54 protein-coding genes and 3 pseudogenes (2 of these 57 cut by a window edge) are annotated in these 55,695 nt (G+C 61.6%); 30 read left to right on the top strand and 27 right to left on the bottom strand.

The annotated features are described in order from the left end of the window. Together RlegSU303_RS31700 and RlegSU303_RS31705 are read left to right on the top strand one after the other, a co-directional pair. Positions 1–349 carry the 3' end of a glycoside hydrolase family 127 protein gene (locus tag RlegSU303_RS31700; RefSeq protein WP_231284117.1) on the top strand. Its footprint begins 1,595 nt before the window's first position, so 349 of the gene's 1,944 nt are visible here — the last part of the coding sequence; its start codon lies beyond the left edge, outside the window; it ends in the stop codon at positions 347–349. Between the two features lie 9 nt (positions 350–358). Beyond that, the gene (locus tag RlegSU303_RS31705; protein WP_231284118.1) at positions 359–1,459 is read left to right on the top strand and encodes an ABC transporter ATP-binding protein; all 1,101 of its coding nucleotides are present in this window, start codon (positions 359–361) and stop codon (positions 1,457–1,459) included. A 50-nt stretch (positions 1,460–1,509) separates the two neighbouring features. Here RlegSU303_RS31705 and RlegSU303_RS31710 read toward each other — a convergent pair whose 3' ends face one another. After that, entirely contained in the window at positions 1,510–2,421 is a 912-nt protein-coding gene (locus tag RlegSU303_RS31710; protein WP_017958343.1) for a dihydrodipicolinate synthase family protein, read from the bottom strand. Between the two features lie 149 nt (positions 2,422–2,570). Between RlegSU303_RS31710 and RlegSU303_RS31715 the strand changes: the two genes are divergently transcribed. Then, positions 2,571–3,275, top strand: a complete 705-nt coding sequence (locus tag RlegSU303_RS31715) for a GntR family transcriptional regulator (RefSeq protein WP_017958344.1) — start codon at positions 2,571–2,573, stop codon at positions 3,273–3,275. Here RlegSU303_RS31715 and RlegSU303_RS34610 read toward each other — a convergent pair. Further along, positions 3,262–3,537 carry a hypothetical protein gene (locus tag RlegSU303_RS34610; RefSeq protein ID WP_231284119.1) on the bottom strand — a complete coding sequence of 92 codons (276 nt, stop codon included), beginning with the start codon at positions 3,535–3,537 and terminating at the stop codon, positions 3,262–3,264. The genes RlegSU303_RS31715 and RlegSU303_RS34610 overlap by 14 nt on opposite strands. 121 nt (positions 3,538–3,658) lie before the next feature. Here RlegSU303_RS34610 and RlegSU303_RS31725 point away from each other — a divergent pair, with 121 nt between their 5' ends. The 3 genes from RlegSU303_RS31725 to RlegSU303_RS31735 all read left to right on the top strand — a co-directional run bounded on the left by RlegSU303_RS31725 (position 3,659) and on the right by RlegSU303_RS31735 (position 5,908). Then, on the top strand, positions 3,659–4,801 hold the full coding sequence (locus RlegSU303_RS31725) for a M24 family metallopeptidase (RefSeq protein WP_231284121.1): 1,143 nt from the start codon (positions 3,659–3,661) through the stop codon (positions 4,799–4,801). A 42-nt stretch (positions 4,802–4,843) separates the two neighbouring features. Further along, entirely contained in the window at positions 4,844–5,011 is a 168-nt protein-coding gene (locus tag RlegSU303_RS31730; RefSeq protein WP_017958347.1) for a hypothetical protein, read from the top strand. Between the two features lie 156 nt (positions 5,012–5,167). Then, positions 5,168–5,908, top strand: coding sequence for a hypothetical protein (locus RlegSU303_RS31735; RefSeq protein ID WP_026158423.1), 741 nt, complete (start codon positions 5,168–5,170; stop codon positions 5,906–5,908). Positions 5,909–6,001: 93 nt separating this feature from the next. Here the strand turns inward: RlegSU303_RS31735 and RlegSU303_RS31740 are convergent. Next, positions 6,002–7,345 (bottom strand): annotated as a pseudogene (locus RlegSU303_RS31740) (alpha-L-fucosidase); the annotation flags it as partial. A 21-nt stretch (positions 7,346–7,366) separates the two neighbouring features. Continuing rightward, positions 7,367–8,374: a LacI family DNA-binding transcriptional regulator gene (locus RlegSU303_RS31745; protein ID WP_017958350.1), complete on the bottom strand. Its 1,008-nt coding sequence runs from the start codon at positions 8,372–8,374 to the stop codon at positions 7,367–7,369. 193 nt (positions 8,375–8,567) lie between these two features. Here RlegSU303_RS31745 and RlegSU303_RS31750 point away from each other — a divergent pair, with 193 nt between their 5' ends. The 10 genes from RlegSU303_RS31750 to RlegSU303_RS31795 all read left to right on the top strand — a co-directional run bounded on the left by RlegSU303_RS31750 (position 8,568) and on the right by RlegSU303_RS31795 (position 20,884). After that, positions 8,568–10,493 carry an ABC transporter substrate-binding protein gene (locus RlegSU303_RS31750; protein ID WP_231284122.1) on the top strand — a complete coding sequence of 642 codons (1,926 nt, stop codon included), beginning with the start codon at positions 8,568–8,570 and terminating at the stop codon, positions 10,491–10,493. A 107-nt stretch (positions 10,494–10,600) separates the two neighbouring features. Beyond that, on the top strand, positions 10,601–11,587 hold the full coding sequence (locus RlegSU303_RS31755; RefSeq protein ID WP_231284124.1) for an ABC transporter permease: 987 nt from the start codon (positions 10,601–10,603) through the stop codon (positions 11,585–11,587). 12 nt (positions 11,588–11,599) lie between these two features. After that, on the top strand, positions 11,600–12,733 hold the full coding sequence (locus tag RlegSU303_RS31760; RefSeq protein WP_231284125.1) for an ABC transporter permease: 1,134 nt from the start codon (positions 11,600–11,602) through the stop codon (positions 12,731–12,733). After that, positions 12,723–13,772 carry an ABC transporter ATP-binding protein gene (locus RlegSU303_RS31765; protein WP_231284127.1) on the top strand — a complete coding sequence of 350 codons (1,050 nt, stop codon included), beginning with the start codon at positions 12,723–12,725 and terminating at the stop codon, positions 13,770–13,772. Before RlegSU303_RS31760 ends, RlegSU303_RS31765 begins: the two co-directional genes overlap by 11 nt. After that, positions 13,772–14,830 carry an ABC transporter ATP-binding protein gene (locus tag RlegSU303_RS31770; RefSeq protein ID WP_017958355.1) on the top strand — a complete coding sequence of 353 codons (1,059 nt, stop codon included), beginning with the start codon at positions 13,772–13,774 and terminating at the stop codon, positions 14,828–14,830. The genes RlegSU303_RS31765 and RlegSU303_RS31770 overlap by 1 nt, the downstream gene beginning before the upstream one ends. Next, positions 14,830–15,663: a 5-deoxy-glucuronate isomerase gene (locus RlegSU303_RS31775; protein ID WP_017958356.1), complete on the top strand. Its 834-nt coding sequence runs from the start codon at positions 14,830–14,832 to the stop codon at positions 15,661–15,663. Before RlegSU303_RS31770 ends, RlegSU303_RS31775 begins: the two co-directional genes overlap by 1 nt. A gap of 68 nt (positions 15,664–15,731) precedes the next feature. Continuing rightward, positions 15,732–17,597, top strand: a complete 1,866-nt coding sequence (locus RlegSU303_RS31780; RefSeq protein ID WP_231284128.1) for a GH39 family glycosyl hydrolase — start codon at positions 15,732–15,734, stop codon at positions 17,595–17,597. Between the two features lie 29 nt (positions 17,598–17,626). Further along, a complete protein-coding gene (locus RlegSU303_RS31785; RefSeq protein ID WP_094088896.1) occupies positions 17,627–18,445 on the top strand; it encodes a sugar phosphate isomerase/epimerase family protein in 819 nt (272 codons plus the stop codon). A gap of 4 nt (positions 18,446–18,449) precedes the next feature. Next, on the top strand, positions 18,450–19,466 hold the full coding sequence (locus tag RlegSU303_RS31790) for a hydroxyacid dehydrogenase (protein WP_017958359.1): 1,017 nt from the start codon (positions 18,450–18,452) through the stop codon (positions 19,464–19,466). Continuing rightward, positions 19,463–20,884, top strand: a complete 1,422-nt coding sequence (locus RlegSU303_RS31795) for a mandelate racemase (protein ID WP_017958360.1) — start codon at positions 19,463–19,465, stop codon at positions 20,882–20,884. Before RlegSU303_RS31790 ends, RlegSU303_RS31795 begins: the two co-directional genes overlap by 4 nt. A gap of 147 nt (positions 20,885–21,031) precedes the next feature. Here the strand turns inward: RlegSU303_RS31795 and RlegSU303_RS31800 are convergent, their stop codons facing one another. The 5 genes from RlegSU303_RS31800 to RlegSU303_RS31820 are packed head-to-tail and all read right to left on the bottom strand — an operon-like array spanning position 21,032 to position 26,942. Then, positions 21,032–21,868, bottom strand: a complete 837-nt coding sequence (locus RlegSU303_RS31800; protein ID WP_017958361.1) for an HpcH/HpaI aldolase/citrate lyase family protein — start codon at positions 21,866–21,868, stop codon at positions 21,032–21,034. Then, positions 21,865–22,317, bottom strand: a complete 453-nt coding sequence (locus RlegSU303_RS31805) for a MaoC family dehydratase (RefSeq protein WP_011654322.1) — start codon at positions 22,315–22,317, stop codon at positions 21,865–21,867. Before RlegSU303_RS31805 ends, RlegSU303_RS31800 begins: the two co-directional genes overlap by 4 nt. Beyond that, positions 22,317–24,182, bottom strand: coding sequence for an acetyl/propionyl/methylcrotonyl-CoA carboxylase subunit alpha (locus RlegSU303_RS31810; RefSeq protein WP_231284130.1), 1,866 nt, complete (start codon positions 24,180–24,182; stop codon positions 22,317–22,319). The genes RlegSU303_RS31805 and RlegSU303_RS31810 overlap by 1 nt, the downstream gene beginning before the upstream one ends. A 7-nt stretch (positions 24,183–24,189) precedes the next feature. Continuing rightward, a complete protein-coding gene (locus RlegSU303_RS31815; protein WP_017958364.1) occupies positions 24,190–25,800 on the bottom strand; it encodes a carboxyl transferase domain-containing protein in 1,611 nt (536 codons plus the stop codon). Then, on the bottom strand, positions 25,797–26,942 hold the full coding sequence (locus RlegSU303_RS31820; protein WP_017958365.1) for an isovaleryl-CoA dehydrogenase: 1,146 nt from the start codon (positions 26,940–26,942) through the stop codon (positions 25,797–25,799). The genes RlegSU303_RS31815 and RlegSU303_RS31820 overlap by 4 nt, the downstream gene beginning before the upstream one ends. A gap of 168 nt (positions 26,943–27,110) precedes the next feature. Here RlegSU303_RS31820 and RlegSU303_RS31825 point away from each other — a divergent pair, with 168 nt between their 5' ends. Continuing rightward, positions 27,111–27,371, top strand: a complete 261-nt coding sequence (locus tag RlegSU303_RS31825; protein ID WP_011654326.1) for a type II toxin-antitoxin system Phd/YefM family antitoxin — start codon at positions 27,111–27,113, stop codon at positions 27,369–27,371. 309 nt (positions 27,372–27,680) lie between these two features. Here the strand turns inward: RlegSU303_RS31825 and RlegSU303_RS31830 are convergent. Next, positions 27,681–28,750, bottom strand: a pseudogene (locus tag RlegSU303_RS31830) (AraC family transcriptional regulator). 82 nt (positions 28,751–28,832) lie between these two features. Between RlegSU303_RS31830 and RlegSU303_RS31835 the strand changes: the two are divergent. The 7 genes from RlegSU303_RS31835 to lpdA all read left to right on the top strand — a co-directional run bounded on the left by RlegSU303_RS31835 (position 28,833) and on the right by lpdA (position 36,913). Then, positions 28,833–29,600, top strand: a complete 768-nt coding sequence (locus tag RlegSU303_RS31835) for a 3-hydroxyacyl-CoA dehydrogenase (protein ID WP_231284132.1) — start codon at positions 28,833–28,835, stop codon at positions 29,598–29,600. A 23-nt stretch (positions 29,601–29,623) separates the two neighbouring features. After that, complete coding sequence (locus tag RlegSU303_RS31840) at positions 29,624–30,832, top strand: acetyl-CoA C-acyltransferase (protein ID WP_026158427.1); 1,209 nt, start codon at positions 29,624–29,626, stop codon at positions 30,830–30,832. Continuing rightward, entirely contained in the window at positions 30,829–31,956 is a 1,128-nt protein-coding gene (locus RlegSU303_RS31845; protein WP_231284133.1) for an acyl-CoA dehydrogenase family protein, read from the top strand. The genes RlegSU303_RS31840 and RlegSU303_RS31845 overlap by 4 nt, the downstream gene beginning before the upstream one ends. A gap of 64 nt (positions 31,957–32,020) precedes the next feature. Further along, entirely contained in the window at positions 32,021–33,253 is a 1,233-nt protein-coding gene (locus tag RlegSU303_RS31850; protein WP_017958370.1) for a thiamine pyrophosphate-dependent enzyme, read from the top strand. A 1-nt stretch (position 33,254) separates the two neighbouring features. Then, positions 33,255–34,268 (top strand): alpha-ketoacid dehydrogenase subunit beta, encoded by a 1,014-nt coding sequence (locus RlegSU303_RS31855; protein WP_017958371.1) that lies wholly within the window; start codon positions 33,255–33,257, stop codon positions 34,266–34,268. A gap of 3 nt (positions 34,269–34,271) precedes the next feature. After that, positions 34,272–35,510: a dihydrolipoamide acetyltransferase family protein gene (locus tag RlegSU303_RS31860; RefSeq protein WP_231284134.1), complete on the top strand. Its 1,239-nt coding sequence runs from the start codon at positions 34,272–34,274 to the stop codon at positions 35,508–35,510. 5 nt (positions 35,511–35,515) lie between these two features. Next, entirely contained in the window at positions 35,516–36,913 is a 1,398-nt protein-coding gene (gene lpdA, locus RlegSU303_RS31865; protein ID WP_017958373.1) for a dihydrolipoyl dehydrogenase, read from the top strand. A gap of 253 nt (positions 36,914–37,166) precedes the next feature. On the opposite strand, the gene RlegSU303_RS31870 is transcribed toward lpdA, so the two are convergent. The 3 genes from RlegSU303_RS31870 to RlegSU303_RS31880 all read right to left on the bottom strand — a co-directional run bounded on the left by RlegSU303_RS31870 (position 37,167) and on the right by RlegSU303_RS31880 (position 39,058). After that, positions 37,167–37,550, bottom strand: a complete 384-nt coding sequence (locus tag RlegSU303_RS31870) for a type II toxin-antitoxin system VapC family toxin (RefSeq protein ID WP_094088894.1) — start codon at positions 37,548–37,550, stop codon at positions 37,167–37,169. After that, positions 37,547–37,747, bottom strand: a complete 201-nt coding sequence (locus tag RlegSU303_RS31875) for a type II toxin-antitoxin system VapB family antitoxin (RefSeq protein ID WP_017958375.1) — start codon at positions 37,745–37,747, stop codon at positions 37,547–37,549. The genes RlegSU303_RS31870 and RlegSU303_RS31875 overlap by 4 nt, the downstream gene beginning before the upstream one ends. A gap of 384 nt (positions 37,748–38,131) precedes the next feature. After that, positions 38,132–39,058, bottom strand: coding sequence for a LysR substrate-binding domain-containing protein (locus RlegSU303_RS31880; RefSeq protein ID WP_231284135.1), 927 nt, complete (start codon positions 39,056–39,058; stop codon positions 38,132–38,134). Between the two features lie 97 nt (positions 39,059–39,155). Between RlegSU303_RS31880 and RlegSU303_RS31885 the strand changes: the two genes are divergently transcribed. The 3 genes from RlegSU303_RS31885 to RlegSU303_RS31895 are packed head-to-tail and all read left to right on the top strand — an operon-like array spanning position 39,156 to position 41,161. Continuing rightward, positions 39,156–39,947: an SDR family NAD(P)-dependent oxidoreductase gene (locus tag RlegSU303_RS31885; RefSeq protein WP_131719397.1), complete on the top strand. Its 792-nt coding sequence runs from the start codon at positions 39,156–39,158 to the stop codon at positions 39,945–39,947. Between the two features lie 13 nt (positions 39,948–39,960). Beyond that, complete coding sequence (locus RlegSU303_RS31890) at positions 39,961–40,263, top strand: putative quinol monooxygenase (protein ID WP_131620447.1); 303 nt, start codon at positions 39,961–39,963, stop codon at positions 40,261–40,263. A gap of 55 nt (positions 40,264–40,318) precedes the next feature. After that, positions 40,319–41,161 carry a type 1 glutamine amidotransferase domain-containing protein gene (locus tag RlegSU303_RS31895; RefSeq protein ID WP_131719398.1) on the top strand — a complete coding sequence of 281 codons (843 nt, stop codon included), beginning with the start codon at positions 40,319–40,321 and terminating at the stop codon, positions 41,159–41,161. A 351-nt stretch (positions 41,162–41,512) separates the two neighbouring features. On the opposite strand, the gene RlegSU303_RS31900 is transcribed toward RlegSU303_RS31895, so the two are convergent. Further along, entirely contained in the window at positions 41,513–42,346 is an 834-nt protein-coding gene (locus tag RlegSU303_RS31900; RefSeq protein WP_094088892.1) for a helix-turn-helix domain-containing protein, read from the bottom strand. A gap of 286 nt (positions 42,347–42,632) precedes the next feature. On the opposite strand from RlegSU303_RS31900, the gene RlegSU303_RS31905 reads away from it, so the two are divergent. Next, the gene (locus RlegSU303_RS31905; RefSeq protein WP_131620649.1) at positions 42,633–43,526 is read left to right on the top strand and encodes a helix-turn-helix transcriptional regulator; all 894 of its coding nucleotides are present in this window, start codon (positions 42,633–42,635) and stop codon (positions 43,524–43,526) included. A gap of 150 nt (positions 43,527–43,676) precedes the next feature. Here the strand turns inward: RlegSU303_RS31905 and RlegSU303_RS31910 are convergent, their stop codons facing one another. From RlegSU303_RS31910 to RlegSU303_RS31950, 9 genes are all read right to left on the bottom strand, one after another. Continuing rightward, complete coding sequence (locus RlegSU303_RS31910; RefSeq protein ID WP_017958382.1) at positions 43,677–44,513, bottom strand: alpha/beta fold hydrolase; 837 nt, start codon at positions 44,511–44,513, stop codon at positions 43,677–43,679. A 63-nt stretch (positions 44,514–44,576) separates the two neighbouring features. After that, the gene (locus tag RlegSU303_RS31915; protein ID WP_017958383.1) at positions 44,577–45,263 is read right to left on the bottom strand and encodes a YoaK family protein; all 687 of its coding nucleotides are present in this window, start codon (positions 45,261–45,263) and stop codon (positions 44,577–44,579) included. Positions 45,264–45,575: 312 nt separating this feature from the next. Then, positions 45,576–46,484, bottom strand: coding sequence for a glyoxalase (locus tag RlegSU303_RS31920; protein ID WP_094088891.1), 909 nt, complete (start codon positions 46,482–46,484; stop codon positions 45,576–45,578). A 349-nt stretch (positions 46,485–46,833) separates the two neighbouring features. Beyond that, the gene (locus RlegSU303_RS31925; protein ID WP_017958386.1) at positions 46,834–47,265 is read right to left on the bottom strand and encodes a DoxX family protein; all 432 of its coding nucleotides are present in this window, start codon (positions 47,263–47,265) and stop codon (positions 46,834–46,836) included. Positions 47,266–47,290: 25 nt separating this feature from the next. Beyond that, a complete protein-coding gene (locus RlegSU303_RS31930) occupies positions 47,291–47,917 on the bottom strand; it encodes a hydrolase (RefSeq protein ID WP_131719400.1) in 627 nt (208 codons plus the stop codon). A gap of 100 nt (positions 47,918–48,017) precedes the next feature. Beyond that, complete coding sequence (locus RlegSU303_RS31935; protein WP_231284137.1) at positions 48,018–50,000, bottom strand: amidohydrolase; 1,983 nt, start codon at positions 49,998–50,000, stop codon at positions 48,018–48,020. Further along, positions 50,000–50,290, bottom strand: coding sequence for a XapX domain-containing protein (locus RlegSU303_RS31940; RefSeq protein ID WP_231284138.1), 291 nt, complete (start codon positions 50,288–50,290; stop codon positions 50,000–50,002). The genes RlegSU303_RS31935 and RlegSU303_RS31940 overlap by 1 nt, the downstream gene beginning before the upstream one ends. 67 nt (positions 50,291–50,357) lie before the next feature. Then, complete coding sequence (locus RlegSU303_RS31945) at positions 50,358–51,047, bottom strand: hydrolase (RefSeq protein WP_131620441.1); 690 nt, start codon at positions 51,045–51,047, stop codon at positions 50,358–50,360. A gap of 94 nt (positions 51,048–51,141) precedes the next feature. Further along, entirely contained in the window at positions 51,142–52,074 is a 933-nt protein-coding gene (locus RlegSU303_RS31950) for a VOC family protein (RefSeq protein ID WP_231284139.1), read from the bottom strand. Between the two features lie 120 nt (positions 52,075–52,194). Here RlegSU303_RS31950 and RlegSU303_RS31955 point away from each other — a divergent pair, with 120 nt between their 5' ends. Both RlegSU303_RS31955 and RlegSU303_RS31960 read left to right on the top strand, forming a co-directional pair. Continuing rightward, the gene (locus tag RlegSU303_RS31955; RefSeq protein WP_017958392.1) at positions 52,195–53,094 is read left to right on the top strand and encodes a LysR family transcriptional regulator; all 900 of its coding nucleotides are present in this window, start codon (positions 52,195–52,197) and stop codon (positions 53,092–53,094) included. A gap of 778 nt (positions 53,095–53,872) precedes the next feature. Continuing rightward, positions 53,873–54,403: a hypothetical protein gene (locus RlegSU303_RS31960; RefSeq protein ID WP_231284140.1), complete on the top strand. Its 531-nt coding sequence runs from the start codon at positions 53,873–53,875 to the stop codon at positions 54,401–54,403. Here the strand turns inward: RlegSU303_RS31960 and RlegSU303_RS31965 are convergent. The 4 genes and pseudogenes from RlegSU303_RS31965 to RlegSU303_RS31980 all read right to left on the bottom strand — a co-directional run. Next, positions 54,394–54,612, bottom strand: a pseudogene (locus RlegSU303_RS31965) (type I secretion system permease/ATPase); the annotation flags it as partial. The gene RlegSU303_RS31960 and the pseudogene RlegSU303_RS31965 overlap by 10 nt on opposite strands. Continuing rightward, complete coding sequence (locus RlegSU303_RS31970) at positions 54,605–54,970, bottom strand: GtrA family protein (RefSeq protein WP_017958396.1); 366 nt, start codon at positions 54,968–54,970, stop codon at positions 54,605–54,607. The gene RlegSU303_RS31970 and the pseudogene RlegSU303_RS31965, both read right to left, overlap by 8 nt. Further along, complete coding sequence (locus tag RlegSU303_RS31975; RefSeq protein ID WP_017958397.1) at positions 54,967–55,671, bottom strand: HAD family hydrolase; 705 nt, start codon at positions 55,669–55,671, stop codon at positions 54,967–54,969. Before RlegSU303_RS31975 ends, RlegSU303_RS31970 begins: the two co-directional genes overlap by 4 nt. After that, on the bottom strand, positions 55,668–55,695 hold the 3' portion of the coding sequence (locus RlegSU303_RS31980) for a UbiA family prenyltransferase (RefSeq protein WP_026158429.1). 959 nt of this gene lie beyond the right edge of the window; only the last 28 of its 987 coding nucleotides appear in the window; its start codon lies beyond the right edge, outside the window — the gene reads right to left on this strand; it ends in the stop codon at positions 55,668–55,670. The genes RlegSU303_RS31975 and RlegSU303_RS31980 overlap by 4 nt, the downstream gene beginning before the upstream one ends.

Raw genomic sequence — 55,695 nt, forward strand, 5'->3', positions numbered from 1 at the left:
GGTCGAGCGTATCTACGCGCATCCTGCCGTCTCCGAAGACGGCGGACGCGTCGCGCTGCGGCGCGGGCCTGTCGTCTATTGCATCGAGGAAACCGACCTCGGCGGCGAGCCGCAGCGGCTCCGCCTGCCGGCATCTGAGGAAATTTCTGCCCGTTACGATGCCGCGCTTCTCGGCGGAGCGACCGTCCTCGAAGGCACCGCGCTCGAAGCCGATATAGCCGATTGGCAGAATGCGCTCTATCGCACCGCGCCTCCCTCGTTGAAGGAGCGGCCCTTCACGGCGATCCCCTATCACCTCTGGGCCAATCGCGAGCCCGGAGCGATGGCGATCTGGCTGCAGGAGGTCTAGGAGAAAACCATGGCACGGCTGGAACTCAGGAGCATCGTCAAGTCCTATGGCATCTACGAGGCGGTGCGCGGCATCAGCCTTGACATCGAAGACAATGAATTCGTCGCTTTCGTAGGCCCGTCGGGATGCGGAAAATCGACGACATTGCGCATGATCGCGGGTCTCGAACACATTACCGGCGGTGAGATCGTGATCGGCGACCAGGTCGTCAACCGGCTTGGCCCGGGCAAACGCGATATCGCCATGGTCTTTCAGAACTACGCGCTCTATCCACACATGACGGTGCGGGAGAATATTTCGTTCTGCCTGGAGCAGCAGAAGCTTGCCAAGAGCGAGATTGACGCCCGTATCATCAGGGCGGCGGAAACCCTGCATATCAGCGAGTTGCTCGGCCGGCGTCCGGGCCAGCTTTCGGGCGGCCAGCGCCAGCGCGTCGCGATGGGGCGCGCGATTGTGCGGAACCCGAAAGTCTTTCTCTTCGACGAGCCGTTGTCCAACCTTGATGCCAAGCTTCGCGTGCAGATGCGCACGGAAATCAAGCGGTTGCACCAGCTGTTGCCGACGACGACCGTCTACGTCACGCACGACCAGGTTGAGGCGATGACCATGGCGGATCGTGTCGTGGTGATGAATGGTGGCATCATCGAACAGGCGGGGCCGCCGCAAGCACTCTATCATCGGCCGGTCAGCCAGTTCGTCGCCGGCTTCATCGGCTCACCGTCGATGAACTTCCTGTCCGCGACGCTGCTATCAGGAGAGAAGGGTCTCGTCGTCAAGCTGACCGACGGCAGCGAGCTTCCAGTGCCGGAGACGCGCGCCGGCGACTATGCCAGCCATGCCGGCAAATCAGTGGTGTTCGGGATCAGGCCGGAATCGATCACCGACCGCCAGGCCCGTCCTGGTTATGCCGACATCGAAGCGAAGATCGATCTTGTGGAACCACTCGGGCCGGAGACCATGGTTTATTTCGGCATCGGCGAGGCAAGCCTTTGCGCCTGCATCGATCCCGAGACCGGGCCGAGGCCGATGTCGACGATGCCGCTCTCGTTCAACATGAACCAGATGCATCTGTTCGATCCGGCGACCGGGCAGTCGCTGGCGCTTGCCTGAACAGCAAACACGGAAAGGCCGGCAACCGCGAGGTCGCCGGCCTCGTTGTATCAGGCGGCCTGGCGGATTTTCGAGGGACGCGTGGCGGCGGCCTTCTCGACCATCGCGGTGACTTCGGCGCGGCGGGCGCCCGAAAGCGGCAGGCGCGGCATGCGAACGCGCTCGGAGCCGCGGCCCATGATCTGCTCGGCAAGCTTGATCGACTGCACGAGATCGTGCTCGGCATCGAGGTGCAGAAGCGGCATGAACCAGCGATAGATCTTGCGGGCCTCTTCCCAATCCCCGCGTTCGGCGGCGGCGACGAGCTGCACGGATTCCTGCGGGAAGGCGCTGGTCAGGCCGGAGACCCAGCCCTTGGCGCCGAGCATCAGGCCTTCAAGCGCCACATCGTCGAGACCTGCGAAGATATCGAAACGATCGCCGAATTCATTGATGAGATCGGTGAAGCGGCGCGGATCCGGCGCACTTTCCTTGACCGCCTTGATGTTCGGCACGTCGGCAAGCACCTTCAACACGTCGGCGCCAATGTTGACGCGGTAGGCCGGCGGATTGTTGTAGAGCATAATCGGCAGGGAGGTCGCTTCGGCGACGGTGCGGAAATGCGCGATCAGCTCTTCGGGCTTCGGCACATAAACCATGGCCGGCAGCAGCATCAGCCCGTCGGCGCCGAGCTTCTCGGCGTCGCGAGCATAGGCGACAGCACGGCGCGTGTCGAATTCGGACACGCCGGTGACCACAGGAACGCGGCCGTTGACAACCTCGACGGCCGCTTTCAGGATCGTGCGCTTCTCCTCGGGGTCCAGCGAATTGTTTTCGCCGCATGTGCCCATGACGATCAAACCGTTGACGCCATCGTTGACAAGCGCGTCCTGGACGCGCTGGGTCGAGGGCAAATCAACCGAAAGATCTTCGTTGAATTGCGTCGTTACGGCGGGAAATACGCCCTTCCATCCTGTGGTCATCGATCGAGCCTCGTTGAAACTCATTGCCTTATATACAAACTGTCGACAAGATTCAATGATGTGACTTTACAAATTTGAAGCCCCGAAGACCGACATTGCGAGAATCGGCCGAAACGAAATACAAGGCTCTAACGAAAGAGGGCGGACGGATGCGGAAAGACGCGGAAAATGTGCGGGTGCGCGGCTCTGGCACGCAGAGCGTCTATGTGACGCTCAGGCAGGAAATCCTGTCGATGGCGCTGGAACCCGGCAGTCCGCTCGACGAAGTGCGGCTGTCGGAGCGCTTCCGGATGTCGCGGACCCCCATTCGCGAGGCGCTGTTGCGGCTCGCCGCCGACGGGCTGGTCACGACGCTGCCGAACAGAAATACGATCGTCGCGACAATCGATTTCGCAAGCCTGCCCACCTATTTCGAAGCGCTGACGCTGATGTACCGGGTGACGACCCGCGGCGCGGCGCAACGGCGAAACGGCGAGATCATGAAGACCGTTCGCCGGCATCAGAAAGACTTCGCCGATGCCGTTGCTGCGCGCGATGCCTATGCGATGATCGAGGCGAACCGCGAATTTCACGTCGCGATCGCCGAACTTGCCGGCAATTCCTATTACACGGCCTTCTTCGCCAGGCTGCTCGACGAGGGCCGCCGCATCCTGCGCCTTTACTACTCGACATTCGATGACCGCCTGCCGCGCCAGTATGTCGATGAACACGAGGAAATGATCGCCGCAATCGAAGCCGGCGACGTCGAAAGGGCCGACCAACTGGCGATCGCCCATGCCGCCCAGATCGTCCGCCAGATCCAGGAATATATCGCCCGCGACCTCGACCGGCCGGTGGCGATCAGCATGTCCTGACGCGACGAGAGCAATGGAACCGTTGGAGCCTCAGGAGGCGAGGGAGCCCGCCCTGCTCCCTGACCAAGGTCATCAGCCTGCGCAGGACAGCCGCCGACTGGCGAACGCCGTCATGTTCGAATTCGTCGCGGCGGCAGGCGGGATCGCACAGTTCACGTGCAAAAATCCGGATCGTCTCCCCCTCCGGCTTCGACCAATCCAGGGGAGCGCCGACCATATGATCGCGTATCAGCATGCCCGGTATGGTGTATTCGAGCGCCATCGCTATCTCCTCATTTTTCATGTCGACATATTGCCTACAGCGGCGTTAGTGTTGGTTCAACATCCTGGCTGCAAGGCGAGGCTTCATAGATCTGGAAGCGCAGGAAAAGCAGGAAAACAACATGTCGTGGCAGCACCCCGTACCCCCTATCACTGAGGACGAACGGCAGACCCGCCTCGCCAGGCTTCGCAAAAGGATCGAAGCCGAAGGATTGGCTGCCGTGCTTCTTGGGCCGACCGAAAGCCTGCATTACTTCACGGGGCTGGTCTGGCATCCGAGCGAGAGGTTCCTCGGCGCGCTCGTCACGTCCGCGACCATTTCCTACATCGTTCCGGGGTTCGAGCGCAGCCGCGTCGAAACGCTGCCGCATCTGCCGGGGGAAATCCTGGTCTGGGAAGAGGAGGAGAGCAGCGCTACTCTCATCGCCCGTCTTGTTGCCCAGGGCGGCAGACTTGCCCTCGACGATGGTTTGCCGCTTTTCTTCTATCATGCATTGGCTGCGGAGATGGGCGCGGCAAGGCTTGCCGATGGCGGGCGGCTGATCCGCGACCTGCGTTGCATCAAATCGGCCGCGGAGATTGCCCTCATTCAGTATGCGATGGACCTGACGCTTGACGTCCACAGGCAAGTGCATGGGCTCTTGAAGCCGGGCATCAAATCATCCGAGGTGGTCGATTTCATCGACCGACAGCATCGCCAGGCCGGCGCCGATGCCGGCTCGACATTCTGCATCGTCTCCTTCGGCGCGGCGACCTCGCTTCCGCATGGCGCCGACGGCGATCAGGTCCTTGGTCGCGACGACGTCATTCTCATCGATACCGGCTGCCGGATCGACGGTTATCATTCCGATATCACCAGGACCTATATGCTGGAGGGCGGCGAAAGCGCATTCGAACGAGCTTGGTGGATCGAGCGGGAGGCGCAACAGGCCGTCTTCGACGCAGCCCGGATCGGTGCCGCCTGCTCGAGCCTCGACGATGCGGCCCGCAAGGTGCTTGCCAAACACTCGCTCGGCCCCGACTATCGCCTACCGGGTTTACCGCATCGCGCCGGTCATGGCCTCGGACTTGAAATCCACGAGGAACCCTACATCGTTCGCGGCAACGACGCGCCGCTTGCCGCCGGCATGTGTTTTTCCAACGAACCGATGATCGTCTTCCCTGGGAAATTCGGGATCCGGCTGGAAGACCATATGTACATGACCGCCGAGGGACCACGCTGGCTGACCAATCCGGCGGCGGGACCGACCGAGCCATTCTCCTGAAAGGCCCCATCTCGTCCCCGCTCAGGCAGCGCCGGTTTTCAAGTGACTGTCAGGCCGGACGAGCGTGAGGAGATCATCGCCGCGATCAAGGCTGGCGACGCCGAGCAGGCCGACCGGCTGACGATCGCTCACACCGCGCAGATCGTCCGACAGATCCGGGACTATATTGCCCGCGATCTCGACCGGCCGCTGGCGATCAGCATAGCCTGAAGCGACCGGATTGAAGAGGCGTAGGCTGCCCGACCCGCACGTTGGCGAGGGTTGTCGTCAATTCGATCCGTAAAGTATTACCTCACAAACGTTACTTGCTTTCTGGCGTGGTAAAAGGTTGACTATGGTTAACCCTATAGTGTCGAGGATAGGATGATGGATTTGTTTAGAAAGGAGGGGGATGACCGCGCTCAACTGCAGAAAATGACATTGACCGGCAGATATAGAAATATAGCAGCGATGCTTTCGATAGCCGTGGTTGCCCTGTCTATATTCTTGATATCGATTGGTGCTTTAATTGAATTTTTTCAACCTGCGTTTTTGTCAAACGTCATTCTCGATGACGTCCCTTTGCACTACATCGCCTGGTTCATGATTACCTTCGGGATCACTATCGCCGTCATCAACGTGATTTTGGCGGCAAGGCGGGAGATCGAGCAAGAGACGGCCGAAAGCATGCTTCCATCGGACGCAGCCGAGATCAAAAGGCAGGCTTTGCGTGACCTTCGAACACATCGAAACGGCTATGCGCGCTCCTCCAAGGTCAATCAATATCTCTGGAATTTTCTCACATTGGGGATCATCGTTTTGAGCGGTCTCTCATCGTTGTTTTCCGCCTATGGCCCGGTCGTCCCCAATTGGCTGCCAATGACCGCTTCCGCGCTGGTGGCACTTTTCGGCGTGATAATGGTTCAATTTCGCGTCAGGGATGTCTGGCAATTGAGAGAGCAGGGAAGGATTGAAGCGGAGGTGCTCGTCGCCGATGCTCACCTCATCGAGACAACAGACAATCTTGCAACACTCAAACAGGCAGCCGCCCTCAGAAAGCGCGCCCATGCGCTCGAGATGAAACAACTCAACCAGCTCTTCGTGGAAACCACCGAAGCCAATCCGTAAGCCACTGTCGGCGTATGGCGGGGCCGACGGAGCCGTTTAGCTGCCCCGCCCGCTCAGGCAATCTATCCCAGCTGCGCGATCATCCGCCGCCCTTTAATCCTGAATGCCGGAGGTGCTCCCCGCCTTGAGCTTAACTTCGATGACCGGGACCACGATCTGAGGTCGGCGCACCGGTAGGACGAATGTCATTTGATCATCACCGACGGGGAACTGGGTGTTTGCCCACAAGGTATTGGCGGACGGGCGCAGCCAGGTGACCTCGCTGCCATCATGCAGGAATTGCGCATATTCGACTTTCCCCGCCAGCGCATCGAAATGCAGATGGCGATAGGGCCAGTTGAAGAGGTGGATGTAGAGACGATCGCCATTCTGGGTCAGGCGGCAGTCGGCCGGAGCGGCGAAATCCGACTGGGTGCAGCCGACGATGCTGCGCTCGTGCAGTGCCATCCACTCCTCATAAGCGGCAAGGGCTGCAATCGCACGGTGGTCGAGCGTGCCGCGCGCCGTCGGGCCGACATTCATCAGCAGATTGCCGCCCATGGCAACGGTACCGACCAGCATCTGCACCAGTTGTTCCGTGCTTTTCCACGTATCCTCGTCGCGGTGATAGCCCCAGGAGCCGCTGAGCGTGTGGCACGCTTCCCAGACGACGCGCCTGCTATCGCGGAGCGGCCGGGCGCGCGGCATATATTGCTCCGGCGTGACGATGTCGGGCTGCAAGCCGGCGAGATCGAGCCGATTGTTGATGATGATGTCGGGCGCAAGCTCGCGCACCAGGCGAACGAGTTTCTCGCTTTCCCAATCCTGATGGCCCTTTCCGACCAGTTCTCCGAGCTTCCACTGCGGATAGCTGAAGTCGAACCACATGATGTCGATTTGCCCGAACTCGGTCAGCAACTCGCGGACCTGCTCGCGCATGAAGGCGGCGTAACGCTGCATGTCCCGGCCTTCGTTGATTTTCAGAGCATCGGGATGATTGCGCTGCGGGTGGCGCGGATCGACCGTGAAGTCGGGATGATGCCAGTCGATCAGCGAATAGTAGAACCCGATCCTCAGGCCCTCCGCACGGAAGGCATCGACGAATGGACTCAGCAGATCCCGCCCATAAGGCGTGTTGGTCACCTTGAAGTCGGTCGCCTTGGTATCCCAGAGGCAGAAGCCTTCATGGTGCTTGGTGGTCAGCACGACATATTTCATGCCGGCAGCTTTCGCGCGCCTGGCCCATTCGCGGGGGTCGTAGAGATCGGGATCGAAATGATCGAAATATTTCTGGTACTCGGCGTCGTTCAGTTCTTCGCGGCTCTTGACCCATTCATGGCGTGCCGGCAGGGCGTAAAGCCCCCAATGCACGAACATGCCGAACCGGTCGTGAACGAACCAGGCCTTCTTCTCCTCAGGCAGGGCCAGTCCCTGCAGATTGTTGATATCCATCGAATATTTCTCCTGTTGATAGGGAGTTCAGGTTGTTTCGCGGATAATGAGCTCCGGCACGATGACGATGCCGTGCTGACGGTTTCTGGTGGCGATGCGGCTGAGCAGCAGACGCACGGCTTCCTCCCCCATTTCGCGTTTTTGCACCCGCAAGGTGGTGAGCGCCGGAGACAGCAGTTCGGCAGTCGGGATATCGTCGAAACCGATCAGGGCAATTTGCCCGGGGATCGAAACGCCGGCGGCCCGGCAGGCCTTCATGGCGCCGATCGCATTAAGGTCGTTGTAGCAGACGAGAGCATCGATGCTGGGCGCCTCCGCCAGCAATTGCGCGCCCGCCGTTTGGCCGCCCGCTGCGGTCGGATCGCAATAAACGATGCCTTGCGCCTTAAGCCCGTGGGCCGTCAGCGTCTTGCGAAAGCCGACAAGCCGGCTCTTGCCGCCAAACGAACTGCGCGGCCCGGCGATGATCGCGATCCTGCGGCGCCCGCGCTCGACCAGATGGTCGATGGCACGCGACGCTCCCGTCTCGTAGTCGGTGACGATCGTCCCGGCGACCTCGTTGGGCGCCTCGCGATTGATGAGCACCACGGCGCGGTGGGGCGCAAGCGCCTTATGCAGCGCGGCATCGGGCAGTCGCGCGCTGCAGACGATGATCCCGTCGACCCGGTGCCGCAGCAGCGTTTCGATGAGTTCCTCCTCCCGCTTGCTGTTCTCGACGACATTCGACAGAAGCAGGTTATAGCCGGCAGCGCTTGCGGCATCCTCTGCTCCCCTGATGACTTCGGGAAAGAACGGATTGGTGATGTCGGGAACGAGAAGGCCGATGGCCTTCGATCGATCGGACCGCAATCCGCGCGCAAAGGGATTGGGCCTGTAATTGAGTTCGCTCGCCGCTAAAATAATTCGTTGACTGGTCTCCGCACTGGCTCCGCCGCGATCATTGAGCACGCGCGATACTGTCATCGGCGACACCCCTGCGGCGCGGGCGACATCGGCAATGGTTATTTTGGATTCTGGCTCTTTTGGGCGGCTCAACTGGATGGTCTCATCAAAAGGGGGCGGAACTTACGATAACGATAACTAGCATAATTTCGGGGGAAGCCAAGGATGATATAGGCAAAGATAAAGCGCCAAGAATCTCTTTGACAAGATTTAACGGTAACGATAACGTTCGCAAAAGAGGAGAATACGTTAACGATAACTTAGAGCAGAATATTGGGAGGAAAGAATGCAACACGTCAGAATTTTCAGACGGCAGGTTGTCTCGACCGTTGCCGCGGCGATCCTCATAAGTGCCGGCTGGGCCGGTGCCGCATTCAGCTTTGAGGAGTCGCCGGAACTGAAGGCCTTGGTCGATGCCGGCAAGCTGCCGCCGGTCGAGAAGCGGCTGCCAAAGGAGCCGCTGGTGCTCACTCCGCTTGAATCGGTCGGCACCTATGGCGGCACCTGGCGCACGGCCACCTTTGGCGGGGGCGACAGCGAGATCGAGCGTTCGATCGGTTATACCAGACTGGTCCGCTGGAATCCGGAATGGACCGAGGTGATCCCCGATATCGCCGGAAGCGTCGAGGTCAATGCCAATGCTACCGAATATACGTTCATCTTGCGGGAAGGCACGCGCTGGTCGGACGGCGAGCCGTTTACCGCGGACGATCTTGTGTGGTGGAACGAGAACGTGCTTCGCAACACCAAGATCACCCCTGCCGCACCCAACTGGCTGACCGCGGGCGGAGAGACCGTCAAGGTCGAAAAGCTCGCCGACGACAAGGTCGTCTTCAAGTTCGCGGCGCCGAACGGCCTGTTCCTGATGAACATGGCCACCGTGCGCGGCTCCGATATTCTGGCGGCCGCACCGGCCCACTACCTCAAGCAATTCCACAAGGATTTCAATCCCGACGGCATCGAAGCCTTGGTGAAGGCAGCCGGCGCAACCGACTGGGTCCAGCTCTTCAACAACAAGATCGGCTTTCCCGGCCGCTGGCGCGATCTCGGCCGTCCAACACTCGATGCCTGGGTGCTGACCGCGCCCTATAACGGCACCACCCAGGTCGTCGCCGAACGCAATCCATACTATGCCAAGGTGGATACCGCAGGAAACCAGCTGCCTTACTTCGATCGGATCACCATCGATGTGATGCAGGATACCCAGGCGATCATCCTGAAGGCGATCAGCGGCGAAATCGACATGCAGAACCGCTTCATCGAGACGACGGACGCCCGTACGGTGATCGTGCAGAACCAGCAAAAAGGCGGCTACGGCCTTTTCATCGCCCGACCGGCGTGGTCGAACGCCCTGCTGATCACCCTGAACCAGACCCACAAGAATCCGGCCTTGCGCGCTGTCTTTTCCAACAAGGATTTCCGCATCGGCCTCAGCTACGCCATCAACCGCGAAGAGCTCAACCAGCTGATTTATGCCGGACAGGCCAAGCCTTATCAGGCAGCACCGCGTGAAGGCACTGCGCTCTACGACGAGAAGATGGCGACGCAGCATATGGAGTATAATGTCGATCTCGCCAATCAGTATCTCGACAAGGCCGGCCTTACCAAACATGACGCCGAAGGCTTTCGCCTCGGTCAGGACGGCAAGCGGATTACCTTTGCGATCGACGCCTTGACCGGAAGCCCGATCCAGGTGGACGCCCTCGAGATGATCCAGCGCTACTGGCGGGCTGTCGGTATCGACATGCAGCCCCGCCCGGCCGAACGTTCGCTGATCTTCTCCCGCCTGCAGAATAATGAGAATGACGGCCTGGGATGGGTCGGCGGCGGTGGCTACGATTTCCTCGGCCTGCTCGATCCAAAATGGTATTTCCCGCACGAATACGAGTCGAGCTTCGCGACGGCCTGGGGCCTCTACTACCAGAACCCCAAGGATCCGAACGCGCAGGAACCGAGCCCCGCTGCCAAGAAGCAGATGGATTTCTACCGACAGGTGAAGGAAGCGCCGACGCTCGAAAAGCAGTTGGCCGCGATGAAGGAACTGCTGGCGATCACCCGTGACGAATTCTACGTCATCGGCACCAACCTGGAGCCGGACCGCGTCGGAATCGTCAAGACCAATATGCGCAATGTCCCGAAAGTCATTCCCAGCACATCGTTCTACATGACGCCGGGACCGGCAAAGCCCGAGACCTTCTACTACCAGCAATAACGGAACGCGACCGACAGGGATGGCGCCCGCGGGCGCCATCCCATCGACACCAGCCCAGTCCCAATCATCCAATCCGATCGGCGATCGCCGATTGAAGGAGCTTGACCATGGCCGGCTTCATCATCAGACGCCTGCTTTATATGATCCCGATGATGTTTGCGATTTCCGTCGTGACCTTCATCATCATCCAGTTGCCGCCCGGCGACTTCCTGACCGCGCTGACCGCGCGTCTTGCCTCCCAGAACGAAACGATCGATCCCAGCGTCATCGCCGGGCTGCGTGAACGTTATGGGCTCGATCAGCCCTGGGCGGTGCAATACTGGAAATGGATCAGCGGCATCCTGCTGCGCGGCGATTTCGGCCAGTCCCTCGATTGGAACAAGCCGGTCAGCGAGCTGATCTGGGCCCGCATGGGCCTGACGATGGTGGTCTCGGTCACCACGCTGCTCTTCGTCTGGGCGGTGGCCTTTCCGATCGGCATCTATTCGGCCGTGCGGCAATATTCGGTGGGAGATTACGTCGCCACCTTCTTTGGCTTTCTGGGCCTTGCCATCCCGAACTTCCTGCTGGCGCTGGTGCTGATGTATGTTTCGGCACAGTATTTCGGCCAAAGTACCGGCGGGCTGTTTTCGCCTGCCTATATCAACGCCGTCTGGAGCTGGGCCAAGCTCGGCGATCTCATTTCGCATTTGTGGATACCGGTCGTCGTGCTGGGCACGGGTGCCACCGCGGCGCTGATCCGGATCATGCGCGCCAACCTGCTCGACGAACTCAATAAGCCCTATGTCGATATGGCCCGCGCCCGGGGTTTGAGCGAAATCCGGCTGCTGTTGAAATATCCGGTGCGGGTGGCGCTCAACCCGTTCATCTCGACCGTCGGCTGGGTGCTGCCGCACCTCGTCTCCGGCTCGGTGGTGGTCTCCATCGTTCTCAGCCTGCCGATCACCGGGCCACTGCTGCTCAACGCCCTCTTTGCCCAGGACATGTATCTCGCCGGCACTTTCATCCTGCTGATGAGCATGCTGACGCTGATCGGCACACTGATTTCGGACCTGCTGCTCGCCTGGCTCGATCCACGCATTCGCAACGGCTGAAGGACGAGACCAATGACCGATCAAGCCATCGCGCTACAGCCTGAACTGATCCAGAATTCCGACGCGGTCGCCGGGCAGTGGAAGCTCATCTGGCGGCGCTTCCGTCGCCATCGCCTGGCGCTGGCGGCAGGCGTCGTCATCTTTTTGATCTACCTGGTCGCCCTGTTTGCAGAGGTTCTCGCCCCGGTTTCGTCGCAGACCTACGATTCCCGCTATACCTATGCGCCGCCGCAACAGATCAAGTTCGCCGGCTACGACGCGGCCGGACAGTTTCATCCGCTCTACGTCAACGGTTATTCGATGAAAGTTGACCCGATCGCGCTCAGCCGCAATTACGTGCCCGATCCGGCCGTCGTCATCCCCCTCGGCTTCTTCGTCAAGGGCGAACCCTACCGGCTCTGGGGGCTATTTAATTTCGACCGGCACCTGATCGGCCCGATCGAGATGGACAAACCATTCTACCTGTTCGGCGCCGATCGCCTCGGTCGCGATGTCTTCAGCCGGACGGTCCACGGCACGCGGGTTTCGATGTCCGTCGGACTGATCGGGGTCGCAATCAGCCTCATCCTCGGCATCATCCTCGGCGGCATCTCGGGGCTCTACGGCGGCTGGGTGGACGACGTGATCCAGCGCTCCATCGAGCTCATCAACTCTATCCCGACCATCCCGCTGTGGATGGGCCTTGCGGCTGCCGTTCCGATCAGCGCCGATCCGCTCCTAGTCTATCTCTGGATCACCATCATTCTGTCGCTGATCGGCTGGACCGATCTGGCGCGGGTGGTGCGCGGGCGCTTCCTGTCGCTCAAGACGGAAGAGTTCGTGATCGCCGCCCGTCTCGACGGCTGCTCGCAGATGCGCATCATCTGGCGGCACATGGTGCCGTCCTTCATGAGCCACATCATCGCCTCGGTGACGCTCGCCATCCCGACGATGATCCTCGCAGAAACCGCGCTCTCCTTCCTCGGCATCGGCCTGCGCCCGCCGGTGGTGAGCTGGGGTGTGCTGCTTCAGGAGGCACAGAACATTCTCGCCGTCTCGAGCGCACCTTGGCTGTTTCTTCCCGGTCTCGCGGTGATCGTCACCGTGCTCGCCCTCAATTTCCTCGGTGATGGATTACGCGATGCTGCAGATCCCTATGAATACTGATCCCAATTTCGCCGCAGCCGGCGGCCGGCACCGGGATCGCGACCCGCTGATCGAGGTCGATGATCTCAGGACCCATTTTTTCGGGGGGCCAGGCACCATCAAGGCTGTCGACGGCGTCTCCTTTTCCATCCCGCGCGGCAAGACGGTCTGCGTCGTCGGCGAATCCGGTTCGGGCAAGAGCATCACCGGCCGCTCGATCCTCAACCAGGTTCCCAGGGGAGGGCGGATCGTCTCGGGGGCAATCCGCTACCGGCCGGATCCCACAGCACCCTCCGTCGACTTGGCGGCGCTCGATCCGCGCGGCTACGAGATGCGGGCGATCCGCGGTGCCCAGATCGGCCTGATCAGCCAGGAGCCGATGGCGGCCCTTTCTCCCGTCCATACGATCGGCAACCAGATGGTGGAGGTGATCCGCCTGCATCTGAAGATGGGAAAGAAGGAGGCGCGCGAACATGCCATCGAGACATTGGCTCTGGTCGGCATTCCGCGGCCGGCCGAGCGCATGGAAAGCTATGCCTTCCAGTTTTCCGGCGGCATGCGCCAGCGCGTCTGCATCGCGCTCGCGCTCGCCTGCCGCCCCAGACTGCTGATCGCCGACGAGCCGACCACGGCGCTCGATGTGACCACCCAGGCCAATATCCTCGATCTCCTGGCCTCGCTGCAGGCCGAATTCGGGCTCTCGGTGCTGTTCGTGACCCATGATCTCGGTGTGGTCGCCGAAATCGCCGACGAAGTCGTCGTCATGTATGTTGGCCGGGTCGTCGAGGCAGGAAATGTCGACACGATCTTCCACGCGCCTGTTCATCCCTACACCAAGGCGCTGCTGCAATCGGTGCCGCGCATGCATGGGCAACCCACCGAACGGCTCGCGATCATCGATGGCATGGTGCCCTCGCGTTTCAACCGGCCCCCGGGCTGCAGCTTTCATCCCCGGTGCAAAGAGGCGAGGGCGGGCCTGTGCGACCAAAAGGATCCGCAGCCCGTCACCATCGGCGACGGGCATGTCGCCAGCTGTCTGCTTTACGAAGGAAGACAATGATGGCCGATCCCATGACCCAACCAAGCCCGCTGCTCGAACTGAACGATCTCAGGATGCATTTCCCCATTCGCAAGGGCGCATTCCGGCGTGTGGTCGGACACGTCAAGGCGGTCGACGGCGTTTCGCTTCGTGTCGAGGATGGCGAAACACTCGGCATCGTCGGGGAGTCCGGCTGCGGCAAATCCACACTTGCTCGCACGGTGCTGCGCATCTATCAGCCGACAAGCGGCGAAATCCGTTATCGCAATCGCAGCGGCGGCACTGTCGATCTCGCGGCTTTGTCGGGTTCTGCGCTCGACGAAATCCATCGCGACCTGCGCATCGTGTTTCAGGATCCGCAATCCTCGCTCAATCCGCGCCTTCCCGTCATCGACATCATCGGCGAGGTGCTTGGTGTCAACGGCATCGCCAAGGGCCGGGAGCTCGAGCACCGGGTCGCCGAGCTGATGCAGAGCGTCGGCCTGCGGCCCGAATATATGCACCGCTATCCGCATGCGTTCTCCGGCGGCGAACGCCAGCGCATCGGCATCGCCCGGGCGCTGGCCTCCAATCCGCGCCTGGTGATCGCCGATGAGGCCGTTTCGGCGCTCGACGTCAGTGTGCAGGCACAAACCATCAACCTCCTGCAGGATCTGCAGGAACAATTCGGTCTGACCTATCTCTTCGTCGCCCACGATCTCTCGGTCGTCCGACACATCTCGGACAATATCGCCGTCATGTATGTCGGCCGGGTCGTCGAAAAGGCGCCGACGGAGCAGATCTTCTCACGCCCGCTTCACCCCTACACCGAAGCGTTGCTCTCGGCGGTGCCGATCGCCGATCCGAGGATGCGTCGCCACGGCCAGCGCATCCGGCTGGCGGGCGAGGTTGCCGATCCCGCCCATCCTCCTCCCGGCTGCGCATTTCATCCGCGTTGCCGCTACGCCACCGAGCTTTGCAAGCAGGAGGTGCCGGGCTTACGCACCGTCACCGCCGATGGGCACGCAGTGGCTTGTCATTACGCCGAGTCCCTGACGCTTAATCCCTTTGCCGACCGTATCGTTCCGGAGTTCAATTGATGCCCGAATTCATTCCACGCTCCGAGCAGCGTCCCATTGTGGATACCTCCTCCACGACGCTCGATCTCATCTACTTCGATCTCGTCACGCTCGCCTCCAACGAGCAGGACATCCGGCGGCTGCCCGCGCACGAACGCCTCTACGTCGTGCTGTCGGGTCAGGTGGATATCGAGGTGGATGGCATCATGTTCGAAGCGGTGGGCCGGCGAGCCGATATCTGGGGAGGCGATGCGGACTCGGTTTACGCGCCCGTCGGCGCCAATGTCCGGATATCGGCTCGTGGCGCGGCGGCGGAAGTCGCCATCGCCGGCGGCCTCTGCGACACGCGCTACGCCCCGTTTCGCATCACGCCGGATGAGGTCGACGCGGTCAATGTCGGCTCTCCGGACACCCATAGCCAGCGGCGGATCGTCCATCTGCTCGGCCAACGGCAGAACGGGCGCTGCGGCAACCTGCTGGTGAGTGAACTTTATGCCGGCGAAGGCTGCTGGTCCGGCTATCCCCCGCACAAGCACGATACCGAGGACGGCGATGTCGAGACCCGGCACGAAGAACTCTATCACTACCGCTTCCAGCCCGAGACCGGTTTCGGCAGCCAGATCACCTATGACGACGACGGTCCGGTCAAGATCCTCATGACCCGCAACGGCGACACTGTCCTGGTCGACCGCGGTTACCACCCGACCGTCACTTCACCGGGGCATCGCGGCTACATCTTCACCATTCTGGTTGGCAAGCATCGCCGGGGCCTGATCCAGCGCTTCGATCCCGCCCATCAGCATCTGACCAAAACCATCCCCGGCATCGATGCGATGCGCGACAAGTTCAAATAATCCGGCTCCTGGCCACGTGCGCCAATAGTGCGGCGCACTGCCAACTTCCGCCCAAGGAGAGACGACCCATGCGTGAACGTACGCGAATAAACGTTGATGCCAGTGAAGCGGTGCGCCCATTCAACCGGTTCTGGCGCGGTACCGGCTTTTCGCCGGCCGAGCTGCTGCTCGAGCCCGAGATGCGCCAGATGCTTGCCTATATCGGCGGTCTGCCGAATGAGGGCATCAAGTTCCTGCGTGTGCATTATCTCTACAATCTGCTGAGTGCGAAGGGTGGGGCCGGCTACGACTGGTCCCTGCTCGACCGCGCGCTCGACGTGATGATCGAACACCGCCTGAAGCCGTTCTTCGAGCTGATGGGCAACCCATCCGGCCTCTTCACCGACTATGAGGACATGGATCAGGTCAGGCGCTGGCGGGATCTCGTGACGGCAACGGTCGACCGCTATGGCGCCCGTTACGGCATGGACGAATTGCGCACATGGTATTTCGAAACGACGAACGAGGCCGATTCCGGCTGGTGGACCTACGGGATCAAGGGTTACACCAACTACTACGACGCCTGCGTCGCCGGCCTCGACGCTGTCGATCCCACCTTGCCGATGGGCGGACCCGGCACCGCTCGCACGCTGTCGCCGATCTTTCGCGCCCTCATGGCCCATTGCGACAGCGGCACGAGCTGCCTGACCGGCGATGGCCCGCCGCGCCTCGATTACATCTCGATTCACGAAAAGGGCGTCAACGGCAGCAAGGAAGACCTGACCCCGAAAACCCACGGTATCGTCGACCGCACGCTTCTCGTCGTCGACTACCTCAAGGAGCATCACCCGCGCCTTGCAGGCCTGCCCATCATCAACGATGAATGCGATCCGCAGCTCGGCTGGAGCGATCACCATAGCTGGCATGGCAAAGCCTATTACGCCGGGATCATCGCCCGTATCATCGAACAGCACGACCGGCGCATCATCGCCCCGAAAGCGGCGAATTTCACTTTCCTCAGCAATGACCACGCCTTTATCGGCGGCTGGAGCCAGCGCACGATTTTTGCCTATTTCGGTTCGCGCAATTTCACCAAGGCGCAGTGGGAGCACAAGACCAATCTGGACATGCTGGTCACGGATGTCGACAGGGCGCCGCCCTTCGACATCATCAAGAAGCCCGGCCTCACATCGATGGAATTGCTGGCAACGCTTGGCGATACCGTTTGCAAGGTGACCGCCGAACCACCGCTTGTTCCCGACCAGGATGGCCTGGCGATCCTGCCGACGCGGCTGCCGGGCGGCGGTGTTTCCATCAGCCTCATCCATAGCGTCGATGCCATCAACCGCTCGGGCCGGACCGCCGTCCGTCTCGAGGTGAGCGGTTTGGTTCCCGGCCGCCACGCGCTTTGCCTGCTGCGCATCGACGAGGAATTCACCAATCCGATGGAGGTTTGGGAGGCCCAGCGCGACGAAAGCAACCCGCGTGGGCTCTTCGAGCCGGTCGGCGCACCGCCCGCACCGACCGAGGCGCAGTTTGCCGAAATGCGCCGGGCGCAGGAGCCCGCCTTGCTGCATCCGATCAGCGTCGCAGAGTGCGACGAAGGCCGGATCAGCGTCGACCTGGACGTGCCATTGCCGTCGTTGACGCAGGTGCTTGTCGTCCCCGATATCGGCGCGCGCCCGGCAGCACCTGCCGGCCTTGTCGTCGAACGTTATCTTGGTCTTGGCGGTCGGGAGGAGCGCTTGCTGTTCTGGGCTGCCGGCGATGCCGGGCCGTCCATCTTCTACGATGTCCTCGTCAGCACCAATGGCGGGACTTTTGAAAAGGTCAGTTCCACCCCGCTGATCTCGACGGCCTTCCTGCACATGTCGCCGCCGGAGGGCGTGCGGTATGCGGTGCAGGCTCGCGATGCATTCGGTCGCCGCAGCGAGCTTTGTCTCTCCCGCTCGTGAACAGAGCCTTTCCGTCTGGGATCTGATCCATGGATATCGCCTATTTCACCAAGACCCTCGAAGGTCTGCCGCTCGCGACGGCGGCCGAGATCACAGCCGGTTTGGGGTTCGACTGTGCCGATCTCCTTATTCGCGATGGCCATGCCGTTTCCCCTGACAGGTCGGAGGGGATCGTCAATGCGGTAAAACTCTTTGCCGCGGCCGGTGTTCGCACGCCGATGGCGACCATCGATTCCACCCGGCCCGACGATGCCGCATCCCGGCTTCTCGGTTGTTGCGGCGAGGCCGGCATCGGGCAGATCCGGCTTGGCTTCTGGCGCTACGACCCGTCGCGGCGCTGGCAGGCCCAGGTCGACGAGGCGCGGCGCGATCTCGACGGCTTCGAGCGCCTGGCCGAACGCTTCGGCATCAAGCTGACGATCCAGCTTCACGGCGGGACCCTGCACAGTTCGGGCGCGCTGGCCGCGCAATTGCTGGCCGGGCGCGATCCGATCCGGATCGGCGCTTATCCCGATCCTGCCAATCAGATCATTAGGGAGGGAAACGAGGACTGGCGTCTGACCCTCGATATTCTCGATCCGTGGTTCTGCTGCATGGGCGTCAAGAACAGCGGTTGGTCGCCCGGCGGTTACGGACCTCACGGCCAGCGCGCCTGGCATTCGGACTGGTACGGGCTCGATGAAGGCATGGTGCCCTGGAACGAAATCGTCCCGCATCTGGTGGCCACAGGATTTGCCGGCGTGCTCTCGATGCATTCCCAATACCGCGTCTCTAGAGAGCAGGCGCTCGACAAGGTCCGCGCCGATCTTGCCCATCTCCGGCGCCTGGTCGCCGCAACGAAAGAATAGAACCATGAACGATCAGGCTCCCGTTATCGCCGTACTGCTGACCGAAAAGACCCGCCGGATGATGCTGGACGATGTGGCGATTACCCAGTTGAACGCTCTTGGCGAGGTGCGTTGGCCGACCGGTGCCGCAATCGACGCTGCCGATGTCGACCAGCTGCTGCAGGGCGCTGTCGCGTGCCTCACCGGATGGGGCACGCCGCCCTTCGATCCCACCGCGCGCCAACGCCATTCGCAACTCGCCCTCGTCGCCCATTCGGCAGGCAGCGTCCGAACACTCGTTCCCGCCCGTCTGTTCGACGATGGCCTTCGCGTCACCCATGCCGCCTCGAAAATTGCCGCCTCGGTTGCCGAGTTCGTCGTCGCCGAAGCGTTGCTCGCCATGCGCGGCATTCATCGGCTGCATCATCAATTGCGCAACGGCGGCGAATGGCTCGACGTCCGCGCCGCCGTGCCGCAGAGATTGCTTGGCGCCAGAACGGTCGGCATCGTCGGTGCCGGATATGTCGGGCGGGCGGTCATGCGGCTGCTCGTTCCATTCGGCTGCCGCGTGCTGGTTGTCGATCCCTTTCTCCATGATAGCGAGGCTGCTGCGCTCGGCGTTTTCAGAGCCGGGCTGAACGATATGCTGGCCCAGGCAGATGTGGTCTCTCTGCATGCGCCTGTCCTGCCCGAAACGCGCCGCATGATCGGTGCCCGCGAACTGGCGCTACTGCGCCCCGGCACGCTGTTCATCAACACGGCGCGCGCGGAGCTGGTCGACGAGGCGGCGCTGCTCGCCGAGATCCGCTCCGGCCGTATCGAAGCGGCTCTTGATGTCTTCGACAACGAGCCGCTGCCTCCGGACAGTCCCTTCCGCGATCCCGCACTGGCCAATGTCACCATTTCGCCGCATGCCGCCGGTCACACTGAAGAGGCGCACTTCGCCCAAGGCCAGGCCATGGTGGACGAGATCGGCCGGCTGCTTCGCGGGGAGCCGCTCCATCACGAAGTGTCGCGCGCCATGCTCGACCGGATGGCATGACCGTGGACAGAAACATTGGAGGTTCCGTGACGGCGCCGCGTATCAGAATCATCGAGATCGACGCCTTCGAGCGCGATATCAGGCTGCGCCTGCCGTTCCGCTTTGGCGCGGCAACCCTCAAAAAGGCACCGCAAGCCTTCATCAGGGTCCGCGTCGAGGATAAAGAGGGACGAACCGCCCTTGGCGCGGCCGCCGAGATGATGGTGCCGAAATGGTTCGACAAAGATCCGGCGCTGACGCCGGCGCAAAATGTCGACCAGTTGCGCACCTCGATCCGTACCGCCGCGGCTGCTTTGCTCGAACCGTCTGCGCCGGCGACATTGTTTGCCGCCGCCCGCCTGAACGAGATGGAGACCGTGCGGCGCCTGCCTGGAAATCCATTGGCCGCCTGTTTCGGTCCTTCGCTCATCGCCCGCGCTGCGCTCGATGCCTATTGCCGCCTTGCCGGCATTTCCTTCTTCGAGGCGGTGCGGGGTAATCTCGTCGGCATCGGTGGCCCGATGCTGCCCGGCGATATCGACGCGGACGCCGCCTCCGCGATGCTCGCCGGCCTTCGCCCTGCCGGCTCGATCTCGGCCCGGCATACGATCGGACTTGTCGATCCGATCACCGAGGGCGATATCGTCCATCCCGTCGACGACGGCCTGCCGGAAAGCCTCGAGGCGGTGATTACCCGCTATGGCAACCGCTGGTTCAAGATCAAGCTGTCAGGCGCGATCGATGCCGATATCGACCGCCTGACGCGGATCGCCACCGTGCTGGACCGCCTGCCCGACTATCGGGTGACGGTCGACGGCAACGAACAGTTTGGCGCCCCCGAACAGCTTGCCGCCTTGCTGGCGCAGATCGAGGCGACGCCTCGGCTGGCGAGGTTGCGTGCGGCCATTGCCTTTGTCGAACAGCCGTTCTCGCGCGCGATCACCATGGAAACGCCGCTGGGGGACCTGGCGGCGCAATTACCCTTCCTGATCGATGAGAGCGACGACGGCGACGGCGCCTTCGCCGGCGCCAGACGGCTCGGTTATACCGGCGTCTCCTCGAAAACCTGCAAGGGCATCTACCGTTCGCTTATGAAGGCGATCCGCATCAGAACCGGAACTGTGCCGGAACTGTTCCTTTCGGGCGAGGATCTGACATGCCAGGCTGGGCTTGCCGTGCAGCAGGATCTGGCGCTGGTCTCGCTGCTCGGTCTCTCCCATGTCGAGCGTAACGGCCATCACTATGTCGCCGGCATGCAGGGTGCGCCGCAGGCGGAGAAGGCGCGCTTTGCCGCGGCCCATCCCGATCTCTACGAGCAGGGTGCCGATGGACCGCTCCTGTCGATCCGCGACGGCCGGATCGCCATCGGCTCGCTTGGGGCGGTCGGCTACGCGAGCGGCGCCTTGCCCGATTTCGAAGCCATGACGCCAATGTCATGACGCCCGACCCACCGTGCAGCAGGTCGCTATGTGGACCTTTATGTCGCGGTCGGTGACGGCAAGGCTATCTCACAGGACACGGGCGGCCGGTCACCTCCAAGCGGGCGGCGAAGTCGGCTGAAGGCGGTCAAGCGGGCGGCATCCTGACTATCGCCCGGTGAGGTCCAGGATACGCATCGCGAGCTTGAGATGCGGCAAATCCAGCATGCGTCCGTCAAGCTGAATGACACCCGCGTCGGGCCTGGCGGCAAAGGCGGCGGCGACTTTCTCCGCCCAGGCGACCTCGGATGCATCCGGCGTGAACGCATGATTGATTACCTCGACCTGGCTCGGATGGATGGCCATCATGCCGGAAAAGCCATCGCGCCGGGCGCGGCCGACATAGGCCCTGAGACCGCCCAAATCGCGGAAATCGGGATAGACGGTGTCGATCGCCGGAACGGCGGCAGCATGGGCGCCAAACAGCACCAGCGAACGGGCAAGCTCGTAAGGCGGCGTATAACGGCCGTCCGTCCGTCGCGCGGTCGCAGCCCCCATGGCGGCCGGCAGATCCTCAGCCCCCCAGGTCAGGCCGCAGAGGCTGGTTGCGACGTCCCGGTAGCTGCCGATCTCGAAGATCGCGGATGGTGTTTCGGTTGCGATCGGCAAGATGGGAATTGCAGATGCAAGAGAGCCTGCGAGCTTCAGCACCGAAGCCGCACCCTCGGCCTTCGGCAGCACGATCGCGAAAGGATGAAGGCCGCTCAAAGCGGCAAGGTCGCCTTCGAATTCTGGCGAGGCGAGGGGATTGATGCGGATCAGGAGATTGGCCTCGCCGGCATGATGCAAGACGAACTCGTGCACGCTCTCGCGCGCTTTCGGCTTGTTTATGGGCGCAACCGAATCTTCCAGATCGAGAATGACGGCATCGGCGCCCGAGGCGAGCGCCTTCTCGAACCGCTCCGGCCGGTCGCCGGGCGCAAAGAGCAGCGAGCGCAGCCTCATGACGGCTTCACCTTCAGCATCGCCGTGCGCAGGCACTGGCAGACGATCTCGCCGCGCTGGTTCAGCGTGATATGCCGGAAGGTGACGATGCCGGCATCGGGGCGGGAGTTCGAGCGACGCAGCTCCATCACCTCCGTTTCCACCCGCAGCGTATCGCCGATGAAGACCGGCTTTGGCATCGTTACCTTGTCATAGCCGAGATTGGCGACGAGCGTGCCGAGCGTGGTGTCGCCGACCGAAAGGCCGACGGTGAGCGCAAAAGTGAAGGTGCCGTTGACGACGATCCGGCCGAATTCGGTGCCGGCCGCATAGTCAGCATCGAGATGCAGCGGCTGCGGATTGTGGGAAAGCGTCGTGAAGAGCAGATTGTCGGTCTCGGTGACCGTACGGCGGATGTCGTGGGCGATGCGGTCGCCGACCGTCCACTCGTCGAAATAACGGCCGGCCATCAATCCTGCTCCTTCACAATGCTGACGACCAGCTGGTTTTCCGAGACCCTGATCCCCGAGGAAACCTGCAGTTTCTCGACGATGCCGTCGAAGGGTGCGCGCAGTGAATGTTCCATTTTCATCGCTTCGACTGTCAGCAGGCGGTCCCCCTTGGCGACACGATCGCCTTCGGCGACATCCACCGAAATGACGAGGCCGGGCATGGGTGACAGGATCGCGCCATCGCCGGCGCCCTGACTTGCCTCGACTTCACTTGCGACGGGCAGGCTGATCGGCCAGGCATTACCGGCGTCGAAAAGCACCGTCGTTTCACCGATCGTGACGGTATTTGCCTCGAGCTCCGGACGTGATTGCCCCCAATGGAGGTGATCGCCGATACGGATGCGCACCCTCTTGTCATCCGCGCCGGCGATGCGGAACCCGGTCAGCGCGGTCCAGGGATCATTATCGGTGTTCTTTAAAAGCGCCGTCGCCGCGCTATCGATTGCCGTTTCGCTCGGCTCCGTCGCCACAAGCCTGTCGTCATGGCGGTCGAGAAAGCCGGTATCGATCCGTGCTGCGCGAAAATCCGGATCGACAGCGATGCGGGCGAGAAGGCCGGCATTGGATCTGACCGGCCAGACCTCGATGCCGGCGCAGGCGGCTGCGAGCTTCGAAAGTGCCGCCTCGCGGTGCGGCCCGTGGGCGACGATCTTGGCAATCATCGGGTCATAGAAGGCGGTGATTTCGTCCCCTTGCTCGACGCCGCTATCGACGCGGATTGTGTCAGGGAGGCGCAGATGTTCGAGCCGGCCTGTCGACGGCAGATAGCCGGCGGCGGGATTTTCGGCATAGAGCCGGGCTTCGAAGGCCCAGCCGTTCATGGCGATCTCGTCCTGCATTTTTGGCAGCGGTTCGCCGCTAGCGACCTTCAACTGCCAGAGCACCAGATCCTCGCCTGATATTGCCTCGGTGACCGGGTGTTCCACCTGCAGGCGGGTGTTCATCTCCATGAACCAGATGCGATCTTCGCGAAGGCCTTCCGAGGCATCAGCGATGAATTCGATGGTGCCGGCGCCGACATAGTTGACCGCTCTTGCGGCTTTCACCGCTGCATCGCAGATCGCTGCCCGGGTGGCGGCATCAAGGCCGGGGGCAGGGGCCTCCTCGATGACCTTCTGGTGACGGCGCTGCAGTGAACAATCGCGTTCGAACAGATGAACGCAATTTCCGAGCTTGTCGGCGAAAACCTGCACCTCGATATGGCGCGGATTGGCGATATAGCGTTCGATCAGAACGCGGTCGTCGCCGAAGGCGGAGGCCGCCTCGCGGCGGCAGGAGGCGAGACGTTCGGCGAAATCCTGCGGGCGATCGACGCGGCGCATGCCCTTGCCGCCGCCGCCGGCGACCGCCTTGATAAGCACGGGATAACCGATGTTTTCCGCCTCGGCCGCCAGCCTCTCTTCGCTCTGGTCCGCGCCCATATAGCCGGGGGTCACGGGCACGCCGGATGCCTGCATCAATTCCTTCGCCGCGTCCTTGAGCCCCATCGCCCGGATTGCAGCCGGGTGCGCTCCGACCCAGAGGATCCCAGCCTTTTCCACCGCTTCGGCAAACGCGGCGTTTTCCGAAAGGAAGCCGTAACCGGGGTGGATCGCCGCAGCGCCGGTTTTCCGGGCGGCATCGAGGATGCGTTCCTGCGAGAGATAACTTTCGCGGGCCGGCGAGGGGCCGATGGCAATCGCCTCGTCCGCCTCGCTGACGAAGGGCAGGCCGGCATCGGCCTCGGAATAGACGGCGATGGTGCGGATGCCGAGCATCTTGGCCGTGCGGATGATGCGGCGAGCGATTTCGCCCCTGTTGGCAATGAGAAGGCTTTCCATCATTGACGCCTCACATCCTGAACAGGCCGAAGCGCGGCCCTTTCGGGATCGGCGCATTCAGGCAGGCGGAAAAGGCAAGGCCCAGCACATCACGGGTCTGGCGCGGATCGATGATGCCGTCGTCCCAGAGGCGGGCCGTGGCATAATAGGGATTGCCCTCGGCCTCGTAGCCGGCGCGGATCGGCGCCTTGAAGGCCTCCTCCTGTTCAATAGGCCAATTCTCACCGCGCGCCTCCATGGAGTCCCGGCGGATTGTGGCGAGCACCGAGGCCGCCTGTTCGCCGCCCATCACGCTGATGCGGCTGTTCGGCCAGGTGAAGAGGAAGCGCGGGCGATAGGCGCGGCCGCACATGCCGTAGTTGCCGGCGCCGAAGCTGCCGCCGATGATGACCGTGACCTTCGGCACGCTCGCGGTCGCAACCGCCGTCACCAGCTTTGCCCCATCCTTGGCGATGCCGCCGGCCTCATAGCGGCCTCCGACCATGAAGCCGGAGATATTTTGCAGAAACAGCAAAGGTATGCGGCGCTGGCAGGCGAGCTCGATGAAATGCGCGCCCTTCAGCGCGCTTTCGGAAAACAGCACGCCGTTATTGGCGATGACGGCGACGGGCATGCCCCAGATGCGGGCGAAGCCGCAGACCAGCGTGGTGCCGTAGAGCGGCTTGAACTCGTGCAGTTCCGAGCCATCGACGATCCGGCCGATGACCTCGCGCACATCATAGGGCGAGCGCACATCCTCCGGGATGAGGCCGCAGAGATCCTCGGGATCGAGTTTCGGCGGCCGTGGCTGCTGCAGGTCGATATCGACTGATTTCACGCTGTTGAGAGTACCTGCGATATCGCGAACGAGCAGCAGCGCATGTTCGTCGTTCTCGGCCACATGATCGACGACGCCGGAGCGGCGGCCGTGGGTTTCGGCGCCGCCGAGCTCTTCGGCCGAAATGATCTCACCGGTCGCCGCCTTCACCAGCGGCGGGCCGGCGAGGAAGATCGTGCCCTGATTGCGCACGATGACCGTTTCGTCGGACATGGCGGGCACATAGGCGCCACCGGCGGTGCAGCTTCCCATGACGCAGGCGATCTGTGGAATTCCCTCGGCCGACATCTGCGCCTGGTTGTAGAAGATCGCGCCGAAATGGTCACGGTCGGGAAAGACTTCGGCCTGATGCGGAAGATTGGCGCCGCCGCTATCGACCAGATAGAGACAGGGCAGCCGGTTCTGCAGGGCGATCTCCTGCGCCCGCAGATGTTTCTTCACCGTCATCGGGAAATAGGCGCCGCCCTTCACCGTCGCGTCATTGGCGACGATCATCACCTCGCGGCCGGCAACGCGGCCGATGCCTGATATGATGCCGGCGCCCGGCGCCTCACCATCATACATACCGTTGGCCGCCAGCGTGCCGATCTCCAGGAACGGGCTGCCGGCATCGATGAGCAGCTGGATACGATCGCGCGGCAGGAGCTTGCCCTTGTCAGTATGGCGCTCGCGCGCTGTTTGCGATCCGCCCTCGCGCGCTTTCGCCGAACGATTGTGGAGCTCGTCGATCAGGGCTTTGTTCTTGCTGACATTGGCCTTGAAGCTGTCGCTATCGCGGTCGATCGCAGTCGAAATCACCGTCATGACGCAATGAGCTCCCGGCCGATCAGGTAGCGGCGGATCTCGTTGGTGCCGGCGCCGATATCGTAGAGCTTGGCGTCGCGCAAAAAGCGTTCGACCGGCCATTCCTTGGTATAGCCGGCGCCGCCGAGCGCCTGGATCGCTTCCAGCGAGACCTTCACGGCATTTTCGCTGGCAAAGAGGATCGCGGCAGCAGCATCGGTGCGCGTCGCGCGGCCGGCATCGCAGGCGCGGGCGACGGAATAGACATAGGCACGCGCCGAATTCAGCGCCACATACATGTCGGCGATCTTGCCCTGCATCAGCTGGAAATCGCCGATCGCTTTGCCGAATTGCTTGCGATCGCGCACATAGGGCAGCACGACATCGAGGCAGGCTTGCATGATGCCGAGCGGCCCGCCGGCAAGCACGGCACGCTCATAATCGAGGCCGGACATCAGGATCTTCACGCCTTCTCCCTCCCGGCCCATCAGCGCCTCGGCCGGCACCGCGCAATCCTCGAAGACCAGTTCGGCCGTATCGCTGCCGCGCATGCCGAGTTTAGAAAGCTTCTTCGAGACGCTAAAGCCGGGCAGACCTTTTTCGATGATCAAGGCGGAAATGCCTTTCGGGCCGGCTGCGGGATCGGTTTTGGCATAAACGACCAGCACGTCGGCATGCGGTGCATTGGTGATCCAGAACTTGGTGCCGTTCAGAATATAGCGATCGCCTTTTTTCTCGGCGCGCAACCGCATGGAGACGACATCGGAACCGGCGCCGACCTCCGACATGGCGAGCGAGCCGACATGTTCGCCGGAGATCAGCTTCGGCAGATAGCGGCGCTTTTGTTCCGGCGAGGCCCAGCGGCGGATCTGGTTGACGCAGAGATTGGAATGGGCGCCGTAACTGAGCCCCACGGAGGCCGAGGCGCGCGAAACTTCCTCCATGGCGACGACATGATCGAGATAACCAAGACCGGCGCCACCGAATTCTTCCTCGACGGTGATCCCATGCAGGCCGAGCGCACCCATCTCGGGCCAGAGCTGGCGTGGAAACGTGTTGCTTTCGTCGATCTCCGCAGCCAGCGGAGCAATATGATCGGCGGCAAACCGCGCCGTCGTTTCACGGATCGCGTCCGCGGTTTCGCCGAGCGAAAAATCAAACATGGCACTCCTCCCGCTGGAATATGTAGCGCGGGTTGCGGCGGGGTCAAAGTGCCCTTGAATGATGCGGCCGAAGAGCCTTGCGAATTCTTGTCGAGGGTGCGTGAGCGTCATTTTCTTGAAAATATGGAAAATATGGAATATATGGAAATTAAACCGGAGACGATAATCATGCGGCAGTTCACGACAGGTGATCTCAATAAACAGATTGGTGATGTCACCGATGTCGCGAGCCGCGAGCCGGTTATTCTCACCCGCCACAACAAGCCACGTTTCGTGCTGATGAGCTATGAGCACTATCAGCGAATGCGCAGCGGCGGGGACCCGCGACGTGCCCATCACATTTCGGAGATGCCGGACGAGCATGCCGAATTGTTCGACGAGGCGATTGAGCGGCTGGCGCGCGGTGAAAGCTACGACGATGAGCCATGAGTTTCGTCCTGGGCTCTGTTGAAGAGAGTCTATTGCGCCTCCCGACTTCGGCACGTTGGATGCCTGTGAGGTAGTAAACAGCAACCTCGTCCGGTATATTTTGCTCGTGACGAAAACGCGGCGCTGCGACATATCCCTTCTCCCCAGCGGGGAGAAGATGCCGGCAAGCAGATGAGGGGGTGAGCAGCAGAGCTGCGAATGCGCTGAGCGTCAGCGAAGGGCAATAACGAATGACGTGCCGTGTGGCCCCCTCATCCGACCCTTCGGGCCACCTTCTCCCCGCTGGGGAGAAAAGGGAGCAAGCTCGGCCTACCTAGCGCCGGCCTGCGACTCCGTTTCCTCCCGACGAAAGGCTTCGGGGCTCTTGCCCATCCATTTCCGGAAGGCCCGGAAGAAGGCGCTCGGCTCGGAATAGCCGAGCTGCACGGCAATCTCGCCGATGGTCTTCGGCGTGTTCAGCAGCAGTTCGACGGCGAGGTCGCGGCGGATGTCGTCCTTGATGGCGGCATAACTTTGTCCCTCGTCGCGCAGGCGGTGGCGGAGCGTGGAGGGCGGCATGCGCATATCGGCGGCAAGCGTGGCGAAGCTCGACCAGGCAGCCGGCGTGGCCAGATTCAGTCGGCGGCGGACGGCGGCGGCGATACCGGCATCATAGCGATAGCGCACCAGAATATTGGCGGGCGCGCCGCGCAGGAACTGTTTGAGCGCCTGTTCGCTGCGCGCCACCGGCAGGTCGAGCAAGGCGCTGTCGAAGCCGAGCCGGCTGATCGGTTGCGAGAAACGCACCGGGGCGCCGAAGAAGAGCCGGTAGTCGGCCCCTTGTTTGGGTTCCGCGCAGCGGAAATCGACGAGGCGGATCGGAATGCGCCGGCCGACCAGCCAGCAGATGATGCCGTGCAGGATGATCCAGTAGGTGCGGTAGGCGAAGGCCGAACGCGGGCCGCCGGCGTCGCTGAGTTCGATCTCGGCCAGACCGTCGCGGATGACGAGCCGTCCCCGGGGGTCGTCGAGCACGACATCGAGGAAGCGTAGCGCCCGGCGGAGCGCATGACCCAGCGTCGGCGCATGCAGCACAGAGTGGCAGAGCAGCGTGAAGCTGCCGCTGCGCATCGGCCGTGCGCCCATGCCGAAGAATTCATCGTCGAGCTCGGCAGCGATCGCCAGCCAGAGCGCGCCATAAGTCTCCGCCGAAACCGGCTGATCGACCGGGGATGCCAGGCCGACGCGGGCAAGGATCGGCGCCGTCGGCTTGCCGAGCCGCCGCAGGCTGTCGAGTGCCTCCTCCACGAAGCCCAGCGCGATCATGCGTCGCTCGATCTCGGCCATATTCTATCCTCGCTATGGCAAAACTGGCCGAAATAATGGAGCAGTTCTGTCATCGCTTGCAATAGGTGGAGCGAATAGAATCGTATCCGCCGGTTGCGCTTGGAGGGGGCGCGGTCGGCAGGGAGGAAGAGATTCATGCTGATCCGTGGAGCAAGTTTCATCGTGACCGGCGGCGGCTCCGGCTTGGGCGCGGCAACAGTGCGCGCGCTTGTGGAGGCCGGCGGGCGCGTGACGATCGCCGATCTCAATATGCAAGCGGGCGAAGAGATTGCCCGGGAATTCGGAAGCGATGCCTGCTTCGTCAAGGCCGATGTGACCGATGGCGAGGAGGGGGCGGCGGTGGTTGCCGCCGCCGTCGAAGCCTTTGGCAGCCTGCGCGGATTGGTGAATTGCGCGGGCGTGGCGCCGGCCGAGAAGGTGATCGGTCGCGACGGACCGCACCGGCTGGAGAGTTTTGCGCGCACGGTCGGCATCAATCTCATCGGCACGTTCAACATGATCCGGCTGGCCGCCGCAGCGATCCAGACGACCGAGCCGGATGCGGAAGGCGAACGTGGCGTCATCGTCAATACGGCCTCGGTTGCCGCCTTCGATGGCCAGATCGGCCAGGCAGCCTATGCCGCCTCCAAGGGCGGGGTGGCGGCGATGACCTTGCCGATCGCCCGCGAGCTTGCACGTCACGGCATTCGCGTCGTCGCGATCGCGCCCGGCATTTTCGAGACGCCGATGATGGCTGATATGCCGGCCGAGGTTCAGGCAGCACTCGGCAAGAGCGTGCCCTTTCCGCCGCGGCTCGGCCGTCCGGCGGAATTTGCCGGGCTGGTGCGTCATATCTTTGAAAACAGCATGCTGAACGGCGAGGTCATCCGCCTCGACGGCGCATTGCGGATGGGCGCGCGCTGAGCGTGTTGCCCAGAGGAGGAAACATTACCTTGCAGGATCCCATCGTTATCGTCGGTGCGGCGCGCACCCCGATCGGCAGCTTTCAGGGAGAGCTGAAGGAGGCGACTGCGCCGGAACTCGGAGCAACCGCGATCCGGGCGGCACTGCAGCGGAGCCGCGTCGAGGCCGAGGCGATCGAGGAGGTCGTCTTCGGCTGTGTGCTGCCGGCGGGGCAGGGGCAGGCGCCGGCGCGCCAGGCGGCGATCCATGCCGGCCTGCCCTTCGCGACCGCGGCCAGCACCGTCAACAAGATGTGCGGCTCGGGCATGAAGGCGGTCATGATGGCGCATGACCTGATCGCCGCCGGCAGCGCCTCCGTGGCGGTTGCAGGCGGCATGGAAAGCATGACGAATGCGCCCTATCTTCTTGACAAGGCCCGTGGCGGTTACAGGCTCGGCCATGGGCGTGTCGTGGATCACATGTTCCTCGACGGGCTGGAGGATGCTTATGACAAGGGGCGCTTGATGGGCAGCTTCGCGGAGGATTGCGCCGAGGCCTATCAGTTCACGCGCGAGGCGCAGGACAACTACGCGATCGCCTCGCTGACGCGGGCGCAGAAGGCGATTGCCGAAGGCTGTTTCGACAGCGAGATCGCGCCGGTTACGATGAAATCGGGCAAAGCCGAGCAGGTGGCGAGCCGAGATGAACAACCCGGCAAGGCGAAGCTTGACAAGATCCCGACGCTGAAGCCCGCCTTCCGCGACGGCGGCACGGTGACCGCCGCCAATTCCAGCTCGATCTCCGATGGCGCGGCAGCCCTGGTGCTGATGCGCCGCTCCGAGGCGGAGCGCCGCGGCCTGAAGCCGCTTGCGACGATCCTTGGTCATGCCACCCATTCGCAGGCGCCCAATCTTTTTGCCACCGCGCCGATCGGCGCGCTGCAGAAGCTGTCCGATCGCACCGGCCTGCCGCTGTCGGAGGTCGATCTGTTTGAAATCAACGAGGCTTTCGCCGTCGTCGCCATGGCGGCGATGCGTGATCTCGACCTGCCGCATGAAAAGGTCAACGTGCATGGCGGCGCGTGCGCGCTCGGCCATCCGATCGGCGCTTCAGGAGCCCGGATTCTGGTGACGCTGCTTGCCGCACTGGAGCGATACGACCTGAAGCGCGGCATGGCCGCGCTCTGCATCGGCGGCGGCGAGGCGACGGCTGTCGCCATCGAGCGGCACGAGCGGGGAGGGCGGAACAGATGATCCTTTCCGACCTCCAGCAGCAAATCTCAGATCTCGCCCGCGACTTTGCCCGCGACCGGTTGGCGCCGGGGGCGGCCAAACGCGACCGGGAGCATCTTTTCCCGCGCGAGGAATTGAAGGAAATGGGCGAACTCGGGCTGCTCGGCATGCTGGTGCCGGAAGCCTATGGGGGATCGGATACGGGTGTGACTGCCTATGCGGCGGCGCTGGAGGAGATTGCCGCCGGCGACGGGCCGTGTTCGACGATCATGAGCGTGCACAGCTCTGTCGGCTGCGTGCCGATCCTCAAATTCGGAACCGAAGAGCAGCGGCAGCGCTTCCTGCCGAAACTGGCCAGCGGCGAATGGATCGGCGGCTTTGCGTTGACCGAGCCGCAGGCCGGTTCCGATGCCTCGAATCTGAAGACCCGGGCGCGGCGTGACAGTGACCACTACGTGCTCGACGGCTCCAAGCAATTCATCACCTCGGGAAAGAACGGCGATATCATCATCGTCTTTGCCGTCACCGATCCCGATGTCGGCAAGAAGGGCATCACCGCCTTTATCGTGCCGACCGATACGCCGGGCTACGAGGTGATCCGTGTTGAGGAAAAGCTTGGGCTGCATTCCTCCGATACCTGCCAGATCGCCTTCAACAGCATGCGCATCCCGGCAGAACTCAGGCTCGGTGCGGAAGGCGAGGGCTATCGCATCGCGCTCGCCAATCTCGAGGGCGGGCGGATCGGCATCGCGGCACAGGCCGTCGGCATGGCGCGGGCGGCCTTCGAGGCGGCGCGCGACTATGCCAAAGAGCGCACAGCCTTCGGCAAGCCGATCGTCGAGCATCAGGCCGTTGCCTTCCGCCTTGCCGACATGGCGGTCCGGATCGAGGCGGCGCGGCAGCTGGTTTTTCATGCCGCCTCGCTCAGAGAGGCTGGGCTGCCCTGCCTTTCGGAAGCCTCGATGGCGAAACTCTTTGCCTCCGAGATGGCCGAGCGCGTCTGCTCAGACGCGATCCAGATCCATGGAGGTTATGGCTACATGGCCGATTATCCGGTCGAGCGCATCTATCGCGATGTGCGCATCTGCCAGATCTATGAAGGAACGAGCGACGTGCAGCGCATGGTGATCGCCCGCAATCTATAAGAACCACATCCGGCCCTGCTTCCGGAGGAGGGGAGCAGGCCGGCAAAGGGAGGAAAGAAAAAGCATGGTGGATTCCGCTCGTTTGAGCCTGCATGTCCCCGAACCCGCCGTTCGCCCCGGCGGTCAGCCCGATTTTTCCAACGTCAAGATTGCCAAGGCTGGTTCCGTGCCGCGGCCGGAGGTGGATGTTGCATCCGAAGATATCCGTGACCTTGCCTATTCCATCATCCGCGTTTTGAATCGCGAGGGCGAGGCGGTCGGTCCCTGGGCTGGGTCGCTTTCCGATGAGGCGTTGCTGACCGGGCTTCGCGACATGATGAAGCTGCGTGCCTTCGACGCCCGCATGCTGATGGCGCAGCGGCAGGGCAAGACCTCCTTCTATATGCAGCATCTCGGTGAAGAAGCCGTCAGCTGCGCCTTCCGCAAGGCGCTCGAGAAGGGCGATATGAATTTCCCGACCTATCGCCAGGCAGGCCTGCTGATTGCCGACGACTATCCGATGGTCGAGATGATGAACCAGATCTACTCGAACGAGAGCGATCCTCTGCGCGGCCGGCAACTGCCGATCATGTATTCCTCCAAGGAGCACGGCTTCTTCACCATCTCGGGCAATCTCGCCACCCAATATGTGCAGGCCGTCGGCTGGGCGATGGCTTCGGCGATCAAGAACGACAGCCGCATTGCCGCCGCCTGGATCGGCGACGGATCGACGGCGGAATCGGATTTCCACTCGGCGCTCGTTTTCGCCTCGACCTACAAGGCGCCGGTCATCCTCAACATCGTCAACAATCAGTGGGCGATCTCGACCTTCCAGGGCATTGCCCGCGGCGGTTCCGGCACCTTCGCCGCTCGCGGCCTTGGCTTCGGTATTCCGGCGCTGCGTGTCGACGGAAACGACTATCTCGCCGTCCATGCCGTCGCCTACTGGGCGGCCGAGCGCGCGCGGCGCAATCTCGGGCCGACGCTGATCGAATATGTGACCTACCGCGTCGGTGCGCATTCGACCTCCGACGATCCAAGCGCCTATCGGCCCAAGACGGAATCGGAGGCCTGGCCGCTCGGCGATCCCGTGCTGCGGCTCAAGAAACATCTGATCGTCAAGGGCGCATGGTCGGAGCAACGGCATGTGCAGGCCGAAGCCGAAATCATGGACGAGGTGATCGAGGCGCAGCGCCAAGCAGAGGCGCATGGCACGCTGCATGCCGGCGGCAGGCCTTCGGTGCGCGACATTTTCGAGGGCGTCTATGCCGAGATGCCGCCGCATATCCGCCGCCAGCGACAGAAGGCGGGGTACTGACATGGCCAGAATGACGATGATCGAGGCCGTGCGCAGTGCCATGGATGTGTCGATGGCACGTGACGACAATGTCGTTGTTTTCGGCGAGGATGTCGGCTATTTCGGCGGCGTCTTTCGCAGCACACAGGGCCTGCAGGCAAAATACGGCAGAACGCGCTGCTTCGATACGCCGATCAGCGAATCCGGCATCGTCGGCACGGCGATCGGCATGGCCGCCTACGGGCTGAAGCCCTGTGTCGAAATCCAGTTCGCCGATTACATGTATCCCGCCTATGACCAGCTGACGCAGGAGGCGGCGCGCATCCGCTACCGTTCCAACGGCGATTTCACCTGCCCGATCGTCGTGCGCATGCCGACCGGCGGCGGTATCTTCGGCGGCCAGACGCACAGCCAGAGCCCGGAGGCGCTTTTTACCCATGTCTGCGGGCTGAAAGTGATCGTGCCGTCCAATCCCTATGACGCCAAGGGCCTGCTGATCGCGGCGATCGAGGATCCCGACCCCGTCATGTTCCTGGAGCCGAAGCGGCTCTACAACGGCCCCTTCGACGGCCATCACGAGCGGCCGGTGACGCCGTGGTCGAAACACGACCTCGGAGAGGTGCCCGATGGCCATTACACCATCCCGATCGGCAAGGCCGAAGTGCGGCGCGCGGGATCGGCGGTGACAGTGGTTGCCTACGGCACCATGGTGCATGTGGCGCTTGCTGCGGCCGAGGATGCCGGCATCGATGCCGAGGTGATCGATTTGAGAAGCCTGCTGCCGCTCGATCTCGATACGATTGTCAAATCGGTCTCGAAGACGGGACGCTGCGTGGTCGTGCATGAGGCAACTTTGACGTCGGGCTTCGGCGCCGAAGTCGCGGCGCTGGTGCAGGAGCATTGCTTCTATCATCTCGAAGCGCCGGTCGTGCGCGTTGCCGGCTGGGACACGCCCTATCCGCATGCGCAGGAGTGGGACTATTTCCCCGGTCCAGGCCGTGTCGGGCGGGCGCTTGCCGAAGTCATGGAGGCCTGAGCCGTGGGCGAATTCATCATCAAGATGCCCGATGTCGGGGAAGGGGTCGCCGAGGCCGAGATCGTGGAATGGCATGTGAAGACGGGAGATCCCGTCCGCGAGGACATGGTAATCGCCGCCGTCATGACCGACAAGGCCACCGTGGAAATTCCGTCTCCCGTCAGTGGCACCGTCACCTGGCTCGCGGGCGAGGTCGGAGACCGGATCGCGGTCAAGGCCCCGCTGGTACGGATCGAGACGGCGGGAGATGTCGGCAAGGCTCAGTCCGTTGGGATTTCGCAGGCGCGGATTGCTGACGCGACCAGGACCGAAATTGCAAAACCTGCTCCGCCAGCGCCTACGGCGCCAGTGCCGACGGCGGCGCCGGCGGAAAAACCGCTTGCCGCTCCCTCCGTGCGGCTCTTCGCCAGGGAAAGCGGCGTCGATCTGAGACAAGTGCAGGCGACCGGGCCGGCCGGGCGCATCCTGCGCGAGGATATCGAGCAATTCCTGACCCTTGGGACCGCGCCTGCAACGGCAAAGAACGGCTTTGCCAGGAAGATGGCGACCGAGGAGATCAAGCTGACCGGCCTGCGCCGCCGCATCGCCGAGAAGATGGTGCTTTCCGCCTCGCGCATCCCCCACATCACCTATGTGGAGGAAGTGGATATGTCCGCGCTCGAGGAGTTGCGTGCCACGATGAACGGCGATCGCAGGCCGGGCCATCCTAAGCTGACGGTTCTGCCCTTCCTGATGCGGGCGCTGGTCAAGGCCATTTCCGAGCAGCCCGACGTCAACGCCACTTTCGACGACGATGCCGGCATCATCACGCGCTACAGTGCCGTGCATATCGGCATCGCCACGCAGACGCCGGCCGGTCTGACCGTGCCGGTGGTGCGGCATGCAGAAGCACGCGGCATCTGGGATTGCGCCGCCGAGATGAACCGGCTGGCGGAAGCGGCGCGATCGGGTACTGCGACACGCGATGAGCTGTCCGGCTCCACCATCACCATCAGTTCGCTCGGTGCGCTTGGCGGCATCGTCTCGACACCCATCATCAATCATCCTGAGGTGGCGATCATCGGCGTCAACAAGATCGCCACACGACCGGTCTGGGACGGCACGCAGTTCGTGCCGCGCAAGATGATGAACCTCTCCTCCAGCTTCGATCATCGCATCATCGACGGCTGGGATGCGGCAAACTTCGTGCAGCGCATCCGAACGCTGCTCGAAACGCCAGCGCTCATTTTTATCGAAAGCTGAGATCCATGAAAGAGATCGTCTGCAAGCTCCTCGTCATCGGCGCCGGTCCGGGCGGTTATGTCTGCGCCATTCGCGCCGGACAGCTCGGCATCGATACTGTTATCGTCGAGGCCGGCAAGCCGGGCGGCACCTGCCTGACGGTCGGCTGCATTCCCTCCAAGGCGTTGATCCATGCGGCGGAGGAATTCGACGCGACGCAAAAGATGCTTGCCGGCAAAAACCCGATGGGAATCCGCGTCGAAGGCGCCTCGATCGATCTCATGAGGACGATTGCCTGGAAGGACGGGATCGTCGGCCGGTTGACGACCGGTGTTTCGGGGCTGCTGCAGAAGGCGCGGGTCAAGATCGTCCACGGCCGAGCCCATTTCCGCGACGGCAAGACGGTAGAGGTGGAGACGGAAACCGGCCAGCAGATCATCCGCGCCGAGACCGTGGTGATCGCCACCGGTTCCGATCCGGTGGAGCTCCAAAACCTGCCCTTCGGCGGCCGCGTCATCTCTTCGACGGAGGCGCTGTCGCTGACGGCGCTGCCGAAGAAGCTGGTCGTCGTCGGCGGCGGTTATATCGGGCTGGAGCTGGGAACCGCCTTTGCCAAGATAGGGTCTGATGTGACGGTCGTCGAGGCGACGCCGCAGGTGCTGCCGCAATATGATGCCGAGCTGGTGAGGCCCGTCATGCGCAAGCTGACCGAAGGCGGTATCCGGGTATTGACGGGTGCGAAGGCGATTGGCCTTGCCGACAGTGGTGAGGCATTGATCGTCGAAACGCCGGATGGCGGACAGCAGACCCTGCCGGCGGACCGCATTCTCGTCACCGTCGGCCGCCGCCCAAGAACCGCAGGATCCGGTCTCGAAGAGCTCGATCTCGATCGTGCCGGCCCTTATCTGAGGATCGACGATCGTTGCCGCACCTCGATGCGCGGCATCTATGCGATCGGCGATGTGACCGGCGAGCCGATGCTTGCCCATCGGGCCATGGCGCAAGGGGAGATGGTGGCGGAAATCATCGCCGGGAAGAAGCGGGCCTGGGACAAAAGATGCATTCCCGCCATCTGCTTCACCGATCCGGAGATCGTCAGCGCCGGCCTGTCGCCGGCAGACGCGAAGGCGCAAAGTTATGAAATCCGGACCGGCCAGTTTCCGTTCAGCGCCAACGGGCGGGCGATGACAATGCTGTCCGAAGAAGGCTTCGTGCGCGTCGTGGCCCGCGCCGACACCAATCTCGTGCTCGGCCTGCAGGCGGTGGGGGCCGGGGTCTCCGAGCTCTCGGCGGCTTTTGCGCTGGCGATCGAGATGGGTGCGCGCCTGGAAGACATCGCCGGCACCATCCACGCGCATCCGACCCGCAGCGAAGCGGTCACGGAGGCGGCGCTGAAAGCGTTGGGAAGCGCCTTGCATATCTGAGATCAAGTCCGGATCGGATATCGCGGTTCGATCCGCCTGATATTTGTTTTTTGCACTTTTGAGTCCGCTTTACTTCACTTTAGCGCCTCAACTTTAAGCCTTATAGGGACAAGGACAAATCGCTGTTCCATAAATAAGGGCTATGCTGTGAATTTCAGTTTATCAGGCACTTAAATTATGGCGCCGCCGGTTCATATCCGTTGAAGGCGAAAGATCGGAAAAATCTAAAAACTCGGCAGGACTATTTAGGTGTTTAGTTGTGAGCATTCGCAGGCTTATGCAATGAAGCGCCTGCCTTTTCGGCCGCCGCCTGCAGACGCTTGTCCCTGGTCCATAACGCCGCTCGCTGATCAAGCATTATCGAGGCGAGCAAGTGGGCATCTGTATAGCCGATGCCCATACTGAAAATGCCGTGACGATCAATCATTGTCATCACTTCGTCGTGCGTTGCGACGAACGCTTGGCGCTGGGCCGCCAGAAACGCTATCACGCGCCCGCGATCTCGAAGGCTGCCAAGCGCCAGTTCGCCAGCCACAGCCGGATGGCAGAGTAGACGATCGTCCTCAATGATCGTCCGAAGCTCTGCATCAAGATGGCGGAAATGATCGATCCATATAGAAGTGTCTGCCAGTATCACTTGGCAGCTGCGCTTCGGCGACGTGGAGCTGCCTCTGCATCGGGCATAGTTCCGCCGAGCGCGATGAGGCGTTTTCCCGACTCTACTCGGACGAGCGTCTCCAACGCCTGGCGGACTAGAGCAGCGGTTTCTTTTGTGCCGGTCAGGGACCTGGCCCTTTCCATGAGAGTGTCGTCGAGATTGATAGTCGATCGCATCGTTTCTTATCCTTGTCCTGACGCTTTAAATAGCACCATTTGGTGATAAAATCTACGCCTAGTTACCGCGTCGATACGTCGGGCGTGACAAAAATCAAGCCGCGACCTGTCGACGGAGATCACCCGATTTGACCAGCATGCTCAGGGCGATCGTCAGGGGCAATCGTTCACTGCAAACCAAGTCGTGGATCGCTCACCCTGATCCGGGGATGACCGCCTCTTCATCTCGCTCCGGCAGAGATCCAGCGCCGGGTGTCTTGCTTTTGTTGTGAAGGTGTTGCGAACCCCACTGAGATTAAATCGGCGGCTCGTACCGATCGCGTTGGTTATCAGATTGAAGCATTGACTGAATAAGGGAGATGGCTAATTTCTCCTTTCTGCCAGCTAGGGGAGGGCAATCCCTTGCAGCAGCGGATTGCCCTCCAGCGTCGCAATCATATGCTCTATAAACGCACGCACGCGGTGGGGCAGTGGGCCGCCACCGACATAGATGGCATGCACCAGTTCAAGGTCTCCCGGATTGTGCGCCTCGAGCAGCGGGACAAGCCGTCCCGCTGCAATCTCTTCGGCCACATGAAACAAACCGACACGAGCAATGCCGGCGCCTGCCAGCGCCATCTGCTTCATCGTCTCGCCATTGTTGACGACGATACTGCCCTTGACCGGCTGCGCAATATCCCGTCCTTCGTGACGAAACGGCCAAGTGGGTCTGGCGCGCCGGAAATTGAAGGTCAGGCAATCGTGATGCTCAAGATCGGCCGGAGTTTCCGGCGAGCCCCGGCGCGCCACGTACTCGGGTGACGCACAGACCAAACGTCGGCTCTGCCCCAGTTTGCGCGCTATCAGCCCACTGTCTGGAAGATTGCCCATGCGGAGGGCGACGTCGGTCTTCTCCGCCACCAGATCGACGATACCGTCGGTGAATGAGAGATCGACGATGAGAGCGGGATTGCGCGCTATGAACTCCGGCATGGCAGGGGCGACGAACATCGTCCCGAAAGGGATCGTTGTGTTGATCCGCAGTCGTCCTCGAACTGCACCGCCCGCGACCTCCTGGTCCGCATCGTTCAGCGCCTGCAGTATCCGCAGCGCGGCGTGATGGTAGGCCTCGCCTTCTTCCGTCAGGGTCAGAGCGCGGGTTGTCCGCACCAGAAGGCGTGTTCCGAGCCTCGCTTCAAGGCGGGCAATCAGCTTGCTGACGGCCGATGGAGTAAGATCAAGGTTGCGAGCGGCAGCGGAGAAGCCACCATCCAGCACGACGCGCGCAAACACCTCCATTTCGCCGGAGCGCTCCATCAGGATACGTGGCATTGATGAACCTCATTCACAGGTGCATGTCTTTCGAAGGCAATAGTGCCGTCCACTCCTAAATCATAAATTCTCTCCAGCAACAATCTGGAGATGAGACATGGATCTACAACTCGAAGGCAAGACTGCCCTGGTGACAGGTGCTACCGCTGGCATCGGCCTCGAAATCGCCCGCGCGCTCGCCACTGAGGGCGCGCGCGTCATCATCACGGGACGCGATGGCGCCAAACTCGACAAAGCGATCGCTGTCGTCGAGGCGTCCGGCGGATCGAACGTTACCGGAGTTCTGGCAGACGCCGCCACCGTCGAGGGTGCCGGCATCATCGCCAAGGCCGAACCCTTGGTGGATGTCCTCGTCAACAATCTCGGCATTTACGAGAGCAAGCCCTTCGGCGACATTCCCGACGCCGATTGGAGCTATCTGTTCGACGTTAATGTCATGAGCGGCGTGCGTCTGTCGCGGACCTATCTTCCTGGCATGCTGGAGCGCAACTGGGGCCGCGTCATCTTCATTTCGAGCGAGTCCGGGCTCGCGATCCCGCAGGACATGATTCACTACGCGACGACGAAGACGGCGCAGCTTTCGGTCTCGCGTGGGCTGGCGCAACTGACCCGCGGCACCAATGTCACGGTCAACGCCGTGCTGCCAGGGCCGACCCGCTCGGAAGGCATCGAAGGCTTCCTGCGCAGCCAGGCGAGCGACCCGTCGGCGTCCATCAAGCAAATCGAGGCGGAGTTCTTTGCCACGGCACGCTCGGCTTCGATCCTCCAACGCATGGTGGAAGCGGAGGAGGTGGCGAACCTCGTCGCCTATCTCGCCAGTCCCCGCTCATCCGCCACCAACGGTGCCGCTCTGCGCGCCGAAGGCGGCCTCGTCAACACCATTGCCTGAGAAAGGTTTTCTCATGTCAAACGCTCCGCTCACCGTCATCGCGATCACCACCGCCAAGCCGGGCAAGGAGGCGGCTCTTGGCGCCGCTCAGGAAAAGCTGGTCACCGAAACCTTGGCCGAAGATGGCTGCCTTCGCTATGAACTGCATCAGTCGCTGGATGACAGCCGTGTGCGCATTTTTGTTGAAACTTGGCAAAGCGAAGCGCAGTGGCGCGCCCATATGGACAGCGCCGCGATGCAGCGGTTTCAGGCGAGTGGCGTCGGCGACTATTTTGCCGACTTCGCCCTGCATCGCCTCATCAAGGTGGCCGGCTGAGCTGCCGCGAATCCCTCTTTTGCCAAAACGGACATTCATCCAATCGGAGGAACCCATGAAATTGCTGCGCAGTCTAGCTCTCGCTCTTGCACTTGGTACCGGCGCCATCAACGCCCATGCCGGAAACGTGCTGATCGTCCTGTCCGACTCCGACCGTCTCGACCTGAAGGACGGCATGTTATTTAAAACCGGCTTCTACCTCAATGAACTGATGCAGCCGGTGAAGGCACTGCTCGAAGCCGGCCACGACGTTACGTTCGCCACACCAAAGGGGACCGCCCCCTCGGTCGACAAGACGTCCATCGACAAGATGTATTTCGGTGGCGACGAAGCCGAGTTCAAAGACAGCGAGAAGCAACTGTCGGAACTCGATCTGCTGTCGAGCGGCCGGTCACCGGTCGTCAGCCTCGCCCGTATCGAACAGATTGGCTACGACCACTTCGATGCGGTCTATATTCCAGGTGGTCACGCGCCCATGCAGGACCTGCTGGTCAGCCCCGACCTCGGCAAACTGCTCACCTATTTCCATGAAAAAGGCAAGACCACCGCATTGGCCTGCCATGGCCCCATTGCACTGCTTTCTACCATGGCAGACGCGAAGGGTTTTGTTAGTCAGTTCGAGGCGACGGGAACGGCGGATGCGACCGCCGACTGGATCTATGCTGGCTACAAGCTCACCGTCTTCAGCAACCGGGAAGAGGAAATGGCGAAAGGGCTGCTGAATGGCGGCGAGATGAAGTTCTACCCGCAGGACGCCCTCACCCAGGCAGGCGGCCGGTTCAGTCGGGCCGAGGCACCGTTTGCGGCACACGTCATCGTGGATCGGGAATTGGTAACCGGTCAGAACCCGGCGTCTGCACCAGCCTTAGCACAGGAACTGCTAAGCCGTTTGAGGTAGCGGGCGACAACTCACTCGGCGTCGCCATCGCACTTTTATGCTTCTCCCTGTTGGGCTTATTGCCTGCACTCCTCAATTTCCTTCTGATGGCGCCATTCATCAAAAGGTCAGGAGGCGGTTGCTGCTCGGTATTTCTCGCATCACCAGCTACCTGGCGATCGCGGTCTTTACGGTCTGCCCCACCGCAAGGCGTGTTGATTGCGGATGCGGAAGACGACGGTATGCACACTGGTGGCACACGCCATGACGATCAATGTCCGGAAAAGAAAATGCCGATGGTTCCTTTGGCATGCTGGCCGGAAATTTCGATCAGCGACTATAAGGCGGCACACGTAAAAGACGAGTTACGGACTACACGCTACGCCGCCAATTGCCGGGCGTCGCCCCAACGATACTTGCGAAAACCCGTGTGAAATGGCTTTGGTCGGCGAAGCCGCAGGCGATGGCGACTTCGGCGAGCGGAGCGTTCGAGGTGCGCAGCAGGGTGCGGGCGCGATCTATTCGTTGGCTCACAAGCCATTGATATGGCGTCATGCCCGTCGTCTCTCGAAAGGCGCGAATGAAATAGCCGCGGGACAGATTGCAGGCCTGCGCCACTTGCTCGATCGAGATGTCCCCGTCAAGGTTTTCGAGAAGCAGATTTTTCGCCAGATGCTCGTGCGTGCGCGACAGGCTTCGTGATTTGTTGGGAGTTGCAACGGACCGGCCGCCATAGCGTTGAACCAGGTAGGTTCCGATGGCAGTGGTCATCTGGTCGATGAACAGCGCGCTTGCCTCCTCCGGTTTTTCGAGTGCCGGGATCAGCGCCCGAGCGAGGTTGGCAAGCACGATGTCTTTCGAACCGGTTTCGGCCGCGAGCGAGGTGATGCCGGAAAGTTCCGCACCATCGGCAATCCGGATGAGAGCCGCAGGCGAGATTTCGAACAGGAGGAACTCGAAAGAACCGCTGAGATCTGCCTTGTAGGCCTCGGACAGATCGCGAATGTAGATCGAGTTCTCCGCAAAGTCGTGGGTAGTCACATGATGTTGGTGATGGATGCGCCGCGTGTGACCGCCGATCGATGAGACACCAACGACGAACCCCCGGTCGCTTGCCGTTGTCTTGACCTGATCGAGCCCCAAGACGCTCGTTCCCTTGCGAAAGACCGCAATATCGGAACCTGCCAGCGCCTGGTTGATCGACAACTGTTTTAGTGGACATCCGAAGGTGTCGGTTGCCGCTGCGCCGAGTGATTTCACGTGATTGTCGGAAATAGGAACCAAGACGCCCAGCTTTCGTTTTTTTAAGGCCAATCTCGCTGCTCAGCCCTTCAGCGCAGCCTTCTGGAAATTCGCCGAATCTCCTCGATGAGGATGCTTTTGTGCAAGATAGATGCTTCGAAGATGTATAGGAACTCTCAAATCGTGGCATCGCAATGGTCGGGCTATACCGTTCCCAGCCCGGAGGATCGAGACACATTTGAGTGAAGCGTTGGCGGTCAGCGACAGGATTGCAACATGTTTTGGCATCGGTGCGGCGAGGGCCTTGGTCATCAGGCCTCTTCGCGAGGCGAAGCTCTCTGTCGTTCATCTTGACCACGTTTATGAAGATGCGGGGCATCCCGTCTTCCTCCCGGCCGATGATGCCTTCCTGGTCATGCTTTATCTCGTCGATGTCGATCATCGCGACATCCGTCCGGACCAGACCGTCACACCTTTGAAGACCTATCCCAAGGGTTCCGTCTGTCTCATCAGTCTGAGGCAGGGCGCCGCAATCTCGATTGGCGGTCATTTTGAGGCGCTTGCCTTTCATATCCCGAGCTCGCACTTTGCCGAGCTCGCTGAGGAGGCGGGCGAACCGCGCGTCGACGATCTTGCCACCTGCCGAGGGATCAACGATCAGGTGATCCGCAATATTGGTGGAGCACTAATGCCGATGTTCGACATGCCGGACGAAGTCAGGGATCAGCTGCTTCCTCATATAGGGCTGGCACTGAACGCCCATCTCGTCCATCGTTACGGACGCTCACCCGCGCAGCGACTGTCGACGAGTGGTCGGCTGTCTCCCCTGCAGGAAAAGCGTATCAAGACGTACATGGCCGCAAACCTGTCGGCCAACATGACCGTCGATCAGATTGCCGACGCCACAGGTTTTTCGGTGGATGAGCTCTGTTCAGGCTTCTCGAATACAACCGGGCAGTCCGTTAGCGAATGGATGTCGGCGTACCGGATGAGCAAGGCTCAATCACAGCTGAGCCGGACCGGTGACACCATCGCCCAGGTGGCCGCGACCTGCGGTTTTGCTGATGAGGACACATTTATCGACACCTTCTCGAAGATCGCGGGAGTGGCTCCGTCGGAGTGGCGCTCCCGCAATCGGCATTAGTCGAGTTGAAGCTGGAGCGGCGCTGCACGGCGATCCTTTCCCTCGACCTCGGTTTCAAGGAAAAGCGCCGATAATGTCATGGTGAAAACAGCTTCAGACGCGTTTTGCGCGGTCCGGATGCGGCACTGAAGCCGCACCCGGACTGACGGATCAGGCTTCGACGAATGCCAGGAGATCGGCATTCAGGACATCGGCATGGGTGGTCAACATGCCGTGCGGATAGCCCTTGTAGACTTTCAAAGTCCCATTCTGCAGCAGTTTTGCCGACAGCCGGCCGGCAATGTCGATCGGCACGACCTGATCGTCATCGCCATGCATGACGAGCGTCGGAACGGTGATCGCCTTTAAGTCTTCCGTCTGGTCGGTTTCGGAGAAGGCCTTGATCCCATCGTAATGTGCCTTGGCGCTGCCCATCATGCCTTGGCGCCACCAATTCTGGATGACGCCCGGGTAGACCTTCGCGTCGGACCGGTTGAAGCCATAGAACGGACCGGTGGGGAAGTCGATGAACAGCTGCGCCCGGTTTTCGGCGACGCCCTTGCGGATGCCGTCGAACACTTCCAACGGGACGCCACCTGGATTTGTCTCGGTCTTCAGCATCAGCGGCGGTACGGCGGAAACGAGGACCGCCTTGGCGACGCGGCCGGCCGACTGGCCATATTTTGCAACGTAGCGGGCGACTTCTCCCCCGCCGGTCGAATGGCCGATATGAACGGCGTTCTTCAGATCGAGCGCATCAACGACAGCGAAGGCGTCGGCGGCATAGTGGTCCATGTCGTGTCCGTCGGAAACCTGTGCCGAGCGGCCGTGACCACGGCGGTCGTGGGCGACGACGCGGTAACCCTTTGACAGGAAGAACAGCATCTGTGCGTCCCAATCGTCCGACGAGAGCGGCCAGCCATGGTGGAATACGATCGGCTGGGCGTCCTTCCGCCCCCAATCCTTATAAAAGATCTCGACGCCGTCCTCGGTGGTGATATAGCCCATTCTCTTGTCTCCTTGATTGAGGTGGGGTTGAAAGACTGTTGACCGCAGATCGAGGGGTGGCAGCTATTTTGCGTCGCCTTCGGGTGTCTCGATCTCGGCAATCAGCGCCAAGAGACCGAGCAGCGGCGGGATTGCAAGGCACCAGATGCCAAGCCACATGAAGGCCGCGGCGGCGACACCGCAGCCGATGGCGAATGCGCAGACGCTCGTCAGCATCTTGATCATCCGCTTCTTGGCGGCATTTTTCGTTTCCAGGCTTTCGCCGCGAATGACATCAGCCAAATCGATCATGATCTGGGTGGTGTTGCCGGTCATCATCGTCGTCGGTGGTGCCTTCGCGAGATGGATTTTATGCGCGGCGTTCTGGATCGCCATCGCGGCCACGAGCACCATGCCGGTCAGGATCGCCGGCCATCCGTCGCCTTTCGGGAAAGGACCATAGGAAACCGCAAGGACCGCGGCTACGATCAGCAACAGAAGCTTCACCCTCATCATCGTGCTTAAAACCGCGTATTTGCGCCCGGCGAGCCAGAAGCTCGCCAGCCTGGTTATAAGAATGACAGCGCAGAAGACCGGGAGAGCGAGAAGCTTGGCGATGATCCCGGACGTGCCGAGCACGACGGCTGCGCCGAATGTCACGAAATTACCTGTCACATGCGCCGTGAACAGCCCCTGAAGCGCCAGAAAGCCTGCTGTGTCGACGTATCCGGCGTCGAAGCTCAAAACTGTTGCGAGAGAGATCTTTTTCATATGTGCTTTCCTTTGCCGTCCCGCTGCAGGAGAATCTCGGCTTGGCACCGGTCGTTGTTATCGTGGACGCCGGCCTGGTGGATCAGCCGACGTCGTAACGAATGGCCTCGATGGCGCGGTGGGGTTGGAATTGAAGGCGCAGTCCGCACGTACCTGGACACACGCCCGTCCATTCCCCGCCGCGCCGCTCAGTTGGACATGGACGGCATCCTTGGTCTTCTGCCGCCACAGCAGGCCGACTGCGCCGTGAGCGCCAACTGATCGGCCTTAATGTCGACGGTTGCTGCGTCATCATGGGCTCGAAGCGGTCGGTCATTCTGAGACAAGCAGTGCGTGGATCTCGGCGATGTATCCGCCGGGGAACTGAACGATGGCTGCCTGACGCTTGTCCACCTTGTAAGGCTGGACGAGCACTGTCGCGCCGGAAGTGGTGGCCTTTGCGAGGGTTGCATCGAGATCCTTCACCTCATAACCGGTGGTCTCATAGCCATAGGGGTAAGGAAGATGGCCATCGGTCACGAGGACCGACATGTTGCCGAAGTCCGATGTGAGCCGCACGCGCCGGTAGATGTCGCTTGGGCGACCGATCTCAACGCCGGGCGCGCTTCTATCGTCGGAGACGATCTTGCCCTTTGAGAAGGTCAGAAAATCATGAATGAAGGCGCCGACAGAATCCTTTGAAACATATATCCGGTTTTCAGGGACCGTATCGAACTTGGGATAGTCCGGCGCCTTGGTGTGCCAGTAGAGCTGCATGTTGACGCCGCCCGGCCATTGGATGACGGCATCGCGGCCGATCGGATCAGGGAAGGCATCGACAATGACAGAGGCTCCGGCATTTCGCGCATCCCGGATCGCCCGGTCCATGTCCGTCACGAGATATCCTGTCCGTTCCTTGCCGAAGGGATAGGGGATCGGCGTCTTGAAGCCGAACAGCGAGACTGTGCCTGCGGGCGTTTGGATCAGTTGCGAGGTCGTGCTGCTCGGTGTCGGCGTCACCATGGCGACGATCTGCTTGGTCGATGCACCGCCGAATGTGGCGACGAAACTCGCCGCAAAAGTATCGACGTCGGTCACCGGAACATAGACATGAGCGGTGTCGTATTGCGCGCCAACCGCCACGGTCTTGCCGGCAGCCCCGGCGGCTGTAGCAGAAGAGGCCATGATCGTAGAGACGGCAACGGCGACGGCGAATTTCAACCCAGCTGATGGAAAGGTCATAGATACATCCTCATGATTAAGTCGGCTCCGGCAGGCCTCTATCTGTGAAGGGATAGTGGCTCAGGTTTCAGAGGTGAACAATTGCAATAGTTCGTTCGATTGAATTGCTATTTTTGCAATAATTGGCACGGAACTCGGGTCTGGCATATAGTTTTGATGGCTGATTTCCAGCGATTTTGCGCTGCTCTTTCATAGAGTTAGTCATGCTCGAGTTGTCGCATGACGGTCTCGTGGATCTCGCCGGCGCGACGCATTCTCAAGATCTGAGCTCCACCGGCATTCTTGGCAGCAAAGACAGGCCTGAAATCCGGGATTTGATGTCATCATGGCAGGCATCGGACGACGCGCTCTACTTTCGGCTCGCGCGTTTGCGCAGGTCGACAAGAGCGACGAAGAGGAAGGCACCGCTAAGGCCGATGTGCTCGAAGAAGCCGTTCATGGCCGCCGAATGCTCTGGTCCGGCGGGGATCTCCCAGAACCGCAGGGCAAGGTATGTCGCCATCAAGGTGAATATCGCCAGCGCAAGAGCCCCCAGCCAGCGCAAGCGCCCCGAAAGGATGAGGGCAGACATGGCGAGTTCAAAGATCGGCACGCCGACTGCAAAGAGTGGCGCCGGAGCCAGGCCGAAATGGTTCATCTCGGCGACTGCCCCCTGAAAGTCGAAAACCTTCGTCAGCGGACCCTGGATGTAGGCGGAGCAGAGCGCGAGCAATGCCAGGAATTCGGCGCCGAAAGCCTTGCCGGCGGAGCTGCCGGCACCTTGAGCATTTATGGACGTCATACGAGTATCCTCAAAACACCGGTGATCAGAGCGGGTGGATCATGTCGCGGGCGTAGGAAAGACCGATGCCGTAACCGCCGGCGTGCGCTTCGACGATCGCTCGCGCGTCATTGTAGGTTTCTTGTCTCGTCCAATCGCGCTGAAGCTCGAGCAAGACCTGCAGCCAGGACGTCATCGTCGCACCCGCCGCTTCCATCCTGCGCAACGCAAGTTTATGGCTATCGGATGTCACGCCACCGCATGCATCGGCGACCACGAAGATCGCATAACCTTCGGCGAGCGCCGAAAGCACGGGGAACGAGACGCAGGCTTCCGTCAGAAGCCCCGAAACCAGCAGCGTCCTGCGGCCAGTCCGCGCGACCGCTGCCTTTACTGCATCGTCTTCCCAGGCGTTCATGTTGCGGCGCTCGATAGATGCGACCTCGGGTATGACGCTTTGAATTGCGGGCATCATAGGCCCGCTATAGACCTTCGAGGCCGACGTCGAAGCGATCACCGGGAGCTTGAATGCTTTCGCTGTCTTTGCCAGCCCGACCATGTTGCTGAGAAGGACCTGACGGTCCGTCGACCCAACGCCAAAGGCGAGAGCGGCTTGTTGATCGATCATCAGGACGGCTGGTTGAGCCGGTTCAAGGAGTGGAATAGCGGACATGATTTCTCCGGGCTGCGGCCATTTCGCCTAGCCTTGTCGTTCGTCAGAAAGTCCCTCTACAGATCGTGCGGCAGAGGGAGCTTATATCGGTGACCGCGTTTCAGACGGCCCAGCAGGAGCAGCCAAGGGCGCCAAAGAAGCCCTTCAGGTCGGCGATCGGCAGCTTCGATGTCCAGGCGCCGACATGATCGTGGCCATGGACACCGCAATCGCTGGCGCAGCCGCAGGAGGCGATCGCCGCACGGCGCAGCGAGTGTCTGCCTGCACCGTCGGGCTCGCCCCAGGCGGCATAACCGCCGAACTTGCGAACCGGTGACCAGTCCGGCATGGCTGGCGGGATATCGCTCTCATCCAGGGTGGCAAAAGTGCCGGCACCGTAGACGATCTTGCCGCCCACCATGGTGAGTTCCGACGTCAGGAACGAAATCTCGTCCTCGGCGCAGGAGAAGAAGTCCTTGTCCGGGACGACGAGATCGGCAAACTGGCCCTTTTCGATACGTCCCTTCTTGCCCTCCTCGTTGGAGAACCAGGTGACCTTTTCGGTCCACATCCGCAACGCCGTCTCACGGTCGAGACAATTGGCACGCGGGTAGAGCTGCATGCCGCCGACCGTCTTGCCGGTGACCATCCATGACAGCGAGACCCAGGGGTTATAGGAGGCAACGCGGGTCGCATCCGTGCCGGCCGAGACGTTGACACCCTTGTCGAGCATGCGCCGGATCGGCGGAGTGGCTTCGGCGACACCATGGCCGTAGCGCTCGACGAAATATTCGCCCTGATAGGCCATGCGATGCTGGGTGGCGATGCCGCCCCCGAGTGCTGCGATGCGATCGATCGAGCGTTCCGAAATCGTCTCGGCATGATCGAAGAACCAGTTCAGGCCTTCGAGCGGGATATCCCTGTTGACCTTCTCGAATACGTCGAGTGAGCGGCTGATCGTTTCGTCATAGGTGGCGTGAAGACGCCATGGCCAGCGGTTTTCGGCCAGCACCCGAACGACGTCTTCCAGTTCGCCTTCCATTTCCGGCGGCATGTCCGGGCGGGGCTGGCGAAAATCCTCGAAGTCCGCGGCGGAAAACACCAGCATCTCGCCGGCGCCGTTGTGACGGAAATAGTCGTTTCCCTGCTTGTATGTGACCGAGGACGTCCAGTTGAGGAAATCCTCTTTCTCCTGCTTCGGCTTCTGGGTGAAGAGGTTGTAGGCGAGGCGGACCGTAAGCTGGTTCTCGTCAGACAGTTTCTGAATGACCGCGTAATCGTCCGGATAGTTCTGGAAACCGCCGCCGGCATCGATGACGCCGGTGATGCCCAGCCGGTTCAGTTCCCGCATGAAATGGCGGGTGGAATTCACCTGGTAATCGAAGGGTAGCTTCGGTCCCTTGGCGAGTGTCGAATAAAGGATGCCGGCGTTCGGCTTGGCCAGCAGCAGGCCGGTGGGATTGCCGTTGGCGTCGTGCGTAATCTCGCCACCCGGAGGGTTCGGCGTGTCCTTCGTGTAGCCCACGGCCCTGAGTGCCGCAGCGTTCAGCAAGGCCCGGTCGTAGAGGTGCAGCAGGAAGACCGGCGTGTCAGGCGCGACGGCATTGATCTCCTCGATGGTCGGCAGCCGCTTCTCGGCGAACTGGTGCTCGGTGAAGCCGCCGACGACGCGCACCCATTGCGGAGCGGGCGTGATGGCCACCTGCCGCTTCAGCATGTCCATGGCGTCGGCTAACGAACGCACGCCGTCCCAGCGCAGCTCCATGTTGTAGTTGAGGCCGCCGCGCACGACATGGGTATGGTTGTCGATCAGGCCGGGAAGCACGCGCTTGCCCTTGAGGTCGACGATCCTTGTATCGGGCCCGGCCAGCGCCATGATGTCGCTGTCGCTGCCGACCTCCAGGAACAGGCCGTCCTTGACGGCCACTGCGGTGGCGCTCGGATTTGAGCGATCAAGCGTTGTGATCAAGCCGTTGCGAAGGACGATATCGGCGTGCATGGAAGCGTCTCCGGTCTTGATGGGATCGGCGGCATTGGCCGGTGAAAACAAGTTTGAAAAGGCGAGGCTCGATGCTGCGCCCAGGAATGTGCGGCGCGTCGTCATCAGCTTTTCCCCGATGTTGAATCGTCATGGGGTGGGTTCACCGCCACCACGGTTTTCCCGCCCTTCGGGAGGTGACCGAACATGTGCGGCTTGACTTGATGAAGCCAGGAGACGGCGGCAGGCTCGCGAGCCCAAATGCTCTTTGCCAGTGGCACGAGCTGCTCGCCGACAAGGATGCCGAGCAGCCCGATGAGCGCGACGACAGGCGGAGCAGGCGAGCGGACATTGAGCAGGCTGTAGATCACGCCCACCAGCAGGCCGGCACCGAGTGACAGAAGATAGAGTTTCATGGGGGAACCTCGCGTGGTGAAAGAAAATCACTCCGGCAGGACGCAGCCGGCCGGAGTGATTGACGGTTTACTTGGCAGGGTTCGGGCCGATCCGCTTGCCATGGCTGACCCGCTCGGCGCCGCCGTGGACGTGGGTGACGGCATAGTCGATGCCCATGCCGTAGGCGCCGGAATGCTCCTTCACCAGCGACGTGACCGCCTCATAGGTTTGCTTGCGGGCCCAGTCGCGCTGCCATTCGAGCAGGACCTGCTGCCAGGTGACTGGAACGACACCCGCCTGCACCATGCGGTCCATCGCATATTTGTGTGCATCGACGGAGGTGCCGCCGGAAGCATCCGCAACCATGTAGATTTCATAGTCGGTGTCGTTCATGCAGGAGAGCGCGAAGGTCGTGTTGCAAACCTCGGTCCACAGACCTGCGACCACGACCTTTTTGCGGCCGTCGGCGGCATGCTTGGCAAGGGCATCGCGGACGTTCTGGTCGTCCCAGGAGTTCATCGACGTGCGCTCGAGGATATCGTTCTCAGGAACGACCGCGAGCAGTTCCGGGAAAGTGTTGCCCGAGAAGCTGTCGGTCTCGACGGTGGTGATGGTAGTCGGGATGTTGAAGATCTTGGCCGCTTTGGCAAGACCGACGACGTTGTTCTTCAAGACCTGGCGGTCGATCGACTGAACGCCGAAGGCCATCTGCGGCTGCTGGTCGATGAAGATGATCTGGCTGTTCTGCGGGGTGAGGACCTGAAGCTTGCTGGACATCTCGTGTCTTCCTTTGATTGGGTGCAGGTAGGTAATGGGGCAGGGAAGGCGGCACGTCTTGAAAGTTATGCCGCCGTATTGTTGGAAAGCGACCTCAGGCGGCGAGCGAGGTCAGGCCGGCTTCGATCTGGTCACGATAGGGCTCGTAGCGTGCCGGCAGTTTTAAGACCTCGCCAAGATGTGCGGTGTCTTCGTCCCGGTCGAAGCCGGGTTCGTTCGTGGCGATTTCGAAGAGCACGCCGCCGGGTGTGCGGAAGTAGATGGCCCAGAAGTAATCGCGGTCGATGACAGGTGTCACTTGGTATCCAGTATCCATCAGGGCCTTGCGAACTTCGAGCTGCTTTGCGCGGTTCTCGACGGCGAAAGCGATGTGATGGACCGAACCCGCGCCCTGCCTTGCGAAAGGCATTTTCGGAAGAAGCTCGAGATCGATCGTGTCCGCACCATTGCCGCCGGGGATGATGAAGCGGGTGACGTCACCATCCGTTTCGGCGCGCTGGTAGCCCATGAAACCGAGCAGTTCGGACGTGGCAGCGGTATCATGCAGGCGGAACTTGGCACCGGTGAAGCCGCTGATGCCGACGCTTTCGTCGATGCCGGCGCCATTCCAGGCCTTGCGGCCATCGTTTTCCGTTTCGACAAGGGCAAACCCTTCGCCGTCCGGCCCTTTGAACAGGAGACGGGCAGCGCCGAAGGCGGTGTCGGTATGCAGGTTGTCGGCTCCCTTTGCCGACAGGCGATCCTGCCAGAACGAGAGCGAGCCCTTAGGCACTGCGAACTGCGTTTCGCTGACTTCGCCAACGCCCGGGCGGCCGCTCATCACGTCGGGAAAAGGGAAGTAGGTCATGACGGAGCCGGGGGTGCCGGCCTCATCACCGTAATAGAGGTGGTAGACGTTGGGGTCGTCGAAATTCACGGTCTTCTTGACGCGGCGCAGGCCGAGCGTGTCCGTGAAGAACGTGTTGTTCTGGCGGGCATCCGACGCCATTGACGTGATGTGATGCAGTCCCTTGATATCCTTGATCATAATGCTCGCCCTTCCGCGGCTGCGTTGGTTTGTCTGGTGTGATTGAAAACCTACGCCCGTTGATCATCGGTCGGAATTGCAATAATAATTGTCAGTGAATTGCCTCAGGTGAAATAATCAATGAACGACTACAAGCTTCTTCGAACCTTTCTGCTGGCCGCCGAGAAGCGCAACTTCGCGCAGGTCGCGCGCGAACTCGGCATGACCCCAGCAGCCGTCACCCGGGCAATCGCGGCGCTGGAAGAAGATCTTGGCGTGCAACTCTTCGTGCGGACCACGCGCCAAGTGTCGCTGACGACTGACGGCGCGATCTTCGCCGCCCAGATCCAGCCGGCGGTGCAGGCGCTCGAAAATGCGCGCACGAATCTGATGAATACCCACAAGGCGGATCACGGCCGACTGCGGATCAGCGCGCCGACCTGGTTCGGCCAGCAGGTCCTGCCGCCTATCCTCTGCGCATTCAGGGAGCGCTACCCGAAGATCAGCTTCGAGATCTCGCTCGCCGATGGGCTGGTGAATATCATCGACGATGATTATGATCTGGCGATCCGCATTTCCGCAGCCCCCTCGGACAAGTTCACGATCTGGCGCAAGATCAGCGTCGTTCGCCGTATCCTCGTTGCAGCGCCCGGCAGCCGGTTTTGCGATCTGAGACACCCGAACGAACTCATCCCCGACGATTGCCTGGCCTATAGCGGCGAGAGCAAGCGGGAAACCTGGATGCTGTCGGACGGCAGCGGCAATGCCACGATTTCCGCGGGCAGGGCATTCAGCGCCAATAGCGGGGAAGTGCTGGCGAGCATGGCTGCCGACGGCGCCGGGGTCGCGATGCTGCCCAAGTTTCATGTGGCCGAGCATCTGCGGACCGGACGGCTGGCCCACGTCCTGCAGGACTGGTCGCCGCCGGACTTGTGGCTGACCCTGTACTACCCCCCGTACCAGGCGCTTCCGCCGCGCATCGCCTCATTCTCGAAGTTCTTCGAGCAACAGATCCCGGCGTTTATATCGGCAATCGAATGAACAGAGTTTGTTTTGAACAGGTCTTCGAATGGAATATTGCTCTTGACCGCATGATCTCGCGCGAACTGCAGGACCTCGGCATCGATCGCGCGGACCATCTATAGCGTTGCCCGCCAATCGGTGACTTGCCAAGCGGCTTTTTCTCTAGCCTCCTGAATGACCATACTCCCGATGATGACGTGGGCGTTTCTGTATCTGGACTGCCGCGAGGCCTGGACCGAGATTTCCGCGCCAGGTAAAAGCCGTGCGTCTTTGCATGGCTGCGCTGCCGCAATGTCTATTTAATGTGCTGCGAGAAGAGGTAATTGTGTTTTCTTCGAGGCGATGCACCTCCTCCCGCAGTGCTTCGGTTTCAGACGGCCCACTCCTCCTCCCGTGGGCGTCTGTTGGAGCAGTGGCGCTCCTCCTCCCAGCCGCTGTTCAGTGTTTTCGAAAAGCCTGCCGCACCTCCCCCCGCGGCAGGCTTTTTTTATGGGGGCTGGCTATATCAGAGTCCGATGTCGAAACGCGGTTCTTGCCCAGCATGCGGGTCGGTGGATGGATGATGTCGGCTGCGGCATTTGCGACGAATGCCTGGCTGGCTGACTTTGCCGCGCTATCTGCTCGACCTATCCGCAGGTGGCTTCAACCACGCGGTCGCAGGCGGGATCAGTCTGGATTGTGCCCGGGTATCCCTATAATCATGTGTAACGGACTGGCCCGGTGTGATCTGGCGCACAATTGTCGCTCCCGTTAGACGCTTGGCTTCGTCCTCGGTAAACCAACGGAGGCTTTTACTGTGGGCGAAGAAGTTTCAGATCGTATTATCGAGCAGCGTTGGCGAAATCGGATCATCGAAGCCATCGCAGTCCTCTCTCGGGGGAATGAGGGCCTCATCGAGGTGAACTACAATGAGTTCTTCGGAGGTTTCTACGACTACTGGCATGACGGGCATTTGTTGGTGAGGCCGAACAGCACGATCACGGAAGAGGAAGAACGAACCATCGACGCACTTGGACGGATGTTGGAAGCCATCAGGGATGAAACCCGTCACTTTGCGCTAGGCGAGCAGTCTCCTCCAGCAGCCGTCGAGACCTGCCTGCAGAGATCGCCGCGCTGCCAGGCGTTAACCTCAGCCAATGCCGCACCGCGCCTCGTGACCTCCGCCCGCAGTGCCGCGAGGCTGGTGGATAACGTGTTGACTTCGGCCCGGGTTTCGGTTGGGTCAAGCTCGACGAGAATGTCTCCGGCTTCCACCTTGGCATCGTTCGAGACCGGAACCGCGATCGTCTTTCAATCCGGGAGGCTGGACGGTCTGGTTCATGACTGAACTGGCCCTGTCTGCAATTGCCAGAGATGGGCATAGAGCCCATTCGGACGGGCAAGCAGCGTCTCGTGGGTTCCCTCTTCGACGATGCGTCCGTCCTTCATGCCAATGATGCGGTTGCATTGCCGCACGGTCGCCAGGCGATGGGCGATGATGATGACGGTGCGGCCGCGGACGATCTCGCGCATGTTGCCGAGGATGGCTCTACCTGAACACCCAGAGAAGGTTTATTAGGAAATTGAAGACGAAGGCCGTGCCGATGCCGAAAAGCTTTGCCCACAAGGGCGGGAGCCCGACCTGCTGCACGAGGATCAACGTCACGCAGACATTGATCGAGAGGCCGAGCAGCGCGCCGGTCAGGAACAGTGAAGCGCGCTTTCGGCTTATTGCCTGATTGAAGACATAGCGGCTGGTGACGCTGTAGTTGACGGCCGCCGCGATCAGCCAGCTTAATGTCGCCGAAAGGCCGAGGGGTACGCCAAACGCCAGCAGGCCACGAAACACCGCGAGGTCGACGAACGCAGCCAGACCTCCGGTGAACACATAGCGGATAGCCTTTGACAAGATCATCCGAACGCTTCCTCTGCCCGCAGCGCTGCGAACACCGGGTCCGAATAGGTCGAAAAGGTCAGCCAGCCCTCCCGCGCCCCGTCGGAGCGAATAAGCGGCAGGACACCGGCGCGGCGCGCCGCAAGGCCATCCCGCTCGGGCCTGTCGCCTATCAGAACGGTTTGCGCGGGGCCGACACCGGCGCGCTGCATCAGCATCTGCAGGCCGCGCGGATGAGGTTTCAGGATGCCGACACCGGGGTCGCTTGCGGCCAACACGTAGTCGGCCGACAATGTCATCCTCTGCAGCTTCTCGTCGGCAGGATAATCAGAATAGATCCCGATCGCCTTGTTCTGGCGTCTGAGCCCGGCAAACAATTCCACCAGCCCATCATACCGGCAGGATGCGATATAGGCGAGCGGACGGCGCCCGATCCACTCGCTGACGACAGCCTCGATCTTTTCGGCTGGCTGGCCGGTTAGCGCGACGATTCGCGCCATCAGGCTCGTCTGAAAATCGTCGATCTCCTCCTCGCCGATAGCTTCACGGAGGAAACGATATGCGCGTAGCACACGCAGATTGATCAGGCTGCCTCTCGCCACCGCATCAGCAAGCAACTCGCCGGCCATCCGAAGGCGCAGCCTCCGCTGGTTGTATAGCGTTCCGTCGACGTCGAAGACGACAAATCGGATAGTGCCCCAGTCGACCTTGCTCGCGATCATCGGACGGTGATGTAGTGCTGCTTG

This window comes from Rhizobium sp. SU303 (assembly GCF_021052345.1).
GTDB classification, from domain to species: Bacteria; Pseudomonadota; Alphaproteobacteria; order Rhizobiales; family Rhizobiaceae; genus Rhizobium; species Rhizobium laguerreae.

Excerpts from the sequence above, each read along its gene's own strand:
- RlegSU303_RS31725 (WP_231284121.1), top strand. The coding sequence starts at position 3,659 with ATGTCGTGGCAGCACCCCGTACCCCCTATCACTGAGGACGAACGGCAG.
- RlegSU303_RS31875 (WP_017958375.1), bottom strand. The coding sequence starts at position 37,747 with ATGCGATCGACTATCAATCTCGACGACACTCTCATGGAAAGGGCCAGG.
- RlegSU303_RS31845 (WP_231284133.1), top strand. The coding sequence starts at position 30,829 with ATGATCCTTTCCGACCTCCAGCAGCAAATCTCAGATCTCGCCCGCGAC.
- RlegSU303_RS31790 (WP_017958359.1), top strand. The coding sequence starts at position 18,450 with ATGAACGATCAGGCTCCCGTTATCGCCGTACTGCTGACCGAAAAGACC.
- RlegSU303_RS31885 (WP_131719397.1), top strand. The coding sequence starts at position 39,156 with ATGGATCTACAACTCGAAGGCAAGACTGCCCTGGTGACAGGTGCTACC.
- RlegSU303_RS31805 (WP_011654322.1), bottom strand. The coding sequence starts at position 22,317 with ATGGCCGGCCGTTATTTCGACGAGTGGACGGTCGGCGACCGCATCGCC.
- RlegSU303_RS31930 (WP_131719400.1), bottom strand. The coding sequence starts at position 47,917 with ATGTCCGCTATTCCACTCCTTGAACCGGCTCAACCAGCCGTCCTGATG.
- RlegSU303_RS31715 (WP_017958344.1), top strand. The coding sequence starts at position 2,571 with ATGCGGAAAGACGCGGAAAATGTGCGGGTGCGCGGCTCTGGCACGCAG.
- RlegSU303_RS31710 (WP_017958343.1), bottom strand. The coding sequence starts at position 2,421 with ATGACCACAGGATGGAAGGGCGTATTTCCCGCCGTAACGACGCAATTC.
- RlegSU303_RS31810 (WP_231284130.1), bottom strand. The coding sequence starts at position 24,182 with ATGATGGAAAGCCTTCTCATTGCCAACAGGGGCGAAATCGCTCGCCGC.
- RlegSU303_RS31835 (WP_231284132.1), top strand. The coding sequence starts at position 28,833 with ATGCTGATCCGTGGAGCAAGTTTCATCGTGACCGGCGGCGGCTCCGGC.
- RlegSU303_RS31945 (WP_131620441.1), bottom strand. The coding sequence starts at position 51,047 with ATGTCCAGCAAGCTTCAGGTCCTCACCCCGCAGAACAGCCAGATCATC.
- RlegSU303_RS31815 (WP_017958364.1), bottom strand. The coding sequence starts at position 25,800 with ATGACGGTGATTTCGACTGCGATCGACCGCGATAGCGACAGCTTCAAG.
- RlegSU303_RS31955 (WP_017958392.1), top strand. The coding sequence starts at position 52,195 with ATGAACGACTACAAGCTTCTTCGAACCTTTCTGCTGGCCGCCGAGAAG.
- RlegSU303_RS31775 (WP_017958356.1), top strand. The coding sequence starts at position 14,830 with ATGCCCGAATTCATTCCACGCTCCGAGCAGCGTCCCATTGTGGATACC.
- RlegSU303_RS31760 (WP_231284125.1), top strand. The coding sequence starts at position 11,600 with ATGACCGATCAAGCCATCGCGCTACAGCCTGAACTGATCCAGAATTCC.
- RlegSU303_RS31880 (WP_231284135.1), bottom strand. The coding sequence starts at position 39,058 with ATGCCACGTATCCTGATGGAGCGCTCCGGCGAAATGGAGGTGTTTGCG.
- RlegSU303_RS34610 (WP_231284119.1), bottom strand. The coding sequence starts at position 3,537 with ATGGCGCTCGAATACACCATACCGGGCATGCTGATACGCGATCATATG.
- RlegSU303_RS31825 (WP_011654326.1), top strand. The coding sequence starts at position 27,111 with ATGCGGCAGTTCACGACAGGTGATCTCAATAAACAGATTGGTGATGTC.
- RlegSU303_RS31800 (WP_017958361.1), bottom strand. The coding sequence starts at position 21,868 with ATGAGGCTGCGCTCGCTGCTCTTTGCGCCCGGCGACCGGCCGGAGCGG.
- RlegSU303_RS31855 (WP_017958371.1), top strand. The coding sequence starts at position 33,255 with ATGGCCAGAATGACGATGATCGAGGCCGTGCGCAGTGCCATGGATGTG.
- RlegSU303_RS31750 (WP_231284122.1), top strand. The coding sequence starts at position 8,568 with ATGCAACACGTCAGAATTTTCAGACGGCAGGTTGTCTCGACCGTTGCC.
- RlegSU303_RS31925 (WP_017958386.1), bottom strand. The coding sequence starts at position 47,265 with ATGACGTCCATAAATGCTCAAGGTGCCGGCAGCTCCGCCGGCAAGGCT.
- RlegSU303_RS31705 (WP_231284118.1), top strand. The coding sequence starts at position 359 with ATGGCACGGCTGGAACTCAGGAGCATCGTCAAGTCCTATGGCATCTAC.
- RlegSU303_RS31970 (WP_017958396.1), bottom strand. The coding sequence starts at position 54,970 with ATGATCTTGTCAAAGGCTATCCGCTATGTGTTCACCGGAGGTCTGGCT.
- lpdA (WP_017958373.1), top strand. The coding sequence starts at position 35,516 with ATGAAAGAGATCGTCTGCAAGCTCCTCGTCATCGGCGCCGGTCCGGGC.
- RlegSU303_RS31975 (WP_017958397.1), bottom strand. The coding sequence starts at position 55,671 with ATGATCGCGAGCAAGGTCGACTGGGGCACTATCCGATTTGTCGTCTTC.
- RlegSU303_RS31850 (WP_017958370.1), top strand. The coding sequence starts at position 32,021 with ATGGTGGATTCCGCTCGTTTGAGCCTGCATGTCCCCGAACCCGCCGTT.
- RlegSU303_RS31770 (WP_017958355.1), top strand. The coding sequence starts at position 13,772 with ATGGCCGATCCCATGACCCAACCAAGCCCGCTGCTCGAACTGAACGAT.
- RlegSU303_RS31915 (WP_017958383.1), bottom strand. The coding sequence starts at position 45,263 with ATGAAAAAGATCTCTCTCGCAACAGTTTTGAGCTTCGACGCCGGATAC.
- RlegSU303_RS31890 (WP_131620447.1), top strand. The coding sequence starts at position 39,961 with ATGTCAAACGCTCCGCTCACCGTCATCGCGATCACCACCGCCAAGCCG.
- RlegSU303_RS31895 (WP_131719398.1), top strand. The coding sequence starts at position 40,319 with ATGAAATTGCTGCGCAGTCTAGCTCTCGCTCTTGCACTTGGTACCGGC.
- RlegSU303_RS31735 (WP_026158423.1), top strand. The coding sequence starts at position 5,168 with ATGGATTTGTTTAGAAAGGAGGGGGATGACCGCGCTCAACTGCAGAAA.
- RlegSU303_RS31795 (WP_017958360.1), top strand. The coding sequence starts at position 19,463 with ATGACCGTGGACAGAAACATTGGAGGTTCCGTGACGGCGCCGCGTATC.
- RlegSU303_RS31755 (WP_231284124.1), top strand. The coding sequence starts at position 10,601 with ATGGCCGGCTTCATCATCAGACGCCTGCTTTATATGATCCCGATGATG.
- RlegSU303_RS31940 (WP_231284138.1), bottom strand. The coding sequence starts at position 50,290 with ATGAAACTCTATCTTCTGTCACTCGGTGCCGGCCTGCTGGTGGGCGTG.
- RlegSU303_RS31765 (WP_231284127.1), top strand. The coding sequence starts at position 12,723 with ATGAATACTGATCCCAATTTCGCCGCAGCCGGCGGCCGGCACCGGGAT.
- RlegSU303_RS31820 (WP_017958365.1), bottom strand. The coding sequence starts at position 26,942 with ATGTTTGATTTTTCGCTCGGCGAAACCGCGGACGCGATCCGTGAAACG.
- RlegSU303_RS31935 (WP_231284137.1), bottom strand. The coding sequence starts at position 50,000 with ATGACGACGCGCCGCACATTCCTGGGCGCAGCATCGAGCCTCGCCTTT.
- RlegSU303_RS31950 (WP_231284139.1), bottom strand. The coding sequence starts at position 52,074 with ATGATCAAGGATATCAAGGGACTGCATCACATCACGTCAATGGCGTCG.
- RlegSU303_RS31785 (WP_094088896.1), top strand. The coding sequence starts at position 17,627 with ATGGATATCGCCTATTTCACCAAGACCCTCGAAGGTCTGCCGCTCGCG.
- RlegSU303_RS31910 (WP_017958382.1), bottom strand. The coding sequence starts at position 44,513 with ATGGGCTATATCACCACCGAGGACGGCGTCGAGATCTTTTATAAGGAT.
- RlegSU303_RS31780 (WP_231284128.1), top strand. The coding sequence starts at position 15,732 with ATGCGTGAACGTACGCGAATAAACGTTGATGCCAGTGAAGCGGTGCGC.
- RlegSU303_RS31920 (WP_094088891.1), bottom strand. The coding sequence starts at position 46,484 with ATGACCTTTCCATCAGCTGGGTTGAAATTCGCCGTCGCCGTTGCCGTC.